Genomic DNA, 53,274 nt, shown 5'->3' with positions numbered 1-53,274 from the left:
CCCCCTGGATTATGGATGATAGAATCCAGGTTATCGTACTACTGTGGACACAACCTGTCCACTACTTCTGGGGCCAAATCCCGAGCACTAAAACCGGCCCTCAGAGGCCATTTTTGGACGCCCTAGGCTAAGAGTTGAAAACAAAAATATTCAGCATGGGTTCTATGAGGTTTTAGACAAAAACGGCGCCCGGAGCGGTATCATTTTTACTGGAAGTCTTGCGGGATCTATAGATCAACCAAATCTTACAGGCTTTCAAGAGGCCATGCTTGCTGTATGCCTGCTGGATGCCATTCATCTTGTAAATGAAGTCGGCTGGGCAGAAATCTTCGAAGCGATTGGTTCATTCGCAATTTTCACAGAGGAGCAAGTTCCATACGGCTTGTTAGCTGATTGTGGAATTTTTTCCCCAGAGACAAGATCTTTCACCTTCTCATGGATAAATGAAATACCTCAAGGCTTCAGAAGCAGAAAAGGCAATATACCGCAAGATGCCGAGACCGCTTACATCGCAGCTTTAAGCAGCTCCAGGGCGCCAGATATCGCTTTCACCAGGCTTTATAGGGTATTAGAGATTTTATTTGCAGTAGGGCTCAAGACAAAAATTGAAAGATCCCCCGTGACCGAAGTCCTTCGAGTGATGAAGGATTTTCAGCGATTATCCGAACTCGATATGCTGTCTACTCTTTTAGAGGGTTCTTCAATCCGTCTTCCATCATTCACATTGGCCGATTTCAAAGAGCTTTATGGTGAACACAAGCCTGAGGGAAATTATCAAAAAATAGCAAAATGGCTCAATGCAGCATCATCATCATCTCCTTTTGCCAATCCACCAGATGATTTGGTTGCGACGTTAATCTATTACATTCGTTGTTCACTTGTTCATAGCAAGTTAGGGGAGAAGGAGCCATTTCTATTGGGTCCTTTCTCAGATAATCAGATCGATGCTCTTTGCCACCTTGTTGATGATTTGAGAGATATCATCAAGTCTCTGATTTACTGAGGTTTTAATGGCATCACCCTGGCTATACAGCACCGTTCATAACAGCGCCTGCAAGGTCGTTGAGGAGCAGACTTTGTGGGGGCAGTCGGTTTGCCGTGTCTGGTTGCCGAACCAGGACGCGGTGGTGCTTGTGCCCCGCTCCGCCTTGCGACCGCTAAGTGCCGACCTGCAGCCGGAGATTGAGGCCGGACGCATTGCCTATGTGGCTGCTGCAGCCAAGGTGGCCGAGGTGATCGAAGGCTCCACCAGTGCCACTGACGGCCATGTGCTGCTGGCTCCCATGGAGTCCAACGTCATCCCGCTGCCGCACCAGATCCACGCTTTGTCCCGAGCCATCTCCGGCGACCGTGTGCGCTACCTGCTGGCCGACGAGGTGGGTCTCGGCAAGACTATCGAGGCCGGTCTGGTCATGCGCGAGCTCAAGCTGCGCGGACTGGTTCGGCGAATCCTGGTCGTCTCTCCGAAAGGCATCTCTACCCAGTGGGTGGCGGAAATGCAGACCCACTTCAACGAGCAGTTCCAGCTTGTTCTGGGCGACGACATCGGCACGCTTCAACGGCTAATGCCGGTCGCGAGTCAAGAGTCTCGGGTCCCGGGTCTTTTTGATACGCGGCTCGCGAATCTTAACCCGTGGACTCTTTTTAATCAGGTCATCGTCTCCCTGGATTCGGTCAAGCCAATGGACAAGCGACGCGGCTGGCCGGCCGAACGCGTTGTCGAATACAACCGCAGCCGGTTCGAGGATCTGATTACCGCCGGTTGGGATTTGGTGGTGGTGGACGAAGCGCACCGCCTGGGCGGCAGCACCGATCAGGTCGCCCGCTACAAACTCGGCAAGGGGCTGGCGGAGGCCGCGCCCTATGTGCTGCTCCTTTCGGCTACGCCCCACCAGGGGAAGACCGATGCCTTCCATCGCCTGATGAACCTGCTGGATGATGACGCCTTCCCGGATATGGACAGCGTCTCCCGCGACCGGGTGGCCCCCTATGTCATCCGTACCGAAAAGCGCAAGGCCATTGATGCCGACGGCAAGCCGCTCTTCAAACCCCGCCGCACACAGATGGCTCCGGTGGCCTGGACCCACCGTCATCACCTGCAGCAGCTTCTCTACGAAGCGGTGACCGACTATGTGCGCGAGGGCTACAACCAGGCCCTGCGTGAGAAGAAGCGCCACATCGGCTTTTTGATGATTCTGATGCAGCGCCTGGTGGTCTCAAGCACCCGGGCGATCCGCACCACGCTGGAACGGCGACTGGCCGCACTCAAGGAAGGCGAACAGCAGGCCAGTCTGCGCCTGGCGGAGCTTGAAAACGGCACGGAGGGATCGGAAAGCTTCGACGAGCTGTACGACATGGACGGCCAGGAGCTGCTCGACGAGCTGCTGAAATCCCATGTATCGGCTCTGCAGAGCGAAGGCAGTCATGTGGAGACCCTGCTGGATGCGGCGGTTCGCTGCGAACAGGCTGGACCGGACGCCAAGGCCGAGGCGTTGATCGAGTGGATCTACGAGCTGCAGGCCGAGGAAAACGAGCCGGACCTGAAGGTGTTGATCTTCACTGAGTTCGTACCGACTCAGCAGATGCTGAAGGAGTTTCTGGAAGCCCGGGGCATCTCGGTCGTCACCCTGAACGGCTCCATGGATATGGAGGAACGCAAGCAGGCCCAGGATGCCTTCCGCAAATCGCACCGCGTGCTGGTTTCCACCGATGCGGGTGGTGAGGGTCTGAACCTGCAGTTCGCCCATGTCATCATCAACTACGACATCCCCTGGAACCCGATGCGGCTGGAACAGCGAATCGGGCGTGTGGACCGTATCGGCCAGCCCAAGAAGGTGCGGGCAATCAACTTCGTGTTTGAAGACTCGGTCGAGTTCCGCGTCCGCGAGGTGCTGGAGCAGAAGCTCTCGGTAATCTTCGACGAGTTCGGTATCGACAAGACCGGCGACGTGCTCGACTCGGCCCAGGCCGGCGAGTTGTTCGAGGATGTGTTCGCCTCGGCCATCCTTGATCCTGACGGTATCGAAACCTCCGTCGATCACACGGTGGCTCGGCTTCGTGATGAGATTCAGCAGGTGCGCGAGTCCTCCGCCATCTATGGCATCTCCGAAGAACCGGATGTGCAGGCGGCTGAAAGGCTGCGCTCCCATCCGCTGCCTCACTGGGTGGAACGGATGACGGTGGGCTATCTCAATTCTCACGGCGGCGCGGCCAGCCGTAAACGCTCCTGGTGGGATCTGAATTGGCCGGACGGCCAGGAGCATCGCAAAGCCGTGTTCAACGCCCGGGAAGCGGACCGCCTGACCGACGCAACCCTGCTCAATCTTGAAAACAGCCGCGTCCGTGGGCTGGCTTTGAACCTGCCGCAGATCGCGGCTGGCCAACCATTGCCATGTGTCAGCGTGAGCGGGCTGCCAGCCAGCATCTCCGGGATCTGGGGGCTTTTTGAGATCCGTCTTCAGGCCGGCATGCACCAGAAAACGCAGATCCTGCGCATCCCCATGGTGCGGCGTGGTTATGTCAGTGTGTTCCTGAGTGAGGAAGGCAAACTGTTTCTGCCCACGGCCCGGCATATCTGGGATGCGCTACAGACAGCCGAAGCCGAAGTGCAAGCCACCCTCGGCCAGGATGAATCCATCACCGCCCATGCGCGTTTGCAGGAAGCAGCCGAGCACGCCGGACAGGAGCTGTTCGACGCCCTGCAGCAGGCGCACCTCGCCTCAGTGGCTCGCGAAGAGGAACGCGGAATCGTCTCCTTTGCCTCGCGCCGCAAGGCCATCGAACGGGTTGGACTGCCGGAGGTGCGGCAATTCAGACTGTCCCGTTGCGATGCGGACGAATCCGAGTGGCAGCATGAACTGCAATCGGCAAGGCAGATCGTGCCGGAAATCCGGCCGCTGCTGATGCTGCGGATCATCAAGGGAGGCGCTCAATGAGTAGTTGGCGAGACGCCATCCTGAACGATTTTGTACCCAACGTCAGCAAGCTGACTCTTGTCGCGGACCCGGATTGCCTGCTGACCGAGGAGAAGCTGGCATTGGAGCTTCGCGGGCGCGGCTTCGACCTGATCGAGTTCAGTGACCCGGTCGAATTCAGATACGCCTATGAGTCCAAGTATCGCTCGATCTGGGACCGGGGCGAACATACCGATCTGGTGGTGGTCCTCCGCTTGCAGGACGCGGAGCTGGAATCGCTGCCTTACGACCTGCTCCAGGTGGGTCGGAAACTGTCGTTCAACCTGGGGGATCTTTTTCCCAATCTGAGCTACCCGGTCATCGAGAAGCTTGACCGGAGACTGTTGGACGCGCTTTTTGACGCTCAGCGCAAGTCCCCGCCGGATCGCATGGGCGACAAGGCCACCAAGGATTTCATTCTCCGTCATGTGTTCGGCATCGCGGCAGAACTTATTGCCAACGAGGTGGAGCTGCTTCACGCCTTGCTCCGTCTGCACTATGGAAAGCTCCAAATTCCACTGATGTTGGCCGAGCGGCTCATCCAGGTTCTCAAAGGCCATGATGGGTTCAAAGCCTGGCCGCTCTCCGAAATCGTTCCGGACGATGAGGCCTTCTTCGCCTTTTTGCAGGAACGCTGGCCGCTATTTCTTTCCCGGATCGGTAGCGCCAACCAGGTGCGGGAAGATTCACCGGAATACGGCCTCAAGTATCCCGGTCCTGATCGCCTGCCGTTCGACCATCAGGACATCAAGGTCTACATCGACAACCTATTCCTTGAGGGGAAACTCACCCCGGTCGGGGCCAAAGGCATTGAAGTGGAAGCTGGGTCCTGGGTTCGAAGCGGTATCGCCACCTCCGGTGTGGACGATGACGAGCTGCGGATCTACCGCCTGTTTGGTCTTATCGAGAAGGAGCTACCCACTGCGGAAGCACGTTACTCGGACTGGACCACCTTCGCGCTGAAATGGGCCGAACTCTCTTCGCTGGTTCATTGCGGCAACAGCACCGAGTATCAGACTCGTCTCAGGGAAATCGGCGACGCACTAAACACGACCTTTGCCGGTTGGCTGGCTGACCACTACTCCAGTCTGATCAACTTGCCGCCGACCAATCCGGCCATGCTCCACCACGTGCCGCGTCGCCTGGCTCGGGACATCGAGGACTCCGGTAGCAGCCGTGCTGCGCTGATCGTGGTCGATGGCCTGGCCCTGGACCAGTGGGTGACCATCCGCCAGCTTCTGCAAAAGCAGGACGCCAATCTGGTCCTGCGCGAATCCGCGGCCTTCGCCTGGATTCCGACGCTGACCTCGGTATCGCGGCAATCGGTCTTCTCGGGCAAGCCACCGCTCTATTTCCCGTCATCCATCAACTCAACCAACAGCGAAGAAAAACTCTGGAAGCAGTTTTGGGAAGGCCATGGCCTGTCCCGACTGGATGTCGCCTACCAGCGCGGCCTTGGCGACGGTGATGTATCCAGTGTACTCGACGTCGTGATCCATCCCGGCAAGACTAAGGTGGTGGGGCTGGTCGTGGACAAGGTCGACAAGATCATGCACGGCATGCAACTCGGCTCGGCGGGGATGCACAACCAAATCAAGCAATGGTGCCAGGGTGGGTTCCTGGCGGCGCTGGTCGGCCAACTGTTGGAATACGGCTATGAGGTCTGGCTGACAGCCGACCATGGCAACATCCAATGCGACGGCAAAGGCCGCCCATCTGAGGGCGTGATTGCCGAAACTCGCGGCGAGCGTAGTCGTGTGTACCCCACGCCAGAACTCCGCTCTCAGGTCGCTAGGGCCTTCCCATTTGCCCACAAGTGGCAGCCGGTCGGGTTGCCAGCGGGCTATTTCCCTCTGGTGGCGGGTGGCCGCGACGCATTTGTGAATCCAGGAGAGGCCATCGTAGGTCATGGCGGTGTAGCCATCGAAGAAGTCATCGTGCCCCTTGTGAGGTTCGAAAGGAGAACACAGTGATGGGCAAGAGACACGGAGCCATAGGCATCAAGCAGGCGATTCGTTTCGAGTGGATGCAGAAAGCAGTCAATCTGCTGCTGGTGGGACTCGACGTTAAAACCATCCGCCAGGAGCTGCATGACTTCCTCGCTGACAGAAAAGGCAGTGGCTCCGAGGGCGAACGAGGCGAAACATCGAGAACACAAGTTGTCAACATGCTGATGAAGATCTGGGTCTCTCCAGACCCCGAGTTGATTCCATTCCGGGATGCCTCACTGGCGTTTGTGCGGGAAAACACGTCGATGGCCCTGGCCGTTCACTGGGGGATGATCTCGGCAGCCTATCCGTTCTGGTTCAATGTGTCCCGGCAGACTGGCCGATTGCTGGCTTTACAGGATCAGGTAACCCAGATGCAGATCACCAACCGCCTGAAAGAACAGTATGGCGACCGACAGACCGTAAGCCGCTGTGCACGATTTGTCATCCGCTCCTTTGTCGCCTGGGGAGCCCTGAAGGATTCCGAGGCCAAAGGCTGCTATGAGAAAGCCGCTGCGGTGAGCATTGCCGAGCCAAACCTGGCCATCCTGATGTTCGAATCCGCACTCCTGGCCACCCCGGAGGCCAAGGGCGCATTGGGGTTGCTCCTGAACAATCCGGCATTTTTCCCATTCCAGCTTCCGGTGATGACCGGCGACTTTGTATCGCAGCGCAGCGACCGGATCGATGTGGTTCGCTATGGACTGGACGATGAGCTGTTGAAATTGAAGGCTTGATGAGAGCGTAGGACAGGATAACGAAACAATGCAAACGGAGAGCGAGGAATAGATGGCTGGCGAGTATGAGAAGGCGATATCAATCGAGAAAGCGATCCATCAAATCGTCAACCGTCGCTATTTGCTGCCATCTATTCAGAGAAAATTCACCTGGAGCAGTTCGCAGATATGCGTCCTCTTCGACTCGATCATGCGCGGTTATCCGATCAATACCTTCATGTTCTGGGAGGTCCGGGAGCCGGAGGTCAAAAAGAGTTTTCGTTTTTACCAATTCCTCGAACGATATTGCGAACGCTTCGAGGAAAACAATCCGGACTTCGACACCAAGGGGCATGGGGACTTCTTCGCTGTCATCGACGGCCAACAGCGACTGACTTCGCTTTACATAGGGCTCAAGGGAACCTACGCATACAAACTGCCGAGAAAATGGTGGCCTCGAACCAAGGACGACAGTGTCCTTCCGCCGCGCAAGCTCTATCTCAATCTTGCGGCTCCTCTCGACGAAGAATCGAACGAGGAGATGATGAGTCACGAGTTCAAGTTCCTGACTAACGTGCAGTTCAAGGAGGACTTGGGCAAGCCAGACAAGATTTGGTTTCAGGTCGGTGAAATCCTTGATTTCGATGCGGCCGAAACCGACGATGACGTTCTCGATATCGTAATGGATTTTCTCCAAGGGATGGGGCAGGAATCCAACAAGTATGCCCGCAAGGCTCTTACCCGTTTGTATTTCGCCATTCGTCGGGATAGCACCATCCATTTCTACAACGAAACCAATCAATCCATCGATCATGTCCTCGACATCTTCATCCGCACCAACCATGGAGGAACACCCCTCGCGTTCTCGGATCTGTTGATGTCCATTGCTGTGGCCAACTGGAAGAAGGATGCGAGGCAACAGATCGACGATCTGGTGGATCAGGTCCGTTTTGGGTCCGATATGGAATTTTCCATCAACCGTGATTTTGTTCTGAAAACGGCCTTGATGCTCTCCGACGCAGATGTGCGATTCAAGGTCAAGAATTTCACCGGAGACCAGGTCGCCAAAATCGAGCAAGAGTGGGACGACATCAAGACTTGTATCTTGGAGGTGTTCCGCCTCATCCGGTCCTTTGGCCTCAACGATGCCGCCCTGAGAGCCAAGAATGCGGCCATTCCAGTTGCCTATTATCTTTTCCACAAAGGTCGGGACAAGACGAACGACAAGCAAGGCCTGTATGCGGACATCAACAACAGAGTCCGGCACGAGGATGAACGGAAGCGAATCCGTCAGTGGCTACACATGTCTTTGCTCAAAGGTGTATTCGGCGGTCAAGGGGACGCTCTGCTCTCCAACCTTCGGAAGATCATTCGTTCGGGTTTTTCGAGCTCTGCGGGGTTCCCGCTGGACGAAATAGTGTCCGACTACAGAGGTACGGCAAAGGATCTGACTTTTGACTACGACTTCATCGACCGATTGCTGAAAACTCAAAAAGATGATTCTTCCTGCTTTTCGATTCTGGCGCTCTTGTTCCCGGACCTGGATTTCACCCAATCTCTCGATATCGACCACCTGCATCCTGCATCCTCTTTCAGAAAGAAGAGATTGGATTCGCACGTCGGTTTTGGTAATCCGGGAGGCCGGTTTTTCTATGAAAATCCCGAGAACTGGAACGGTATCGCCAACCTTCATCTGCTGAATTCGTCCAAGAACAAATCCAAACAGGATGTGCCGCTTGATCAATGGTTGGCCAAACAGGATGGAACGAAAGCGGAGGATCTTCTGATACCGACGGGAACCGATCTGTCTTTCGGGGCGTTCGAGTCGTTTATCGAGGCGCGTGCAGCATTCCTCAAGCAGAAGCTGGGCTCACTGGTCGGCGATAATGACTCTGTTGAGCCACAAGGATAGGAAGCCATGCCCGACGATTTCAAAACAGCCAAAACCGCTCTCGCGAAGCTCCATCAGGACATGGAAGCGATCAACATGCTGGCCAGGCCGTCCTACCTGAGCGTGATCGAGCAGATGGAACGCACGCTGGAACCTATCCGTCGTCAGCAGTTGAAAATCGGTCGCGCCCTTGAAATGTCTGGAGCAGCGGCCCGGATAAAGGAGATCGTCAGTGCAAATCAACACTGGCATGAAGTGATCAAACAGGCTACTGTGACAAGCCTTGCCGAGAGCCTTGCGGCTGCACATCAATCATGGCTTGAGCATATAAAGCCCGTCCAGTACGACTTCTCGGAGCTTTCAGGGCTTCAAGCATCCGCCAAGTTGGTCCTGTGCGATGCCTCTTTGCGATTGAGCGCCACGGAACGGCTCATGGCAGGCATCGACTTCGAGGCGATAAGAAGTCGTTTCAAAATCGAGATGCCTGTTATTTCGGGGCTGGAGAGCTCCATAGCCCACGTGACTGCCTCGTATGGAAGTTTGGCCGAGTCAATCCGAGAGATTTCAGACATCACGCGCTTACCTGCCTTCGTTTTGCCTGGAGCCACCCGTGAAATCTACACCACCAGCTTCGCGCTCGAGACCCTTCGTCCAGAGGATGAACGGGATGAGGAAGAGACCGAAACGGAAATTCAGCTTGTCGCTGAGGCGGAGCTGGAAACGTTGGGTTGTATCGCTCTCTTGCAGCAAGTCGATCCAGGGCTCGCTCGGCCATACATCGGCGCTCGGGACGCCCTACATGGTAACAATGCCGACCGGTCTAGGCACATTCTAAGCTCGCTCAGAGAACTGTGGAACCATCTGCTCAGACGATTGGCACCCGAAGATCTCGTTGCCGCATGGATTCCGGGGATTGCCAATCAGAAGGACCTGTTACATGAAGGCAAGCCAACCCGTCGAGCCAAGGTACTGTATGTCTGCCGGGAGCTGAACAACGATCCGCTGACTGAGTTCTTGACGCACGACACCCGGGCGCTGGTGAAACTGATTGAGCTGTTCAACCGGGTCCACGAGTTGGAGATTGAGCTGACCGACGAGCAGCTCAGGGCCATTCTCCTCAAGACCGATTCGTGGCTGATGTACATACTCCAAATTTCGCCGAGTAATTTTCACAAGTAAACAAGAGGCTACCATGCCAAAGAAATCCGGATCACATCATGTAGTCCCGAATGCCAATAACGGATGGGACGTCAAAAAAGAGGACGCGACCCGCGGCAGCGGCCACGTCGACAAGAAACAGGATGCTGTCGATGCCAGATCCAGGATCAGTCAGAACCAAGGCACCGAGTTCTACATTCGCGGCAAGGACGGGAAGATCCGAAACAAGGACAGTCATGGGAACGATCCGTATCCCCCCAAAGGGTAATGCCCCGGCCAATTCGATTCCGAGTTTGGGAACCGAACCGGCGTCCAAAATCTGGATGCGAAGTTGTTGCACTTCGACGGAGACTCCTGATCTCTTATCGAGCTTGAGGAAAAATTTCAGGAGGTTTCTGAGGGGAAAGGAATTCAATGGACGGCAGATTATCGGCCCGGTGTTACATGGGTGTTCTGAACACTCGCAAACTCTTACGGGGCCTATGTGACGGCGGGTTCAACTCCCGCCGCCGAAATGCTTGGCTACTGATTGTCCCTTTTCAATCAATCCCGGCCCTTGTTCTTTAACGGAGTGACCTGTTGTCTGAAGATTTGCGAAGAAAAGAAAGAGGCTTTCTTGCTCATTTTCCCGTGAATTTTTTGGCGGGCCGCGATGAACTTGAACCTTCAACCAGCAAAGTCTACTAGACTTATGCTTGATGCCGTAAATGAAAAATCCCATGGTATCGCCGTATGGGCCTCATGGGATTTCTCGCTCTAAGGTAACAAATAGGTAACAAAACCCTTGTCACCATGAGTAACAAAAAGCTGGCGGAAGCGCATGGGAATCGAACCCACCTAGGAACGCCTTCACGCCCCTACACCGGATTTGAAGTCCGGGAGCCCCACCAGTGAGCTTGGCGCTTCCACCGCGTGAATGTACTCAATAGGCCCTTCTTTGACAAGTTCTTTTTGAAAAATACGGAACGTCGCTCCTTCGTCCCCGAATGCTCCTGAGCGATACGGCCACGCCGCTTTTCCACTCCTTCAGCCTTCACACCCTCTTAAAGACGGATCAGTTCATAGGACCTGCTACCCAGTCCCACCTTTTCGGCGTAGTCCAGTTGATGCTGCCAGTCGACGTTGGGATAGACAGCTTTCACTTTGTCCGTGTGGGCATGGGGAGAACCCTGGATGCACGAGGACTGCAGCGGGGGCTGAGCGTTGAGAAGATCCATGGAGGCTTGATCGATGGCCACGATGTCACGGGAAGCGAGAATGCCGATGTCCGCTACGATGGGGGCATCCGAGTGAGGGTGGCAATCGCAGGCGGGTGAAATCTGGGTCAGAAAGTTCACGAAGAGGGATCGTTTTTCTTTTCCCTTGAGGGCTCCCACAGTGTACTCCACCATGCGCTCCATGAAGGGGGGGATGTCGGCTTCCCAATCGACTCCGAGGGCTCCCTGAAGGCAGGAATGGATGCACCCGGCGCATCCCACGCAGACCTTCGCATCGATTCGAATGACCTTTTTGGCTTCCGGGGTCGGGCGGGGCATGTCCTCCGGCCGGTCCACGAGGCTCAGTGCCCCGTGGGCGCACTGTTCCATGCACGTGCCGCAGCCGATGCACTTGTCGAAATAAATCACCGGGGCGACATCGGAATGCTGAGCCATTTTTCCCCTCCTGGACCCGGAGCCCATTCCCACGTTCTTGATGGCGCCGCCGAAGCCCGCCGTTTCATGCAGCTTGAAATGCGCCAGGGAAATCAGCGTGTCGGCTCTGGCCACGGCCGATGCCACGTAGGCTTCCTTGCAATGCTTCAGTCCGATGGGCACCACCACCTCGTCCCGCCCATCGATTCCATCGGCAATGATGAGGGGAGCGTCCACCACCGACGGGGAAAAGCCGTTGAGAACGGCCGTCTTGAGATGGTCCACGGCGTTGCCCCGCGAACCCACGTAGAGGGTATTGGCGTCGGCGAGAAAGGGTTTGCCGCCCGCGGCCTTGACGGCGTCCACAACGGGCCGCACGAGGAGGGGACGGATGAAGGCCGTGTTGCCCCGTTCTCCGAAATGAATCTTGATAGCGGTGAGCCCCTTCCGCTTGACAACCTGCTTGATCCCCGCCTTGTCCACGAGGTTGGAGATCTTCTGCAAGAGGTTCTCGGAATCCGTGGCGCGCAAATCGGTGAAGAATACCTGGCTGCTCATGATGTTTGAATCCTCGCGTCAATGATTTTTTTCGCACTGTCTGCGCACGAATGTCCCCCACCCGGCGCGATGGAATTGCAGGGGGGATTTTAGTGCACCTTGCGGTCTATCGTCAAGACAGGAGGACGGCAAGAATTCCTGTCAGGAAGATGCCGTCGAAGGTCCCCGCTCCTCCGATGGAAGCCACGGGGGCGTTGAGATGCTTTAAGTCGTTCAGATGGAGCAGATCCGCCCCGATGAGGGTCCCCAGGGTTCCCGCCACGTAAGCCGTCGGAGCCGCCCATTCGCTGTTGAGCACCATGGCGACCAGGGCCGCGGCAATGGGAGGGATGAACATGGGGGTCGCGATGCCGAGTCCCGGAATGGGGCGCGCCAGCCGATAGACGATGTAGGTGACGGCGCCCAGAGCCAGCAGCATGCGGAAGGGGTTTTCCGCATGGGCCAGGAGATAGATGGACAGGCAGGTGGGGATGACGGCTCCTCCCAGGTTGACGGCCAGCACCATTTCGTGGCGGTTGCGCCAGGGCGGCGGCTGGAATCGCATTCCGTAGAAAGAAACCGTCGGAAGTTCATTGGTTTCGTCTTCGAGATGGATTTTACGAATGGGAATATTGATCATGCTTCCCGCGATGGACAGAAAGAGAAGCGAGAAGAGGTATTCAGGGGGTATCCCCAGCCGTGTGAAAGCCCATGCAAAAATGCCGAACTGCACCATGGCGAAAGCCATGAAGAGGAGAAATACACAAATGAAGAGAAAGAACATGAGAAACGGGGGATAGAACATGTGAGATCCTTTCTGCCTCTGAGAATGAAAATCAGGGCATGACGGCAAAGCGGTAGACGGATAGGACGGCCTGCAGGAGATCGCGATAGACGCTGCGGCCGGCTGCCGCTCCAGGAGACGGCACGGCAGGTGGCGATGATTCCCCGGCCCCCGCCTCGCCCGAGAGACGCTCCAGGAGAATGCCCCGACACCCGGCGCGAGCGGCGGCAGACAGGTCCGTTTCCCTGTCGCCGATCATGCAGACGTTTTCCATGGAAATCCGGTAGACGGCACACGCCGCCAGGAGCATGCCCGGTTCGGGCTTCCGGCAGGCGCATTTCTCGTCGGGGCGGTGCGGGCAGTAGAAGGCGGCCAGAAGGTCTCCTCCAGCTTCCCGGATGCCATGAATCATTCGGTCGTGGATATCCCAGAAATCCTCCCGCCGGACGATGCCACGGTTCAAGGCCGACTGATTGCTGATGAGGATCGCGTTGATGGATTGCTCCCGCAGCCATCGAAGGGCTTCGAGAGCATCGGGATAAAAATGGTATTCTCCCCAACCCTTGATGTAGTCCGGGCGGTCGACATTGATGACGCCGTCGCGATCCAGGAATGCAAAGTTCCGGTGGGGAGTTTCGGGAGAGCGTATCCAGCTGAGCATAAGACTCCTCGTGGGGCTGCCTCGGATAGGGTGCTCGCAAAGCTGCAGGAAAAAAGTGCCTCCCCTTTTCTGGCATGACTGGAGCAAAAGCCTGGACTCCAGGGGCAGGGGGGGCGATTCGTCCTTGACATCCACCGAAGATCGGGAAACATTATGTCTTTCACACAATTTTCGGAAAGATTTCAAAACATGCCTTTGTGTTTAAGGTAGCAAAAAGTGCTGAATCAGGCAAATGATCTTGAAGACTTGCAGGATGCTCTGGGATACCGGTTCGAAAATGTCGATCTTTTGCGGCAGGCGCTGGTGCACCGGTCCTACGTGCATGAAAATGTCCATCTGCTGCTCTCGGACAATGAAACCCTCGAATTTCTGGGAGATTCCGTATTGAGCCTGACCGTGAGCCACCTCCTCCTGCTGCAGTTTCCCGATTACAAAGAGGGGGATCTTTCCCGCATGCGATCGGCCATCGTCAATGAACGGGAACTGGCTGCCATCGCTCAGCAGCTGGACCTGGGCGGGCATCTGCTCCTGGGCAGGGGCGAGGATCTGACGGGAGGACGGCAGAAGCCCTCCCTGCTCGCCGACAGCCTGGAAGCTCTCTTGGCGGCCATTTACCTGGATAAGGGTCTGTCGGCCGTCATGGGGGTGGTGAAGCGGCTCTTTGGAGCCTACCTGAATCTCGAGCCCGAGGAGCACCCCCTCAAAGCGCTGGACAAGGACTATAAAACGCAGCTTCAGGAAATCACTCAAGCCCGCTTCAAACTGACTCCCACCTATTTCCTGGAAGATGAAGAGGGGCCCGATCATCTCAAAACCTTTTACATGAGCGTGGCCCTCGATGACAAAATTCTGGCTCGGGGCTCGGGCAGGAGCAAGAAGGAGGCTCAGCAGGAAGCTGCGAAAAAGGCTTTGGACATCATCGAGCAGGGTCCGGGAATTGCTGACGCGTCATGAATTCCAAAAGGAAAATTTACCCTGTTTTTCTTCCTCACGCAGGGTGCCCCTTTCAGTGCGTCTATTGCAATCAGCATGCTGTCACCGCCTCGTTTTCCGGACAAAAGCCGCAACCCGAAGACCTGGCGGCTTGTTTCGATTCCACATTTACACCCCTGCTCGATCAGGCTTTGGCCGGCGCGGCCCCGGGTGAAATTGCCTTCTACGGAGGCACTTTCACCGCTTTGCCGGTGCCGACACTCAAAGCCCTGCTGGAACGGGTTTCCCCCTGGGTGAAGGAGGGGGTGTTCACGGGAATCCGCTTCTCCACCCGCCCCGACTGCATGAGTCGGGAGGTGTGTGCGCTTCTGGAGGACTATCCCGTGCGCACGGTGGAACTGGGGGTTCAGAGCCTTTCCCATGAGGTGCTGCGGGAGAGTCGGCGCGGGTATGGGGTGGAAGTGGTGGAGCGGGCGGCTGCCTTGGTGCACGACCACGGTTGGCAGCTCGGGGTCCAGTTGATGCTCGGCCTGCCGGGAGATTCCCGGGAGCGGTTTCTCGCTTCCGTTGGAAAAGCGTTGGAGCTCCGACCGCACATGATGCGCCTCTATCCCACCCTCGTCCTGGAAGGGACGCTCCTGGCCGAATGGCACCGCGCCGGGAAATTCCGCCCTCTGACCCTGGATGAAGCCGTGGAATGGTGCGCTTCGGCGTACGATATTCTCCTGAACGCCCGCATTCCCATTGCCCGCATGGGGCTGCACGGGGATCCCGAGCTGGAAAAACCGGGGCGCATCCTGGCCGGTCCCTACCATCCCGCTTTCGGTTACCTGGTTCGAGTCCGCCGCTGGAGAGAGTCGATCGACCGGGTCCTGGAGGGGGAGGGGGAACCAAGGCATGCCGGTGTTCTCCTCCTGGATGTACCGAAGGATCAGTTGAGCGAGGTCATCGGGCCCCGACAGAGCAATCTGCACCATTGGCGGGAAAAGTATGGGCTGGCTCGGGTACAGGTGAACGGAAGCCCCTCGATCTCTGCAAACGGTTTCCAGTGCCGGTGGGTGAATCGAGATTCCAATTCTTGCGGGCGTGCAGCAAGGAACCCTTTATGATGCGTAACATCTCAGATGAGAGGACAGGAACCGTATGACTCCGAACGGATCGGCCAAACCCTTCAGATCCGGGTATGTCGGCCTCGTGGGTGCCCCCAATGTGGGGAAATCGACCCTTTTGAACCAACTGCTGCAGGAGAAGATCTCCATCACCGCTCCCAAGCCGCAAACGACACGCAATCGCATCATGGGGATCCTCACGACGGAGGACTTCCAGGTGATCTTCGTGGATACGCCGGGCATACACCGGGCGAGGGACCAATTCAACAAAATCCTTGTGGATACGGCCCTTTCCACCCTGAGCGAAGTCGATGTCATCTACTTTCTGGTAGAAGCGCCCGACGCGGATCGCGAAATCAATTCGTTTATTCTGGAGAATCTGGCCAGGGTCAACACCCCCGTTTTTCTGGTGATCAACAAAATCGACCTTCTCCCCAACAAACAGGCTTTGCTTCCTCTCATGGCACGATTCCAGAGTCTGCACGCCTTTCAGGCCTTCATTCCCATTTCAGCCCTCACCGGCGATGGAGTGCAGACGCTCCTGGACGAGACCATCGGCCTGCTTCCTGAAGGCCCCCGATACTATCCCGAAGACTACCTCACGGATCAGCCCGAACGCTTCCTGGTGGCTGAATTGATCCGGGAAAAGGTCTTTCATCTGCTGCGGGAGGAAATTCCTTACGCCGTCGCGGTGGTGGTGGACACCTTCACGGAGGTTCCCGAACGAAACCGCATCGACATCGAAGCCACGATCCATGTGGAAAAGGATTCGCAGAAAGCGATCCTCATCGGCAAGAAGGGGCAGATGTTGAAAGAAATCGGAAAGCAGGCGCGCACCGACATTGAAGCCCTTTTGGGGTCCCACGTGTTTTTAGGGCTTTTTGTGCGGGTCCAGAAGAATTGGCGCAAAGACATGAGAATGCTCTCGGAATTTGGTTACCGCTCGGAAGGCTGAGGTGCCGGGGGTAGGGTGCGAGCTCCCGCGCCGAAACGTGAGGCGCATGGGGTAGGGTGCATTTCATGCACCATCGGTACTGAAAAAATGCTTGTGTCCACAAGGGTGCGTAGAACGCACCCTACACTTTTAATGGGGCAGGGCGGCCAGTTCCCTGATCTGATGTTCCACCTCTTCCATCAGCGCACCGATATTTTTCTTGGAATACTGCGTCGTTTCCACCGGACGTCCCACGTGCAACTCCGCGTGACAGCCCGTGCGGAATTGGGCGGTTTTGGCAGGCAGGACGTCGTACGCTCCGCGAATTCCCACGGGAATGATGGTCGCGCGGGTTTGGATGGCCAGCATGAATCCCCCCTTTTTGAACGGCCCCAAACTGCCTGTCCGGGACCGCGTTCCTTCGGGAGCCACCCACAGGATGATCCCGCTTTCCATCTTTTTTCGGGCCTCCTGCAGGTCCCGAAAGGCTTGGCGGCGATTGTCGCGGTCGATGGAAATGAATTCGCCCGCGGCCATCCCTTTTCCCCATATGGGCACCTGGAAGAGCTCCTTCTTGGTGAGCATGCGGATGCTTCCGGGCAGCGCGGCAAAGGTCAGGGGGATGTCGTAGAGGCTGCTGTGATTGCTCATGAGAATGTAGGGACGTCCCGGCTCGAACCGCACATCGTGCGGGTTGTAGAGGTCGTAGGAGAGCCTGGCGAACTGGAGGATTTTGCGGGCCCACCAGCGCAGGATCTGATCGCAGTAGTCGCGCCGATAAATGCCTCGATAGGACTTGTAGATGATGATGATGGAAATCCAAAAGGTCACAAGAACATTTTTGATGATGATGAGAAGCGCCTGAAATCGAGTGGCCAGCATGATTTTTCCTCCATAGTGCATCGAGGGGACTGCCTTTTCCCGCGGTGCCGACCCGTTACCGTCAATGTTGCTTCTCTGAGCTCTCCACAGGCAAAGGCTGGAACATAGAACCTCACGAAGACCTGTACTTTAGTACCTGAACACATGTTTTCGAACACTCCCACGTCATTCCGGCAGTCTCTAAGCCGGAATCCGGGCCGGCGCAAAAACTGGATTCCGGCTAGAAACATGCCGGAATGACGCAGAGGTATGAGGGCTATCCAAAATGTTCAAAAACTTGTGTATGGGTACTTAGTCTCTTGCCGTCCGTTTGTCAAACAAGACCGGGCAGTCAGGCGGGACCACCCCTTTCGGATTCCCGCCTGGAGCTCGTGATGATGGAGGATGGACAAACAGGGTGGAGAGTGATTTCCCGCCAGCCACTCCTGGCTCATGAACAGCATTTTAATGGATTCCCCGGAAGCATTAATAATATTGGACCAAAGTCCAATATTAATGAACACATGGTTCACTTATAAGATCAAAAAGGTCCAGGGAGTGATCCATTTCGAGTCTATCGGTGCCAAAACAAACTGGATGCAAATGCTTTTCCCAAAAATGAGGAGGCCTTATGCCGGTCGCTGATTATGCAACCTACTGCAAAATGCTTGACAGAGCCAGAGCGAATCGTTTCGCCTATCCCGCCATCAATGTCAGCTCTCTCACGACTGCCAACGCTGTTTTGAAGGGATTGGCCGAGACTCGGAGCGATGGAATCATCCAGGTTTCGACGGGTGGTGCGGCCTTCGCCTCCGGTTCCTCGGTGAAGGACATGGTTTTGGGGGCCATATCCATTGCGGAGCACGTCCACAGGGCAGCCGACCGTTACAATATTTACGTCGCGCTCCACACGGATCATTGCCAGGCTCAGGTACTGGACGGTTTCCTCATCCCTCTGGTGGAAGAAACGGAGCGGCGCCGGAAAGCCGGCCTTCCCAACCTGTTCAACAGCCACATGTTTGACGGAAGTGCCCTGCCTCTCAAAGAAAATCTCGATATTGCCGTGCCCCTCCTGGAACGTTGCCACCGGAGCCAATTGATCCTCGAGGTCGAAGCCGGGGTGGTGGGAGGTGAAGAAGATGGAATCAAAGCCGAAGGCGCGCCCGCCGAAAAGCTTTACACCACTCCCGAGGACATGCTGGAAGTCGCTCGCCGCCTGGGAGCCGTCCGGGGAGCACGCTTTCTCCTGGCCGCCACTTTCGGGAACGTCCATGGAGTTTACAAGCCCGGGCATGTGAAGCTCAAACCCTCCATACTGAGAGATGGACAGGATGCCGTGGAGAAGGAGTACGGCAGGGATGCCCGGTTCGACCTGGTATTCCATGGCGGCTCAGGCTCTCTACCGGAAGAGATTCATGAGGCCATCGACTACGGCGTCGTCAAAATGAACATCGACACGGACACCCAGTACGCCTTCACGCGGGCCATCGCGGACCACATGTTCAAAAACTACGACGGAGTCCTCAAAGTCGACGGCGAAGTGGGGAACAAGAAGCAATATGATCCTCGAGCCTACCTGGCGTTGGCCGAAGCCTCCATGGCGGAACGGGTCAAAGCGGCAGTGGCTGCTCTTCGGGGCGGCAACACCAGCCTTCTGGCTGCGCAATAGCTTTTGGGGGAGCAGGAAAATGGAGAAAAAAGTCAAATCAGTGCCGTCGCTTGCGGATGCTCACCTGGGCAGCCGTTCGGACATGAGCCTCGAAGGGTTGCGACGCACCTTCCGTGAGCACGTTTTCTACACCCAGGGGCGGCTGCCGGTGGTCGCCACGACAAATGATCTTTATATGGCGCTCTCCTTTACCGTGAGGGATCAGCTCCTGCACCGCTGGATCAAAACCGTCGAGCAAATGGGGCGAGAAAACCTCAAAGTGGTGAGCTATCTCTCGGCCGAATTCCTCCTGGGGCCCCACCTGGAAAACAACATGATCAACCTGGGTATCTACGATGAAGTCCGAAGGACTGCCGAGGATGCCGGCCAGGACATTCAGGCCCTTTTCGACCAGGAAGAAGAGCCGGGGTTGGGCAATGGAGGGCTGGGAAGGCTCGCCGCCTGCTATCTCGATTCTCTGGCAACCCTCGAGATACCCGCTATCGGATACGGGATACGCTACGAATTCGGCATTTTCGATCAGGAAATCCGGGACGGCTGGCAGGTGGAGCGCACGGACCAATGGCTCCGGCTGGGCAATCCCTGGGAGATCCGCCGGCCCGAAATCACCTGCGATGTCGGTTTTGGGGGACGCACGGAATCCTACCAGGACGATCAGGGGCGTTTCCGGGTCCGATGGATTCCCCACCGGACCGTGAAGGGGGTCGCATACGACACACCCATCCTGGGATACCGAGTGAACACCTGCAATCTGCTCCGGCTCTGGAAGGCCGAAGCTGTTGAATCCTTTGAGTTCGAGGCCTTCAATGTGGGGGACTACTACGGGGCGGTGGACCAGAAGATCACCTCGGAAAACATCACCAAGGTGCTCTATCCCAACGATGAGCCCGTTCAGGGCAAGGCGCTTCGCCTTGAACAGCAGTACTTCTTCGTTTCGTGTTCCCTCCAGGATATGCTGCGCATCTATAAATTGTTCGGAGGTGACCTGAAGCAGTTTGCCGGCCACTTCGCCATCCAGCTCAACGACACCCATCCCGCCATAGGCGTTGCCGAGCTCATGCGCCTGCTCCTCGACGAAAATGGGATGGACTGGGATACGGCCTGGGACGTCACTCGGAATACGTTCGGCTATACCAATCACACCCTTTTGCCGGAGGCCCTCGAAAAGTGGCCCGTTGCTTTGTTTGCCGGTCTGTTCCCCAGGCACATGGAAATCATCTACGAGATCAACCGTCGCTTTCTGGATGAGGTGAGAAATCGATTCCCAGGGGATGAAGGGCGGGTGGCCCGGATGTCGCTCATTGACGAAAGCGGCGAGCGCTACGTGCGCATGGCACACCTGGCCTGTGCCGGCAGTCGTGCCGTCAACGGCGTGGCTGAGCTACACACCCGACTGCTGCAAGAAGATGTTCTGCGCGACTTTCATGACATGATGCCGGAAAAGTTCAGCAACAAGACCAATGGGGTCACGCCGCGCCGCTTCATGGTCTTGAGCAACCCCGGCCTGAGTCGGCTCATCACGTCAAAAATCGGCGAAGCGTGGGTCAGCCGTCCTGAAGAACTGAGGCGGCTCGAGCAGTTTGTCGACGACGGCGATTTTCGAGAAGCCTGGCGCCGGGTGAAGCATGAAAATAAGCAAAATCTCGCCAGGCTGATCCATGCCCGCACCGGGATTGAAGTGGACCCATCTTCCATGTTCGACATACAGGTCAAGCGAATCCATGAATACAAACGGCAGCACCTCAACGTGCTCCACATCATCGCCCTGTACAATCGCCTCAAACAGGACCCGGCCTGTGATCTATGCCCCAGGACCTTCATCTTCGGAGGGAAAGCCGCACCCGGTTATTTCATGGCCAAGCGCATCATCAAACTGATCAACTCTGTGGCGGAGGTGGTCAACAACGATCCCGATGTGAGCCGGAAACTGAAGGTGGTCTTCTTCCCCGACTTCAACGTCAAGAATACCAAATTCGTCTATCCCGCCGCCGACCTGTCGGAACAGATCTCCACGGCGGGCAAGGAAGCTTCCGGAACGGGCAACATGAAGTTTTCCATGAACGGTGCGCTGACCGTCGGAACCCTGGATGGGGCCAATGTCGAGATCAGGGAGGAAGTGGGTGCGGAGAACTTCTTCCTTTTCGGTTTGACGGCCGAGGAAGTGGATTCTCTGCAAAGAAACGGCTACCAGCCCATGGAGTTTTACCGGGACAACCCGGTGCTCCAGGGTGTGATCGAGCGCCTGACGTCGGGCCATTTTTCATGGGGTGACCAGGAGCTTTTCAAGCCTCTCATCGATTCACTCTTATACCACGACACGTTCATGTTGTTCGCCGATTTTGGGGCTTATGTGAACGCCCAACAGCAGGTCGACGCGGCGTACCGAGACCCCGAGCGCTGGACGCGCATGTCCATTCTCAACGTCTCCCGCATGGGCAAGTTCTCTTCCGACCGGGCCATTCGTGAATATTGCCGGGATATTTGGAATGTCAAGCCGGTCCGCGTTGAGTTGGATTGATCTCTTCCGCAATTCAGGCAAGGAAGGATCGACAAATCATGAAGTTCTCGAATCGGGCCGGCCGTCCGTGGAAACCTCGGATGGACTTTAAAGGAGGCTCCTATGAAAATCCTCACGGCCCCTCGAATGGAGCGGTGCATCGGGTGCCATTCCTGTTCTCTGGCATGTGCCCGCCTGGTGCACAAAAACCTCTCGTGGGATACGGCCGGAATTCGAATCTCCTCATCGGGTGGGCTCTCGACGGGGTTCGAAGCCAGGACCTGCCTTGCCTGCCAGCCGGCACCCTGTGCGTCGGCCTGTCCTACCGGGGCCTATTCACAGCGCAAGGGCGGGGGGGTGGTGGTGAAGAAAAGCCTCTGCATACGCTGTGGCGAGTGTGCCCGGGCCTGCCCAGTCGATGCCATTTACCTCGACCCGGCGAGCGAACCGTACGTGTGCATCCATTGCGGACGCTGTGTTGCCTTCTGCCCGCATGACTGCCTCGAGCTCAGGGAGGTCGGGGCAGAAAGTGGGGCTGCCGGCGAAGTGCGGGAGGGTGCATCATGATCAGGGATCACTTCAGGATACTTTCGGTCGATCTGGCGGCAGGACGGGGCGTGATCGAAAACCTGCAGGGCAGGGACACTGTCGCCGGGGGAAGCGGGCTTGCGGCCATGCTTTTCGAAAAGTACGGCCGCCCCGGGCAACCCTGGGATGACCCGGAGCAGCCGCTCATCTTTGCCATCGGCCCGCTGACGGGGTACTTTCCCCTCATGAGCAAGACCGTGTGTGCCTTCAAGTCGCCTTATCACGACCAGTATGCCGAAAGCCATGGTGGGGGGCGTTCGGCCCTTTCCCTGCGATTTGCGGATTTCGACGGACTCGTCATTCGGGGGAAAGCGCCCACGCCATCCTGTTTGTCCATCGGGTCCAGGCACCTGGATCTCAAGGATGTGCATTACCTGTGGGGGATGGATCTTCTGAAGACGGGCAAGATGCTCCGTCGCATGTACAAGGGGTCCGGTCACCGGAGCATCCTGCGCATCGGGCCTGCGGGGGAGAATCTCTCCGCCATGGCCTGCATCAATGTGGACACGTACCGCCATTTCGGGAGGCTCGGGTGCGGAGCGGTCATGGGGGCCAAGAACCTCAAGGGTATCGTCATCATGGGCGATGGCACGTTTCCCCTTCCCGAGGGAAAGGACTATCCCAGGCTATTTGCCGAGGTTCACCGCAAAATGACGGACACCGACATGATGGAGAAATACCACAATGTCGGCACGCCCATCAACATGGCGGTCTTGAACGGGATCCGCGCTCTCCCCATCCGAAATCTCCAGAAGACGACCGACCCGGCTATGGAGGGGATTTCGGGCGAAACTTTTGCCAGGGACACTCTGCTGCGCAATGCCGCCTGTGCGGGCTGCCCCGTCGGCTGTATCCATATTGGATTTGTCCGGGAGAGGTTCATGGAGGAGAACCGTTACCTCTACCGGCAGGTTTCCTATGACCATGAGCCCATCTTTGCGGCCGGCGCAATGCTCCAGGTGACCGATGCCTTCTCCGTCCTGTCGCTCCTCGATGCCGTCGAACGGGAGGGACTCGACGTCATGTCCGCGGGCGTTGCCCTGGCATGGGCTACGGAAGCCCTCGAAAAGGGGGTCCTTTCTACCCGCGAGACCCTCCTTCCTTTCCAGTTTGGCGACGCCAAAGCCTACATTGAAGCAGTCCATCACCTGGGGGCGGCCTCCAACGATTTCTACCGGCTTTTGGCTCAGGGAACTTCCAGGGCCGCCGGGCACTACGGCGGAGGGGATTTTGCCTGTGTTCTCGGGCAGGAGATGGCAGGCTATGCCACCGGCGAGGTGTTCTTCATTTCCCAGGCACTCGGCTTTCGGCACTCTCACCTGGATGCGGGCGGCTATTCCTACGACCAGAAAAGCAAGGAGCCGGACGTTGACGGGGCGGTGAAGTTCCTGGTGCAAGACGAGCGTGCCAGGGTTTTGCTGACTTCCATGGTGAGCTGTCTCTTCGCGCGGGGAGTGTATGGGGAAGAGATCCTGTCGGATTGCCTCCGGTCGGTGGGGTACACAAACCTCGCGGAAGGGATTGGCCGCGTTGCCGGCACCATTCAAAAGCTGCGGTGGAGAGCACGCCTGGCGACGGGCTTCGATCCCTGCGCAGTGTCCATTCCTCAACGGTTTCTGGAAATTGAAACTTGGAAGGGAAAGCTGGACGAAGCCTACCTGGCGGCGCTCAAAACGGCCTATGGGGCGGCGATCCTGGGTATTGCAGGCGGTGAGGGGGAATCGGATCACTAGAAAGGATGGCGCGATGGGACAGTTTGCTGCGTATGCCCTGGAGAGTCTTGGTGTCAGGCTGCCTGAATATTATGCTGGCTTTATGGAGACCCATGGGAAAAAGCTGTCTGAGGATCCCCTCCACAAGGAGAGCTGGATCGGAAGACTCGGGTCTCCGGATTTTGTCGTGGGAACCACGCTGGCTTTCCGATCGAGCTTGCCCGCTCTCCGTACAGAGTATGTGGTGATTGGCTATGTGGGCATCAAGACCATCATTGTCAACAAAATGTATGAGGAATTTGACGAATACCTGGTGCTGGATACGAGGGATGGAAGCCTCCACGGTGTGGATTCCCTCGGCGGCCGGAGAAAAATCGCGGACGGTTTTGAAGAGTGGATCACGCCGGATCTTTTGAGAGCGACGCTCCGGGACAAATACGCCAGCAATCTGAGTGTCGTCGTCTTCGACACTGAGAAGAAGGCTGAAGAAGCGCGTCTCAAGCTCCTGAAGCTCCAGAGCGAGGGTTTCGTGGAACTGGAGGACGTCGTGGTGGTGGTGAAGGAGAAGGATGAGACCGTCCGATACCACCAGATGCACAAGATGGCCCGGAAGGGAGGGCTGGTTGGGAGTCTCACGGGGTTGATCGTTGGGAGCATTTTTTTCAGCCCTCTCGCCGGGGCGCTCTTTGGAGCGGTTACAGGGGCCGTGTCGGCGTCTCTTACCGACGTGGGCATTGACGACCATTTCATGCGGGATCTGGCTCAGAAGTTCAAGCCGGGCTGCTCTGCACTGTTCACTTTGGTGCGGAAGGCGGACCCCGGCCCTGTGGGAGAGGCCTTTTTGGGCTTCGGCGGCAAGGTCCTTGTGAACTCGGTGAGCAAGGAGCGAGAGGGGCTCCTGCAGCAATTCCTTGATGCAGCCGTTGACAGGGGCGAAGGGGATGGATAGGACATGGGCCTTTACAGATGGAGAGAGGAGAGGAAGCATGACCTCCCTGCAGGGTGCCAGGACCGCGAGCATCGTACTACTCGCCATTTTTCTTTTGAGCTCCACGACAGGGTGGTGTCAGAGTCTTGGAAAGGTCAAGCAAAAGTCTCCACCCAAGGAAGACAAGATCCCCGAGAATCTCTCCCCGGAACAGGTCGACAGTTACCTGGCCGGCCTTACCGATGCGCAGGCGAGAAAGCTGCTTGCTGCGGAGCTCAAGGGAAAGGCCGCTGCCAAAAGCGTTGATGAAGGGAAAAGTCGTGTCTTGGAGAGAGAATCTCTTGTAGTCGCTGGCTTTTATAAAGCGAGGAACGCCTTGGTGGCGATTTCCGATCAAATCGCCGGCATTCTCTCCGAAGCTCACACGGCGGCTGAGACGGATGTGTGGGAGAACCTGGTCGGAGACAGAGGTATCCCGGCATTTCTGAAGGCTATGGTTTTGCTGGGCGTCATCATTCTCATGGGCTGGGCGGCGGAATATCTCTTCCTGCGAAAGACGGAAAAGATTCGGAGCCGGTTGTTGGCCGAAATCCCGCACGAGGGATGGGAACGGGTGGGAGTCTTCTTTTCAAGGCTCATCTTTGAGACCGTTGGGCTCGGCGTTTACGTATTGGTTACTTTTCTAACCTATTTCATCCTCTACGGTCAGAGCCAAAAAGTGTTCCTTGTCTCCAGCGCTGTCATTTTGAGCTACTATTTTCGGGTCGTTATGCTGGCGGCTCGAATCATGGCCTCTCCCAAGGTCCCTGAGCTGCGGCTGTTGTTCATATCCGATTCCGATGCCCGGTTTCTTTACAATTGGATCCTTTGGATAAGCGCCTCTGTCGTGCCGACATCCATTCTGGCCTTTGCCCTGAAGAAGGCTGGAGCCGACCGTGACTTGTTCCTGTTTGTCTATTCCCTCGCCGGGCCCCTTGTGAGCATCCTTCTCTCCGTGATGATCTGGCAGGCGCGGCGTCGCGTGGCAGGCGTGATTTGTCCGTCTGGAGAGCCGGGCTCCATTCCCGAGCAGTCGCTCGGTCGCAAATTTGCGGACTATTGGCATTATCCTGCGATTCTGTTCACACTCGCCATTGGCGCCTATTGGTGGGCAAGAGTGCTCGTGTATGCCGACGTGCCGATTGTCTGGCTCATCTTGAGTCTTTTCCTCATTCCCTTCTGCATCGGCCTGGATCAGTGGTTCCAGCACTTTCTCCCACATCTGAAGGGAAAGACCCGGGAGGTGATCGACTTTGGAATGCCGGAGGAAGAAGGGGAGGCAGCACTGGAGAAACCTCCGGGCACAGCCCTGCAGAGGCATCATAAAACATCAGGGAAGGACATCACCATTTACTTCCCTCTGATTCAGAGAATTTTTCGCCTCGTGCTCCTGTTTTTCCTCTTCTTTGCAGGCCTGGGGCTCTGGGGCATCGAGATGGATGTCGGCTGGATATTCGCCAGAAGCGTGCTCGGCGCCATCATCGCCCTCGGTCTGGGGTTGATTGTCTGGGAAGTCGTGAAGACCCGCATCGATCAGAAGATCAGGGAGGAAACGCCCCTTGAAAGCGGCGAATTTGAAGAGGGCGGATCAGGCGGGTCGCGCAGCGGAACACTTCTCCTGCTGCTCCGCAAGTTCATCATGGCCGTCCTCTTTGTCGTCATCGGCTTCAGTATTCTCGCTTCCCTGGGTGTGAACATCGCGCCTCTCCTTGCCGGCGCCGGCGTCGTAGGCCTTGCCATCGGCTTTGGGTCGCAATCGCTGGTGAAGGACATCATTGCCGGAATCTTTTTCCTCATCGACGATGCCTTTCGAGTGGGAGATTACATCGAGGCGGGTACGGCCAAGGGTACCGTGGAGCATATTTCCCTGCGTTCTCTCAGGCTTCGGCACCCCCGGGGGCAGATCTTCGTGATCCCCTTCGGTGACCTCAAGATGATGCAGAACTTTACCCGCGACTACATCATAGAAAAGCTCGATATTCGCGTCCGGTTCGACACAGACCCCGATGTGATCCGAAAAATCGTCAAGAAGATCAACAAAGAGATGATGAAGGAAGAGGAGTTTTCAAAAGTCCTGCTGAGCGACATCAAGTCGGTGGGGGTGCGGGCCATGGATGACTCGGCCATGATCATGCGGGTGAAGTTCAGATGCATCCCCGGGGAGCAATTCATTCTCCGCCGCGAGGTTTTTCACCGGATTCAGAGGGCCTTCAAGGAAAAGGGAATTGAATTCGCCGCTCGAAACGTGACCGTCTACCTGCCGCCGCAGCCTGCATCCCCAGCAGGTACTGAGTCCCCTGAGGCGCAAAAGGCGCGTCTCGATGCTGCCGGCGCGGCGGCTGCGGCGGCCATCGCCCAGGCAGAGGCCGAGGCATTGGCGAAAATGGGCGAAAAGAAATCCGAGTAGGAGTGGGCTTCGAGGCGGGCTTCCCCTTATTGGGACTCCTTCCTCCGGCAATGCTCATGCTGATCACTTAACCAACTTTCGTCATTCTCGCGAAGGCTGGAATCCGGGAAGATAACTACTTTATCGAAACCCTCTCATTTGGAGAATGCGATATGCGGCAAATCCGAGTATAAGAGGCTGTCTAAAAATTCGTTTCCTCGTCATTCCGGCAGTCTTTTAGCCGGATCCACCCCGGCGAAAAACCTGGATTCCGGGCTTAAGACCGCCGGAATGACGAAACAAGGCGCATGCTCAGAGTGATTCACTCATTTATTAGACAGCCTCTAAACGAGATGGATATTCTACTGCGCTGTCGGAAGCCGGCAGGAGTCATTGGGCACCTGCCTTTGGGGTCACAATGTAAAGAAATGGAAAGGGGCTAAAGATGAAAGAAGTAAGCAAGAGGGTTTTGGTGGCAGTCTTCGCGGCAGGACTCATCGCTCTTGGCGTGATACCTGCTCTTGCCCAGGACAAGCCGACGGAAAACATGCAGGTGCTGATCGACAAGGTCAAGGCCGACAAAAAGATGCTGGTCGCCGCGAACATGGATTTGACCGATTCCGAGGCCAAGAAATTCTGGCCTGTTTACGAAGCATATCAGAAAGAGCTGTTCCTGCTTCGCGCGCGTACGGGCAAATTGATCAAAGATTATGGGGAAGCCTACAAGGATATGAGCAACGAGACAGCTAAACGGTTGCTCGATGAGCTCCTGACCATAGAGTCTCTGGGGCTGAAGCTTCGACAGCACTATCTGCCGAAGTTCCGTCAAGTCCTTCCCGAAAAGAAGGTGGCCCGCTACTTCCAGATCGAGAACAAGATCCAGGCTGCGTTGTACTATGACCTTGCATTGGAAATCCCACTTGTTCAGTGAGAGAGAAGAAGCGGAGAAGTGAGTGTAGAGCTACGATAGACTCCAAGAATAGAAAGGACATAATATGAACATACATAAATGTTGTTGTTTGTGGGTGGTTTTCATCCTACTCGGACTGACGGCAGGACCCATAACAGGTGCGAGTGAGGCAACAGCAGCCAGTGCGGGTGAGATCGATCAGAGCGTCAGCGCGGCGCTGGAAAAGCTCTATGCGAAATATCCCACGGCTAAAATGCTGGCTCAAGGGGCCAAGGGTGTTCTCGTTTTTCCGAACATGGTGAAAGGCGGCTTCATCGTGGGAGGACAATACGGGGAAGGTGCTTTGCGAAAGGGTTCCAGGACCGTGGCCTACTACAACAGCATAGCGGCCTCCTATGGACTGCAGGCGGGTCTGCAGAAATACGGCTACGCTCTCTTTTTCATGACGGACGATTCTCTCGGCTATCTTGACAAGAGCGACGGGTGGGAGGTTGGGATCGGTCCATCTATTGTGGTCGTGGACGAAGGTCTGGCCAAGTCGTTGACGACCACGACGGCAAGGTCCGACATCTACGCTTTTTTCTTCGACCAAAAGGGGCTTATGGCGGGGCTGGGCCTACAGGGCAGTAAGATCACTCGGATCGATAAGTGAGCCCAGTTATACGCTGGGCGGGTGAGATCTTGATTTTTTGATGACCCCGTAGGAGCGGCTTCCAGCCCCGACGGAAACAGCCAGCTCCGGAGAGAATCGCGGCTGGAAGCCGCTCCTACAAAAGTCGAGATTTCAGTCTCTTGCAGAATAACGCATTTGACAGAACATCGGATCCTGCGAATGAATTGATGTGATGCTGCCAGAGTAAGGGAGAGGTGAGCCTTGAGTGAGCTCGAGAGGTGCGTTCCTGTTCCCGTACCACCAAACCGAGGAGGTCGTCATGAAGGATCTGGAAACAGGCGAGGAAGGGAAAAGGCTCGATGAAGCTCGAGAGAAGGGTATCCCCATGGAAGAAATGGGGCCCCTACCTGAGTGAGCGCCAGTGGGGGAACGGTGCATGAAGACTACAGCGACAACGGCGATGCCTGGAGCTATTTGAGCCACGATCAGGCCCGCTCCCGCGCCTACCGTTGGGGAGAGGACGGGCTGGGCGGGATCTGTGACGATCACCAGGTGCTCTGCTTCGCCCTGGCCCTCTGGAACGGCAGGGACCCCATCCTCAAGGAGCGGATGTTTGGGCTCACCAACAGCGAGGGGAACCACGGGGAGGATGTCAAGGAATACTACTTTTACCTCGACAGCACGCCCACGCACTCCTACATGAAGTTTCTCTACAAATACCCGCAAAATCCTTTTCCCTACTCTAATCTGGTGGAGACCAACCGCAGCCGTTCCCGGCAGGAGATGGAATACGAGCTTCTCGACACGGGGATCTTCGACGACGACCGCTACTTCGATGTGTTTGTCGAATATGCCAAGGCAGCCCCGGAGGATGTGCTGATCCGCATCACCATCTGTAATCGAGGGCCCGACTCCGCCCCCATCGACGTGCTGCCCACCTCTGGTTCCGCAACACCTGGTCCTGGCCGGACGGCGGGTCGAAGCCTGTGCTTAAGCTGCTCGAAGGTGCGAAAGACACCCTCATCCATGTCCACCACACGGATCCACTCTTCCAGGAATTCCTCCAGGATTACACCCTCGCCTGTGAAGGGACCCCGCTTCTCCTGTTCACGGAAAACGAAACAAATCACGAGCGGATCTTCGGTCAGCCCAATGCCGGCCCGTACGTGAAGGATGGAATCAACGATTACGTGGTGAACGGGAAGGTGGCGGGGGTGAACCCCGAGCAGACGGGAAGCAAGGCTTCCGCCGCATACCACCTCGAGGTGGGTGCAGGGGAAAGCGCCGTCATCCGGTTGAGACTCTCGGCGGCAACCAGCGGTTCGACGGAAAGCGCCTTCGGAAAGGCCTTCGATGACGTTTTCGCTGCCAGACTTGCTGAAGCCGACGCATTCTACCGTGCGGTGACTCCTCCTTCCACCGGGCAGGACGAGGCCAACGTCATGCGCCAGGCCCTCGCCGGGATGCTCTGGAGCAAGCAGTACTACTATTTCGATGCCGACAAATGGCTCGAAGAGCACCATGCCCACCCGCTCCACGGGGATACCCGCCAGATCCGCAACCGCGAGTGGTTCCACATGGTGAACGACCACATCATTTCCATGCCCGACAAGTGGGAATATCCCTGGTATGCGGCCTGGGACCTTGCGTTTCACACCATTGCGCTCTCCGTGGTCGATCCGGATTTTGCCAAAGATCAGCTCGATCTCATGCTCCGTGAGGTATACCTCCACCCCAGCGGCCAGATTCCCGCCTGCGAATGGAACTTCAGCGACGTGAATCCGCCGGTCCATGCCTGGGCGACGCTCTTCCTCCACCACACGGAGCAGGTCCTGTGGGGAAAGGCGGACATCGATTTCCTGAAGGGCGCCTTTGCCAAGCTCATGCTGAATTTCACCTGGTGGGTGAACCGCAAGGACCGGTTCGGCAAGAACGTGTTTGAAGGGGGTTTCCTGATGCCGGAGCTCCTCGAGAGTGTGCATCCCACGGGGCCGGGCCATCAGTGTGTGGCGGACCGGGGCATTTTTGCTCTTGTGAACCAGGATAGGCTGCGGCGGATCCTCACCCGGATGCTGGATGAAAACGAATTCCTGAGCTCTTACGGTATAAGGGCACTCTCCCGTTGCCACCTGGAACAGCCGTATGTCTTTCACGTCCATGGCGAGGAATACCGGGTTCAATACCTGCCGGCGGAATCGGACACCGGGATGTTCGGTGGGAACTCCAACTGGCGGGGCCCCATCTGGATGCCCGTCAATGCCCTCATCATCCGGGCACTCCTGCAATATTACCTCTTTTATGGCGACAACTTCAGGATCGAGTGTCCCACCGGTTCCGGAAAGATGATGAATCTTTTCGAGGTGGTCAGGGAAATCTCCGCCCGCCTCACGCGCATCTTCCTGCGGGATGAGGAAGGAAAGCGACCGGTCTACGGAGGAACGGAGAAGTTTCAGAGGGATCCCTACTGGCTCTCCGCTCGTCATGCCGGCAGTTTTTAAGCCGGCATCCAGTTTTTTTCTGTGGATTCCGGCTAAAAGACCACCGGAATGACCAATCGAGTGGTGGACACTCTAATGTGTGGAGTTGTACTTAGAGGCTGTCTAAACCTCGGTCAACGAAAGGTTTTCCCATGCCGGAAGCCCAACGCGACATTACCCGGATCTTTCTTGCAGTGCTCTTCCTCGGGGCGCTGATCGGCACTTCCATTTGGATCATCAAGCCGTTCCTGGGGGCGGCGATCTGGGCGGTGACCATCGTGACGGCGACATGGCCCCTGCTGGTCATGATCCAGCGCCGACTCTGGGGGCGGCGTTCCCTGGCCGTAGCGGTGATGACCGTCGTTCTTCTCTGCGTGTTGGTAGTGCCTCTCTGGCTGGCCATCGGCACGATTGTGTCCAATGCCGATCGGATAGCCGGCTGGGCCAAGTTCCTGTCCGAGTTTGAGGTGCCGCCACCGCCGGCGTGGGCGGGAAGGGTGCCTTTGCTCGGCTCCGACCTGATGATGGCGTGGGAGAAGGCTACCATGACAGGGATACAGGAGTTCATGAGAAAGCTGGCTCCTTACGCCGGCAGCGCTGTGCGGTGGTTCATTGCGGAGGTGGGGAGCTTCGGGAGCCTGGTCCTTCAGTTCCTGTTGACGGTGCTGTTCTCGGCAATTCTTTATTCCAAAGGTGAACTTGCTGCCTTGCGGGTCAAGCGTTTTGGACGCCGTCTGGCTGGGCCGCGAGGGGAAAATATGGTCCTGCTGAGCGGGCAGGCTGTGCGAGGAGTTGCTCTTGGAGTGGTGGTGACCGCCCTGGCTCAGTCGGTCCTTGGCGGTGTGGGCCTGGGGATTGCTCGTGTTCCTTTCACACCCATCCTCACGGCTCTCATCTTCATGGCGGCCATCGCCCAGGTCGGACCGCTCCTCGTGATGATCCCTGCGGTGGTTTGGGTCTACTGGAGCGGCAGCACAGGTTGGGGCACATTTCTTCTCATCTGGGCCTTTGTGGTCGGAACCATGGACAACTTCATGCGCCCGGTCCTGATCAAAAAAGGTGCCGATCTGCCGCTGCTGCTGATTTTCTCCGGAGTGGTGGGAGGTCTCATCGCATTCGGACTGATAGGCATTTTTGTGGGCCCCGTGGTGCTGGCAGTAGGCCACACGTTGTTGTCGGCCTGGATCGATGATGTGGTTGTCGAGGACGAACCTTCAAACTGAGGTCGAAAGGGGAGGGGGCATCATGGGAAACTGGCCAAGAAATCCGCTCATTTATGAGATCAATACCTGGGTCTGGCTTGACGAGCTGAGCCGGAGAGAAAAGAGGACTCTCACCCTTGCTTCAGTTCCCAACGCTGAGTGGGACAAGATGGTCGCTCTCGGCTTTGACGCCGTCTGGCTCATGGGCGTCTGGGAGCGCAGTCCCGAGGGGATCCGTATTTCCATGGCCAATGCCGGACTCCTGGAGGACTTCAGGCGTGCCCTTCCGGACTTTGAGGACCGGGACAATGTAGGATCCCCCTATTGTGTCAGGCGCTATGCGGTAGATCCTCACCTGGGTGGCACCGAGGCCCTGGCTGCGGCACGGAGCAGTCTTGCCGAGCGGGGTCTTCGCCTGATCCTCGATTTCGTGCCCAATCACGTGGCCCCGGATCACCCGTGGGTGGAAGAGCATCCCTCCTACTTCATCGGGGGGAGCGAGGAGGACCTGCAGGCCGATCCGGGCTCATTCCTGGCGGTTGGCGGTAAGGTCTATGCGTGCGGACGTGACCCTTATTTTCCCGCCTGGCCCGATGTGCTTCAGCTCAACGCATTTGACGAAGGACTGCGGGCAGCCGTTGTCGAGACCCTCTCCGGCATCGCTGAACAGTGCGATGGTGTTCGCTGTGACATGGCGATGCTCCTGATGAGCTCCATATTCGAAAGAACCTGGGGCCATCGTGCGGGAGCCCGGCCCGAAGTGGATTACTGGCCGGAAGTCATCGGCGCCGTCAAGGCGAAGCACCCCGGTTTCCAGTTCATCGCCGAAGCTTACTGGGACCTGGAGTGGGAGCTGCAGCAGCAGGGATGTGATTTCTGCTACGACAAGCGGCTTTACGACCGCATCGAGCACGATCCGGCCGAGAGCGTAAGGCTGCATCTGAGTGCAGACCTGGCCTACCAGCAAAAGTTGCTGCGCTTCATCGAGAACCACGACGAGCCCAGGGCTGCCGCTGTTTTCACGCCTGAAAAGCACCGCGCCGCCGCGGTGACGGCCCTGACGCTGCCGGGAGCCAGGTTGATCCATGAAGGCCAGCTGGAGGGACGTCGCGTTCATCTGCCCGTTTTTCTGGCAAGGCGTCCGGAGGAATCGCCGGACCTCGAATTGCCGGCTTTCTACAAGGAACTGCTGGATGGGCTGTGCAGGGGAAAACTGATCGATGGGACCTGGCAGCTTTGTGAGTGCACGGGATGGCCGGATAATATGACCTTTCAAAACCTTGTCAGCTGGTGCTGGAAAAACGGAGGTGCGCGGGGTCTCATCGTGGTGAATCGTTCCGGGTCGCCGGCCCAGGGGCGTGTGAGGGTCCCATGGGAGGATCTCCAAGGCGAGGTGTGGCGCTTGAAGGACGTTTTCACAGGCTCGGGCTACGAACGCGACGGAAATGAAATGTTCCGTGAGGGGCTCTATGTGGACCTTGCGGCCTGGGGATTCCATTTTTTGGAATGGTTATAAAGGAATGCATATACCGAAGGGGTGCCGGTGATGACTTTTAAAGACGAGCTCAAAACGGCGGTTTTCCTCTGCCTGCTGTTCACTCTCACAGGTTGTGTGGGCATCGGACCGCACACCGTTGCACGCGACCGGTTCGATTACACGTCCGCCATTTCTGATTCGTGGAAATCCCAGATGCTCATCAACATGGTGAAGATCCGCTACGGGGACACTCCCACCTTCCTGGATGTGGCGTCAGTCATCAACCAGTACTCCATCGAGAGCCAGTTAGACCTTCGGCTCACCTGGGCGGACCCTGTCACCGGGGCCGTGACCAATTCTCAGACCGCAGGCGGGGCAGCGCGCTACATCGATCGTCCTACGATCACCTACAGTCCGCTCACGGGAGAAAAATTCGCACGAAGCTTCATGACCCCGATTCCCCCCGGGGCAATCCTGAGTCTGATCCAGGCGGATTATCCGGTTGACCTGGTGCTGAGGCTGTCCGTGCATTCCGTGAATGGAATCCGAAACCGCTATGGAGGAGCGGCAAGAGCGAGGCCTGCAGATCCGGAGTTCCAGCCGCTCATCGAGAGGCTTCGAAAACTCCAGGCTGCGGGTGTCATCGGCCTGCGCGTTCAGAAAACGAACGGGAAGGAAGCCACGTTCATGACCTTTCGCGGCAGGTTGGACAAGGCTGCCGAAGAGGACCGTCTTGCCGTGCAGAAGCTGCTGGGCCTCGATCCCGCAGCACCGGAATTCAGTGTTGCCTATGCGTCCATAGCCAAAAACAACCAGGAACTGGCCATCCTGAGCCGCTCCATCCTTGAGATCATCATCGACATCGCCTCCTATATCGATGTTCCGGATGTCCACGTGGAGGAGAAGCGAGTCAATCGCACCGAAGTTGACGCTCCTGCTGGTAGTTCTTTCCCCGCACTGATCCGAATTCACAGCTCTCCTCAAAAACCGGCCGATGCATTCGTCGCCGTGCCCTATCACGGCTACTGGTTTTGGATCGATGACCGTGACCTCCCGTCCAAGAGCATGTTTTCCTTTCTTATGTTCATATTTACTCTCGTGGAGACCGGCGGCAAGGAAGGTGCACCCATTGTGACGATCCCGGCGGGATAGAGGAGCGGGAGGAGGCGATGACCATTCTGGTGGTGTTCATTCTATTGGTTTTCGGCTACAGCCTGGCATCCAGGCGGATGGAGCACACCATCCTGACTGCCCCGATGGTATTTACCGGGGTCGGGATGCTGCTCGTTATCACCCTCCCGGTGCTGGGTGAACTGGATGCGGAGCGCAAGGCATTTCTTCTCCTTGCCGAAATAGGACTCGTGCTGACGCTTTTTTCGGACGCCACCCGCATCAATCTCGGAGTCCTGAGGGCCAACGAGAATCTGCCGATACGCCTGTTGAGCATTGGCATGCTTCCGACCATCCTGCTCGGCGCCCTCACGGCGGCTTTTATATTTCCTGAGCTGTCACTGTGGGAAGCGAGCATCCTTGCAGCGATCCTGGCTCCAACCGATGCCGGCCTCGGTGAGGTGATTGTGAACAGCCCGCAGGTTCCCACGCGTGTTCGCCAGGCCCTCAACGTCGAAGCGGGCCTGAACGACGGATTGTCGGTCCCGTTTATGATGTGCTTCATCGCGTTGGCCGAAGTCAGCACCAAGGGTGCGGGAGCTGTCTTGATGCAATTCGTATGGGAGCAGCTCGGCTTCGGTGCTCTGGTCGGCGCAGCCATCGGCTTTGCGGGAGGCGGGCTGCTGGGACTGGCCAATCGCAAGGGTTGGATGGCTGAATCGCTGCAGCAGTTCGGATTGGTGGCGCTGCCGATCCTCTGTGTCATAGGGTGTGAGCCCATTGGCGGAAGCATGTTCATCGCAGCCTACGTGGCCGGTCTGGTCGTCCAGATGGGATTTGGAGAAGCCGGCCAAAAGAGTGTCGAATTCACGGAAGGGTGGGGGCGGCTGCTGGATTTTTTTGTGTTTTTTCTTTTCGGCATGCTGGTCGCGCGCGTCATGCGCCAGTTTACTCCAGCGCTTGCGGTGTACGCGATGCTGAGCCTGACGGTGGTGCGGATGCTCCCCGTTGCAATGGCTCTCATCGGCACGCGCCTGAGCGTGGTCACTGCCGTCTTCATGGGTTGGTTCGGACTGCGTGGACTGGCTTCCATTGTGCTCGGTTTGGTGTACCTGGAACAGGAATCCCGCCTGCCGGGCGAATCCACCATCAGACTGGCGGTAATGGCAACGGTCTTGCTGAGTATTTTTGCCCACGGGCTGAGCGCCGTGCCGGGGATCAGCCTATACGCTCGAAAAATCGCAATGCTGGATGCCTCCGCGCCTGAACTTCAGGAAAAATAGGCGATGACCACTATTCGTAGTCTGGCAAATCTTTACCTTCGGCGCCGTTTCGCGTGCTTGTTTTTTTCGCTGCTCCTGACGATGGTGGCTGCACCGGTGCTCGCGTCAATGGGCTTCAGCAACAGGTTCATGGAGCTCTTCCTGGTTGTCAACATCTTTGCGGCGGTTGTTGTCACACTGTTCGGTTTCGGGACCTATGTCGGATTAGGACTTTTGGCACTGGTTCTCATTTTGAGGAGTGGTCATGCCCTGCTGGATTATGAACCGCTCCTGTCCACAAGCCATGGAGGGGGCGTAGCCATTTTCCTCGTATCCATTTGTATCCTGCTGCGTTTCATCCTGAGCGACGGGACCGTCAATTCCGAGCGCATTTTTTGCCGCTCTCGACGCATACCTGCTGGTAGGTGTCATGTGCGGGCTGCTCTTCTCCGTCTTCGAAGCCCAGTGGCCGGGATCGCTTTCCATTCAAGGCTTGCCGCTCGCGGAGAGCAAACAAAACCCGCTGGCGCATACGATCTATTTCAGCTTTGTAACGATGGCCACCGTGGGGTACGGTGACATCATACCGGTCGGTGGCCCGGCGCGTGCGCTGGCTGTGGCCGAAGCGATCAGCTGCCAGATGTACCTTGTAGTCATCGTGGCGCGTTTGATGACTCTGCATCAAGGGAAAGAAGACAACCGGAACGATCGTAGTGCCCCCCAATGATCTTGCCATGGTGAGGAGGGCATCTCCGTTTTCATCCGCAGCAATGACGTATGCATACTTGATGAGGTAGAAAACATTCGATTCGATGACTCCGTGTTTTTTGTAGGAGCGGCATCCTGCCGCGACCGGCTCATTGTCGTGGCAGGATGCCACTCCTACAAAAATGAAGTTTCCGTTCCTTAATGCGTATAGGAACATGGAGGTTCATTCCATGGGCCACGATACGCCCCGCAGTATTACCGGGCCAAAGCCCGGTAGCGATGCAGGGCGCATTCCATGCACGATATCGAGCTATTGGACCAAAGTCCAATAGCACTTTCACGGACCTCCAGATAATATGCTCCACTCTGAAACCCATTTAGCCGTGCTGTGACGATATGCTCCATAATCATCGAAGCCAAACGGCAAATCAGAAGCCTGTGCGCAGTATTCTCTATCATGCATTCACTGGGGAAATCGGTCCCTTTCCTTTGGGTGTGTCAACTGTCTGGTTCAGAATCATTCAGAAGTGACCCTATGCAAGATGAAAAGGCATTGAGTGTGAGACGTCGGCAGAGTGTTTGCGGCCTGCTGAGGCTGTTTGTCGTAAAGAATGGCTTCAGGGGAATCCTTCTGGCATCAGCGTGCTTCATCCTCTGGGCCGGGTTGGAGGAAACAGTTCAGGCACAGGTACCTTCAGCCCCTGAAGTCGAGGTCGCAACCGTTGTCCAGAAGGATTTGCCCGTTTATTCCGAATGGATCGGCACGACGGAAGGACTCGTGAATGCCAAAATCAGGGCGCAGGTGACGGCGTATCTCGCCAGGCAGGCATACAAAGAGGGCGCATCGGTGAAGAAAGGCGATCTCTTGTTCGAGATCGATCCTCGGACCTTCAAAGCTGCATTGGACCTGGCCGAAGCTCAGCTGGCAATTGCCAAGGCGAAGTTAGGAAAAACCCAACTGGACGTGAAACGCTATCGGCCCCTGGCCAAGGAGAGCGCCATCAGTCAACAGGAGCTCGACGACGCGGTCCAGGCCGATCTTGCCGCGAAAGCCGGGGTCCAGGCGGCGGAAGCAAACGTCGAACAGGCCAGACTGAATCTCAGCTTCACCAGGATCACCTCTCCCGTCGACGGCATTGCCGGCAGTGCCAACGCCCAGATCGGCGACCTGGTCGGCCCGAGTCAGACAGGAGAGCTGACTATGGTTTCCACGGTGGATCCCATCAAGGTCTATTTCCCCATCAGCGAACAGGAATACATGGTTTTAATTCGGGGAGTCCCCAAAAGCGGAGCCATGCCCGAGGCTGCGCGTCAAAAGCTGGATCTTATCCTGGCTGACGGCAGCGTCTATCCTTACAAGGGAGAATTCTCCTTTGCCGAGCGGCAGGTGGACGTGAAGACCGGCACCATTCGTCTTGCAACCCTTTTCCCCAATCCAGGGAATGTGCTGCGTCCAGGGCAGTTTGGTCGGGTGCGCGCCATTATGGACGTGAAAAAGGGAGCCATCATGATTCCCCAGAGGGCGGTCATTGAACTGCAGGGGAGCTATCAGGTCGCGGTGGTGAATCCCGACAACAAGGTCAACATTCGTTCGGTCAAGACGGGGGAGCGTGTGGAGAACCTGTGGGTCATTTCCAGCGGCCTGCAGCCGGGTGAGCGCGTCATTGTGGAGGGAATTCAAAAGGTGAAAGAAGGCATGCTGGTGAGCCCCAAGCCCGTGCAGGTGGAATCGAATTCGCCCTCAGGCTCATCGCCGAAGCCCGAGCCAAAGCCCGTGCCAACCCCCACTCCCAAGAAGGAATAAACCATGGCCAAGTTCTTTATCAACCGCCCCATCGTCGCCATGGTGATTTCCATCCTGATGGTCATCATTGGGTTGGTGGCGATGTCGGGTTTGCCCATCGCCCAGTTTCCCAACATTGTCCCTCTGGAAATCCAGGTGAAGACCACCTACACCGGTGCCGATGCGGTCACCGTCGAGCAGTCCGTCGCGACACCCATCGAACAGCAGATGTCCGGTGTGGACAACATGAATTACATGTATTCCCTCAATGCCAACAACGGGCAGATGACGCTATACGTCAATTTCGATGTGAAGACCGATCCCAACACCGATCAGATCCTGGCACAGATGCGCCAGGGGCAGGCCGAGTCCCAAATGCCGTCGGATGTCCGTGATTACGGCGTCACGGTGCAAAAGTCCACGTCCGCCCCCCTCATCATGTTCGCGCTTTACTCACCCAACGGGACCTACGACGGCATCTTCCTCGCCAATTACTCTTATATCAACATCAACGACCAGATGACCCGCGTGCCCGGGATCGCCAGTGTCACGATCTTCGGTGCGGGCCAGTATTCCATGCGCTTCTGGGTAAAGCCCGACCAGCTGGCCAAGCTCAACATCACCATCCCCGAAATCGTCAACGCCATCAAGACGCAAAACACCGTGAACCCCGCCGGCCAGATCGGCGCGGAGCCCGTACCTCCCGGGCAGGAGTTCACGTACGCGGTTCGTGCCCAGGGGCGTTTGCAAAGCGAGCAGGAATTCGGCGAAATCATCATTAGAGCGCAGCCGGACGGGTCTTTCGTGCGTCTCAAAGATGTCGCCCGTATTGAACTGGGATCTCAGACCTACAACCTCATTGGCCGCCTGAATGGGAAGCCTGCAGCCCTCGTGGCGCTCTACCAGCTGCCGGGATCCAACGCCATTGAGGCTGCGGAAGGGGCGAAAAAGCTCATGGAGCGGCTCAAGGAGAGCTTTCCCCCGGACCTCGACTATGCCATCGCCCTCGACACCACCCTGGCCGTCACCGAAGGCATGAAGGAGATCCAGAAAACGCTGTATGAAGCCCTCGCCCTCGTGATCATCGTGGTCTTCCTGTTTCTCCAGGGCTGGCGCGCCACTTTGATCCCGCTCCTGGCAGTGCCGGTCTCCCTCGTGGGGACCTTCGCACTTTTTCCCCTCTTTGGCTTCTCCATCAACACTTTGTCTCTCTTCGGACTGGTGCTCGCCATCGGTTTGGTCGTGGATGACGCCATCGTGGTGGTGGAGGCCGTCGAGCACCACATGTTCGACCGTGCTACAGGTGGGTACGTCAGCACGTGCAGACTGCTCATTCGGAGGAGCCTCATATCGCTTCTGCTCCTGGCGGGTATCACGGTGTTTGCGGGTTTTCTCGGCAAGGGTATTCCCATGAGCTTCCTGCCGGAGGAGGATCAAGGCTACATGTACGCCGGAGTGCAGTTGCCCGATGCGGCTTCGCTGCAGCGCACCGATGAAGTCATGAGGCAGGCGGAAGAAATTCTGAGCAAGACGCCGGGAGTGAAATACTACTCGTCCATCGTCGGCTACAGCATGCTGAGCCAGCTGGAGATCACCAAGAAGAATGCACAGTCCTTTGAGGAAACCTTGAAGATTTTCACTCAGCGGTTTGAAGGAGGGGTGGCTTCCAAGCTGGAGACTGCCAGCGCCGAGGCGCTGGTGGGTACCGCCGCAGCCAACATTCCCGAGATCGAGCGGCAGATCGTGCTGAAAGAAAATCAGATCAATGTTCTCCTGGGGCGCAATCCTGGACCGGTTGATCGCGGTGCGGCCCTGCTCGACCAGTACAGCCCACCCGAAATCCCCGCAGGACTGCCGTCCGCATTGATGGAGCGGCGTCCGGACATACGCCAGGCCGAACAGAATCTGCGTGCGGCCAATGCGCAGGTCGGTGTCGCCACGGCGAACTTCTTTCCCCAGATAGGCCTCACCGCCCTGCTGGGTCAAGTCAGCCCGGAGCTGTCTTCATTTACATCGGGCAAATCGAACCTCTGGTCTGTTGGGGGCTCCATGGCGGGTCCCCTTTTCCAGGGCGGCACACTGGTCGCGCAATATCGACAGGCGAAGGCGGTTTGGGAAGAAGCCAGGCTGAAGTACGAGCAGACGACTCTGAACGCTTTCCAGGAAGTTTCCAACGCCCTGATTTCCCGACAGAAGCTTGCGGCAACCCGCACCCAGCAGTTGCGTACGGTGAAGGCCTACGAGGAAGCGGTCCAGGTTGCTCTGAAGCGGTACGTGTCGGGCAAGGCGAGCTACTATGAGGTATTACAGAACCAGCAAAACCTTTTTCCCGCCGAAACCACCCTGGCACGGACCGAACTGGAGCAGCTCCTGACAGTGGTTCAGCTTTACAAAGCCCTTGGGGGGGGCTGGCAGGAAACCGAGACCATCAACATGTCGAAGCGATAGTGCTGCAAAATGTTAACTTTGATTTTACGGGCTTTCGACCGGCATTGGAGTGGATTAGCGAAGGGTAGGCCGGCAAAGAGAAAATTCATCAGGGAGAGACTTTACCAGGAGGAGTTGAAATGGAAAGAGAGTACCCGGCAGTGAAAAGTTTGGTGGCCATAGCGGCCGTACTTTTAATGATTTCCGGATTGCTGGGGTGCGCCACGACCGTCGCCTCCAAAGCCGATGCGACGGGTCAAGGGGAAAGTGAAAAGAGTGCACTCCTTTGCTCGGGATTTCTCGGAGATTATTCCCAGCTCAAACCTGGTGGTAAGGACCGTGCTGGATTGGTTTATCTCAATCCCAACGCTCAATGGAGCAGCTATAAAAGTGTCATAATTGTACCCGTTGAGTTCTGGGACAAAGCAAACTCTACGGTACCGATTGAGGAGCAAAAGACCCTCAGCACCTTCTTCTACAATACACTCAGAGAAAACCTTCAGAAAGATTTCAAACTGGTGGATCAGCCGGGACCCGGTGTCCTGATATTGCGAACGGCCATCACCAATGCCACCGCAGCCACGCCATGCCTGAGGTCGATTTCGGTCGTCATCCCCCAGGCGCGTTTGCTCAATGCCGCCCAGTCCCTTGCCACGGATAGCTACGCCTTTACCGGTTCGGCCCGTGCGGAGGGTGAAATCACCGATTCCCTCACAGGGGAGCGCCTGGCGGCCATGGTCGATGAGCGAAAAGGCGGTATGTCGCTGAAGACTGCGGCCCAGTGGAAGTGGGGAGATGCTGAGAATATCCTCACCTATTGGGCGCAAACCATCTCGAAGCGGCTTGTCGAAGTTCGGACGGGAGGGGTGATCAGCCAGTAGCACACGTTTTGCCTCAAATGGCGTAAAGGCGTGCATGAGGGCGGGTTGGCGAGAGTTTTCATCCCATGGGACCGTGCGATTCCCCCCTCGAGGGGGGCCAATGTTGTTGGCTTAAGCAGCCCCGTCATTCCGGCGAAAGCCGGAATCCAGGAAAATAAAGATCTTATGGACCCCGGTTTCCACCGGGGTGACGTAAGGTCAACAACATTGTCGAGGGGGGGCACGCGGGGTGTGACCGTCTCAGCGCATTCCCTTTCAAAGGGGGACTTGAAAACATCCCGGACCAGTGGTCATTCCCGCGAGCCGCGGTGGGAATGACGAAGGGCGCGCGCATGCACGGATGCTGATTGTGTCTGATTTTTCCCTCAGGACCTGAAGATCTTTTCCAGAATGCACCTGGTGATCATGTAGGTGGGTCGGACCCCTTCGGCTCCGAGGCTGCCCGAAGCGAGGGTCTGACCACTCTTGAGGGGATTGTCCGACGCATAATAGGCATAGCGGACTTTCACGTCCTTGGAGATATGATGTCGAATCAGTGCGGCGCTGATGGCGCGGTGGTAATGCCCGCCTTCCATTTCCAGCCCCACGGCTTTCCAGCTGGTGCTTCGGAACGTTTCAAGCACGTCCCGATTTTGCAAAGAGGTACCCAGCACCGTGATGACAGGACCGACGAAGACCTCCTTATAACCTTCGAAATCAGCTGCGGTCAGGTCGTTGTCCAGGATGTAATTATGGGCGGAGCCTTCGACGACATGAGCAGTCGGTATCATGATGTCGCCCTTCTTTCCGCAGAGTGTTCCCGCTTTTCCCATGATGGATATGGAACAGAGGTTCATGTCTTTTTCTTCTCCTCCGATCATCAGGGGCTCCAACAGAGAATCGATCAACTCAAATGCCTGCGTTCCAAATGCATAGTCCATTACGAGAATCACCGGCTTTTCGTCTGGCAGGGCTTGCAGGTCGATCCGAAGATCAGGGTGTAGACTCTCGTGGTTGAGCTGTGCAGTATCGATGATCTGACAATCGATATGGGCACCGCTCGTATCCGGGACCTCGTAGAAGCCGTGTTTGCCCGCATACTCCTTGACTTCGTGGCTTCTATTTCGCACATCTTGAACAAAAGAATAAAGATCAGAAGTGATTCTCCGATCCTGGCCGGCCTCGGCCGCCGCGCAGCCATACAGAAGATTGAGAACGCTGTGGAGGTTCGAGCTGATCAAGTGCAGAGGGCGTTTCTCTAAATTCAGTTCCAGAAGCTGCTCGAGGATATTCCTGGCCCATCGTTTTCCGTATACCTGATGTAGGATGACATAGCTCAAATCCGGCGTGAACTGGATCTCTACATCAACCTGCTGATCGATCTGGTATTCGATGCCTTTTGCGAGACTGTGAACAATTTTGAAGAGACCGTTGCCGGCATTCAACTCCTTCCTGGATTTCTCAAAGTATTCATAGCTGCTTTTTGTTTCATGAAATGTCCTCCCCAGGAGGATGCTGAGGTTCCATAGTGCGCGATTGAGACCTTCACCATCCATTTCATTTTCTGCTTCCATGAACTTCTCGAATTCCTTCCATTCCGTCGTCAGATCCCCCTCTTGATCCCTCATTTTGCTGTGAATGTTCTTGGCCTCGATGTTCAAAAATGTCAGGTGCGTCAAGATGTCGTATATCTCGCTGAAACCACGTGTGATAACAAAGCACATCTCCCTTTCGTTGATTCGATAGGATGTCCTCCTGCGCTTAGGCGGCTCGAGCATTACGAATGGCGTGTCCCCTAAATCTTCTTCAGAGGTCATGACGAAACGCGTGCATTCCTCGATCCCGCGCGGCAGTCTGTCCATGACGTACTCAAGACCCCTGAGCTCGATGCTCCTGGGATCGTTCATGGTCCCGTAAATTTCGGGACTGAGAGTTTTCAAGGCATCTTGCAGGACCTGACCAGATCGGCCGTTCAACTTGAAACGACCGATCAACAGGAGAGCGTCTGCGGCGATTCTGAAGTTGCGAATCGCCAGCCTTGCTGCGTGGGACCTCGTGGACTCTTCCATCGAAACTCCTCCATGATACACTGCAAATGGTCAAAGCTTGACTTTTGTAGGAGCGGCTTCCAGCCGCGACAGTAAGACTGTCGCGGCTGGAAGCCGCTCCTACAAAAGAACAGGGAACCAACAAATCGAAAGACCTTGTCAAGTCCACCCTGCCATAAAGCGTCCACAGACCGACGGAGCACCTGTCACCATCCAGGAAAGACCGGTACATCGCATGGGGTGGAGTAGGCAGGGTGGTCCCGGCCAAGGTTCTCATTGCCTTGACAGCTTGAATGGCTTACTCTAAAAGCCTGTGGTGAGCTGAAGCATTCTGTCCCCCGGGGTTATTTGAAAACGATCATCCGATGAGATCCTTGCGATATACAATAAAATCCATTGCAATTTTGATCCTGGGGCTGTTTCTTCTCCTGATTCCTCGAGATGCATCGGCAGCAGTACCTACAAAGCGCATCCTGGTTCTGTTCCCTTACGAGAGCAACATGCCGGGGTTCCTCAATCTTGACAACGGCTTCCGATCCGTGCTGTCTGCTTCCAAGGACTACCAGTTCGAGCTCTACCTCGAATGCATGGACCTGACGCGATTCCCGGACGAGCGCTACTACGAGAAGTTGATGGACCTATACCATGAAAAGTATTCCAACCCGAAGATGGATCTCATTGTTGCCAATTTACGGCCATCCCTCGATTTTCTCGAGAGATACGGTCCGGAATCCTTACGTCAGGTCCCCGTCATCCTCAGCGAACAGGACCCCAGGCTCCTGGGCGCTCCCTTGGAGGTGCCCGTTGCGGCAGTGGTAACGGACGTGCTCGATGTGGAGGGAACACTGGCTCTGGCCATGCGTCTTCATCCCGACGTCCGCAATGTTTTTGTCGTGACCGGCGCTTCACAGTTCGATCGATCGTTGGAAGGGATGGCCAGAGAGCGTTTTCGCAATTTCGAGAGCCGGGTTGAATTCCACTACCTGTCCGGTCTCCCCATGGAAGAGCTCATCCAGCGCGCATCTCAACTGCCTGAGCACTCCCTGCTGTTTTACATGTCTGTTTTCAAGGATGGCAACGGGAAAGCATTCAAATCCCCCGATGTGCTTGCCCTCATTGCCGAGGAGGCGAACGCGCCGATCTACAGCGTTGCCGAATCGTACATCGGGTCCGGGATCGTGGGGGGACACGTTCTGAGTCACACGGCTCATGGAGCCAGGGTAGCCGGGGTAGCTCTTCGCATCCTGCGAGGAGAAAAGCCTGGCCATGTGGAATCTTCCGATGGGAGTGGAATCCAATATGTTTTCGACGCACGCTGGCTCAAGCGCTGGGGAATTTCTAAAGAAAAACTACCGCCGGGAAGCATTGTGCGCTACAGGGAGTTTTCCCTGTGGGAAACATACAGATGGCAGATCCTGGGGATTGCCGCGATCCTTTTTATCCAGGCATTCCTCATATCCGCCCTCATCGTCAGTCTCCGCAAACAACGCCTCGCGGATCGCGCGCTTCGCGAGGCCGAGTTGAAATATCGGACAGTGGCCGATTTCACCCACGATTGGGAGTATTGGTCAGCGCCCGACGGGAGGCTGCTCTATAATTCTCCCTCGTGCGAACGCATCACCGGCTATTCATCTCGGCATTTCATGGAAGACCCTTCGCTTTTTGGCAGAATTCTTGATCCGGAGGACCATGCCATTTGGGAAGAGCATGTTCGTGCCAATCCCTTGGAGCACCCGTTCCGTACCATTCAATTGCGCATTCGAACTCCGGATGGAAGTGTCCGCTGGATCGAGCATGTGTGCAGGCTGGTGACCGATGAGCGCGGTGAATTCCTGGGCATTCGGGCCAGTAACCGGGACATCACCGACCGAAAGAATGCCGAGCTGGAGGCGCAACAGCACAGGGAAGCACTCGCCCATGTCACGAGAACGGTCACCATCGGGGAACTGGCCACCTCGCTGGCCCATGAGATCAACCAGCCCCTCACGGCCATTCTCTGCAATGCCGGCGCGGCGCAGCGTTTCCTCTCCGCTAATCCCCCTGATTTGGATGAGGTTCGGAAAATCCTGTCGGATATTATACAGGATGATAAAAGGGCAAGCGAGGTGATCCAGGGGATACGGAATCTTGTGAAGAAGGAGCCTTCCCGGCGCGAAACGGTGAGATTGAATGAGGCTGTCCAGGAAACCCTGGCGCTGGTCCGGACAGCGTCGCCCCTGGAGGAGACCTCCCTGGTGACCGAACTGGATTCCCGGCAGCCCGCCGTCCTGGGGGATCGCATCCAACTGCAGCAGGTGCTCTTGAACCTGGTGCTGAACGCTGCAGCCGCCATGAAGGATACCCCGCAGAAATCAAGACAATTGGTCATCACAACAGTGGTTCAGGACAGTCACTCGGTCATGGTCTCTGTCAGAGACTCGGGTACCGGCATCGACAAAGATTTTATGGATCGCCTGTTCGAACCCTTCTGTACCAAGAAGGTGGACGGGCTGGGCATGGGTCTTTCCATCAGTCGGTCCATCATCAAGGCCCACGGTGGGACGATCGGGGCCCGGAACAACCCTGAAGGCGGCGCCACCTTTTACTTCATATTGCCCATGGACATTTGAGGTGGCCATGACAGAAGTAAATCCGGTCGTATACGTAGTCGACGACGATCCATCCGTGCTGAAATCCCTGGAAAGGCTCCTTCGCTCGGCCGAATATAGCGTCCGTACTTTCACTTCACCCATCGAGTTCCTGGACTTCCAGCATCTGGATGCGCCGAGCTGCCTCATCCTCGACGTGAAAATGCCCGGCCTGGATGGGCTCGAGCTCCAGGATCTTCTGGTCAAAAGGAAGATCACATTTCCCATCATCTTCATCTCCGGTCACGGAACCGTTCCCATGAGCGTTCGAGCCATGAAGGCCGGTGCGGTGGATTTTCTTCAGAAGCCCTTTATGGATGGGGATCTGCTGGATATCGTCACCTGCGCTATTCGCGCGGACTCCAAGGGAAGACAGAAGCAGAGAGAACTGGGACGGCTCCAGTTGCGTATCAAGGCATTGACCCCCCGTGAAGATGAAGTCTTCAGACTGGTCATTACCGGCATGCTGAACAAACAGATCGCTTACGTCCTTGGAACGAGCGAAAAGACCATCAAAGTACACCGCGCCCGCATTATGGAAAAACTGGGTGCGGAATCCCTCGCCGATCTCGTCCGCCTGGCAGAAAAACTGGGAATCGGCTCCTCAGCCGATTAACCTGCCCTATTGGACCAAAGTCCAATATCTCTCCCTTTTCAGTTTCGCTAAAGTCAAATGCGAACGGCCATAGGTCGTCATCTTCCTTCTCCAACTGCCGTTTCCTTCCCCGGACACTGCCCGTGGGGAGGGGTCGTTCAGGGATCCAACAGCCGAAATGCCTTCCTTATAACAGGTGATAGCACTGTGGATGAGAAACCTTTGACTGTGCTTGTTGTGGATGATGATGAGTCGGTGCGAAAGGCCATGAAAAGGTTGCTCATGTCCAATGGTTATCCTGTCATCGTTTATGGATCCGCCGAGGAGGTGTTGGAATCCGATGTAATCTGGGAAAGGGTTTGTCTCCTCCTGGATGTGCGACTTCCTGTACTGTCGGGTTTTGACCTCTATGCCAGGCTTGCATCTACGGGAGTGAAATGCCCCGTCATCTTCATGACGTCCCGTGAAGACGCACACTGGATGAACCTTTCCAGGGAAGCCGGGGCGTTTGCCCTCCTGCAGAAACCCTTTGACGAGCAGGCGCTGCTCGGCGCCATAGCCCTTGCCTGCAGCAAGGGGGAGGGGGCCGATACTTCTCCTGATTGAATTGGCCCCCGCTATCATGACCACCCTAACACACTTGAAGAAAGGAAAAGCCATGGCCCTGAAAAGGAATCTGATGTTGTCCTTTTTCCTTTGTATCGTATTGGCTTCGCCCTGCCTTGCCAGGCAGAAAGGCAATGGCGTGGATGCCGATGTGAAGAGTTTGGTGGAGCTTCACAATAAGGCCTTCAATGCTCAGAACCTCAAAGCAATCATGGAAACCTATGCACCTGTTCCGGAAATCGTTCTGATGGGAACGGGGCCGGGCGAGACCTACCTGGGGGAAGAAGCCATCGGAAGCGCCTACAACCAGTTTTTTATAAAGTTTGACGCAAAGACTCTGGATTTCAAGTATGACTGGATTGCGGTCGGTTCCAGAGGAGATATGGCCTGGTTTGCCGTGACGACCCGTATCGAGAGCACTCTGAAAAACGAAAAGAAGGAGCGCGAATTCAATATGTCCGGAACGCTGATGAAAGTCCGGGGCAAGTGGAGGATCGTTAGCTTGCACTTTTCGCGCCTCGGCGTTGAGGAGTCTCACCCCGAACAGTCTGGATAACCTGTCATGGCTTCGACTTCAGCAACATGGAAATAGGGATTTTGCGAGAGCAGGAAAATGGAGCCTTGGCGCCCAACCTGATTCACTCGAGAACGAAAATGGAGGTTGAAAATGGACCAGGATCTCAAATCACGTGAAGGTGAGGAAAGCATCAATGAGGAGGCTGAACTGGTAGACCGGAGGCGCTTCCTCATCGGCCTTGGAAAGTGGTCAATGGCCATCATTGGGGGAGTCGTTGCGGGCGGTGCGTTGCTGAGTCAGGATCGGGAGGCGGCGGCCGGGTGGGTGAACCGCGGGGGAGGTGGTGCAGGCTGGGTCAACCGCGGCGGTGGTGCGGGGTGGGTCAATGGAGGTGGCGGTGGAGCCTGGGCCAACCGAATCGGAGGAGGTGGAGCCTGGGCTAATCGAGGTGCCGGCTGGATCAATCGGGGCGGTTCATGGGTCAATCGATTTTAGGTAAAGATTCAGCTGTTATACTTTTGGAAGTTGAAAAACTTCATTTTCACGCGGAGCCGCAGAGGGCGCAGAGCCTATTGCCACTTGCTTTTCCCCACGCTCTCCGCGTCTCCGCGTGAGTCAAAAAAGGCAACTTTTCAAGCTTATCGAGTATAGCGCTTAGCTATTCGCAAAACAGGCACTTAAGCTCGCATGGCCGCAGGTGATGTTGGAGCTTTCCGGTACAACCTATTGGTTTTCCAGTGTATGCTGAAGGCGAACAGCTTTGATGGATTCCCTTGTCTACAATATTCCGCTTTCGATGGTCGCTGCATACCGTGGGCGGCGCCTCATCGTCCGTGCACACAATCCGGCGGAGGTCCCGGAAAGTCTCACCGGTGAAGACCTACAGGGGGTTGCGTGCCTTCAGGTCGTGAGCTCTGATGTTGACCTGCATCCTCTCATGCGCTGGGGAGCCGGGGTCCCCCTGGATCTGGTCGTGCAGGAGCCGGAGCGTGACCTTCCCATGCTCTACCATTGGTCACCGCTTTTGGATAGTCATCCTGTCCGAATCACCGTACCAGTCGTCTCCGGATTCAGTAAAGTGGCCAAGCTTGCGGCTGCACTGAACTTTGCAGTGAAGTTGCACGCGGATCAACCGGACCCGGCCCGGGTTGCAGAAATGCTGTCGTTGCTGCATGCCTATCTCCACGAGACGACGATGAGTCAGCCCATAGAGTATTTTCAGAGTATGTTCCTGGCGTTTTATCGTGAAGACACTGTCACCCTTTGGAGTATTCAGGAAGAAGATCCGGCTTTTATCCGTTATCTGGGTGCCGATGGAAAGGAAAGGCTCGCGAGGGGAGAGGGTATGGCCAAATTGGGGGATGACCCGGCCTCTTTCGTTCCGGAGCTCAAAAGGGAGTTGGAATCCCGAGAAGCGATGTGCTCCCGTTGCGAGTTCTTCCACCATTGCGTTGGTTATTTCCAGGTGCCTCATGGCGGATATGACTGCAAAGAAATCAAGGCTGTTTTTCGGACGCTCAAAGAAGCAGCGGATGAACTGCGAGGCGATCTCGCATCGTTTCCCGCCAGAGGTCGAGAGGGGCTGTGATGAACACCGGGCATTTCTCTCTCATTCTGCTGCCAACCTTGAGATGCAATGCCGACTGCGATTACTGCTTCGAAAACAAGTCCACACGCAGTCTAGATTTGGAACAACTTGATGATATTCTTGGTAAAGTCACGGATTACATGGAAGAGACCGGCATCGAGGGCCTGTCCATTTATTGGCAGGGGGGGGAAGTCCTTACTCTGCCGCCGGATTGGTTTCGGCGAGCTTATGAGCTCATACAAGAAACCTTTGCGGCTCGAAAAAAGCAGGCATTCAACTACCTGCAGTCCAATTGGATCAGTTACGGCAGGCACTGGAATGAGGTGGTCTCGGAGATGTTCGGCAACACGGTCGGCACTTCCATGGATTACCCCAACTCTTACAGGAGGCTCAAGGGGGGAGGACCCGGGGAGTACCAACGGGTCTGGGAGCGCAAGGTCCGTGAGGCCAGGGAAGCCGGCATCGAGATTGGCGTCATTGCAGTCCCCAACCAGTGGACTCTGGAGCTGGGGGCCGAGCGGTTTTATTCATATTTTGTCAATGAGCTCGGAATCAGGAGCTTTCAGATCAACACCCCTTTCCCCGGTGGTTTTCGACACACCGCCAAAATGGGATTTCCCCTGGACAATGAACGGCTGAGCCGGTTTGCGGCCGAGCTGGCTGATATCTGGATGGAGAGAGGTTTTGAAGACGGGGTCAGAATTGGGCCCTTCGATAAACTGCTCGATCATTTCCTGTATGGCCACAGGGACTTCCACTGTATCTGGCAAAGCAACTGTGCCAATGATTTTTTCTGTATTGATCCGAGTGGACATGTCGCCCAGTGTGACTGCTGGGTAGCCAGCTACCCTCAATTCCGGTTCGGCAACGTGCTTGAAGCAGACAGCCTGTCGGAATTGTTGCTGGGCAGCCCTGTTCGCCAACGACTTCGGTCCAGACCGGGCCGGCTCATTCAAAAGGAGGACTGCCTGGAGTGTAAGTATTTGAGCCTCTGCCATGGAGGATGCCCCGTGAGGGCCTATACCGTCTGGGGTGACATACTTCGCAAAGACCCGTATTGCGGGTTCTACCAGCGCCTGTTTCATGCGGTGGAGACCTTGGCGGCACGGCATCACAGGCGGTTCACCGTTGCATACCACGGCGCCCGTGAGATCTAAAATTTTTTCGATTATTTACCATTGTAGAAAGGAAACACTGATGTTCCATTTGGGTTCATATGCCAGACATTTCCTTGGATTCGTTCTGATTTGTTTTTTTGCCTTGATGCTTGGCCAGTTTTACGCCGTTCAGGCATTCGGTGCGGCCGGTTTTGAGGTTCCCGTGAACGAACAGGCATCGGATATTCTTCCGAAGGAGCTGCTTGCGGGAAAGGACTATCGCATCAACAATACGGTAATTTCTTACGGTTATATGCATACATACCGGGTGGATTCGGACTTCGCCCCATTTGAGGTGACAGGGGGCATTGCACTCCGAAAACTGCTTCGAGAAATCTGGGCCATCGGAATTATGCAGGAAACCAGGAAGAGTGAAGCGTATTTGAAGGGTCTCAAGAATGCCGCTTCTCAGCCCATCGAGTTTGGTGCCAACCTGATCACGGACCCGGTCGATACCATCACGGGTGTTCCGCGAGGAGTCGCCAGGCTGTTCGAAAACGTAAAAACCGGACTCACGACCAAATCCGCTCCCGGGGAGGACAGCAAGGTCAAACAGGCACTGGCGGTATCTTCCAATAAAAGAGAGCTGGCTGCTCAGCTGGGAGTCGATGTATATTCCAGCAACACTGCTCTGCAAAAGGAGCTCAACAGCCTGGCGTGGGCCACGGCCATAGGGTCCCTCAGCCTTTCGGCGGCGCTGGCGCCTGTGGGAGGAGCTGCGGCGGCAACCGTGTCCGCTACCCGAGTATCCCAGCAATTGAATGATGTCCTCAGGGAATATCCACCTCAAAGACTCCGCCAGATGAACGACGACAAACTGCGGGCAATGGGCATTCCCTCCGATCTTGTGACGCGATTCCTGGACCATCCTTCCTACACACCGACCCAGGAGACGGTCATTGTCCAATCCCTGGCGAGCCTGTCAGGCGCCAAGAGGCGGGAGGTTCTCCTGAAGCTGGCCCTTTCTGCCGACGACGAGGAATCCGCGAACTTTTTTATGAATACCGCCGAAACCCTGGGAGGCTACCAGTCAAAAGTTGCGCCCATCAAGGATCTCAGCGTTTATGGACCCCTGGTTTTTGCCAAGGCCGCCAATGACACGGTGCTCATACCTCTGCCGCTGGATCACGGAATTTGGACGGAGATGGCGAGTCGGCGCGTTCCCATGGCGATGGCTGCCTTCAAGGGGGCCAATCCCGGCTCCCAGAAATTCGAAGCATGGGTCACCGGCACTGTAAGCGAGCTCGCCAAGGAGGAAATGGCAAAGCTTGGAATTCAGGTCGTCGAAAAGGTGGTGAATCGTATCGAATTTGTCTACTAGGGCAGGGCATTGGCGTGAGACGGATGGGATCCGTCGTTGAAAGAATCGCTGTTTGCCCGCACGTCATGTCCATCTCACAAGGAGGGTGCATATGCATCGAGTCTACAGACACATGATTTACGGCGTCTTGTTCATGATGGCTCTGGTTTTGGCAGGTCCCGTTGGAGCGGCTGAAGCCCCTGCTGCGACGGATTCCTCCAAGCCCAGTCCCGCCATGGAGCAACTCTTGCGCATGGGAAATTTTCTGGCGCAGCTCAAGCAGTTCAGCGTCACGTTGCGGGCAGGATACGACGTGGTACAGGAATCCGGTCAAAAGATTGAATTCAATGAAAATCGAAGTGTTACGATTGTCCGTCCCGACCGCCTCCGTGTGGATGTGGAGCGCAGTGATGCGGAGAAGTCCTCGGTCGTATTCGACGGGAAGGCCGTCACGGTGCTCAGCCCGAAACGGAATATGTATGCCACGGCCGACATCCCGGAGGATATCGATGGCGCGGTGGCCTACTTTCTGAAGGATCTCCGGATGCGCCTGCCTATGGCCATGCTCCTTGTGAGTCGGCTGCCCCAGGAATTGGAACTGCGGGTTCTTGCCGCCGACATTGTGGAAACCACTCCTCTCATGAGTCCTCCTTGTGTCCATATTGCGGCTCGTGGTCAGAGCGTGGATTTTCAGGTGTGGATCCCCGCTGAGGGAGACCCTTTGCCCCGCAGGGTTGTCCTTACCTATAAAAATGAAAAAGGACAGCCTCAATACTGGGCAGATTTCTCCGACTGGAACCTTTCCCCCAGCATATCCGATTCGACTTTCGCCCTGGACATACCCAAGGAAGCCAATCGGATAGAATTCCTCTCCCAAGTCCCCAAACCGGTCAAGCCCGCTGAGAAAAAAGGAGGGAAGAAATGAGAAATCAGACAGTCTACAAAATCCTTTCCTTGACGACTGTTCTGCTCTTTGTGCTTTCTCTGGCCGTTGAGGCCCAGGCGCGTGGTGGAGGTCGGGGCGGAGGCGGT

Annotated in this window: 41 protein-coding genes, 1 tRNA gene and 1 pseudogene; 36 read left to right on the top strand and 7 right to left on the bottom strand. The window is 56.4% G+C overall.

All coding sequences use genetic code 11. The features are described from left to right. The first annotated feature begins 265 nt into the window (after positions 1-265). The 7 genes from MWC30_RS18025 to MWC30_RS17995 are packed head-to-tail and all read left to right on the top strand — an operon-like array spanning position 266 to position 9,974. Positions 266-1,003 (top strand): hypothetical protein, encoded by a 738-nt coding sequence (locus MWC30_RS18025; protein WP_244085596.1) that lies wholly within the window; start codon positions 266-268, stop codon positions 1,001-1,003. A 7-nt stretch (positions 1,004-1,010) separates the two neighbouring features. Beyond that, positions 1,011-3,935 (top strand): DEAD/DEAH box helicase, encoded by a 2,925-nt coding sequence (locus MWC30_RS18020; protein ID WP_244085595.1) that lies wholly within the window; start codon positions 1,011-1,013, stop codon positions 3,933-3,935. Next, the gene (pglZ, locus tag MWC30_RS18015) at positions 3,932-5,926 is read left to right on the top strand and encodes a BREX-3 system phosphatase PglZ (protein ID WP_244085594.1); all 1,995 of its coding nucleotides are present in this window, start codon (positions 3,932-3,934) and stop codon (positions 5,924-5,926) included. Before MWC30_RS18020 ends, pglZ begins: the two co-directional genes overlap by 4 nt. Beyond that, positions 5,926-6,678, top strand: a complete 753-nt coding sequence (locus MWC30_RS18010) for a hypothetical protein (RefSeq protein ID WP_244085593.1) — start codon at positions 5,926-5,928, stop codon at positions 6,676-6,678. The genes pglZ and MWC30_RS18010 overlap by 1 nt, the downstream gene beginning before the upstream one ends. Before the next feature lie 52 nt (positions 6,679-6,730). Beyond that, a complete protein-coding gene (locus MWC30_RS18005; RefSeq protein WP_244085592.1) occupies positions 6,731-8,569 on the top strand; it encodes a DUF262 domain-containing protein in 1,839 nt (612 codons plus the stop codon). 6 nt (positions 8,570-8,575) lie between these two features. Beyond that, the gene (locus tag MWC30_RS18000; RefSeq protein ID WP_244085591.1) at positions 8,576-9,727 is read left to right on the top strand and encodes a hypothetical protein; all 1,152 of its coding nucleotides are present in this window, start codon (positions 8,576-8,578) and stop codon (positions 9,725-9,727) included. 13 nt (positions 9,728-9,740) lie between these two features. Continuing rightward, positions 9,741-9,974, top strand: coding sequence for a DUF2188 domain-containing protein (locus tag MWC30_RS17995; RefSeq protein WP_244085590.1), 234 nt, complete (start codon positions 9,741-9,743; stop codon positions 9,972-9,974). 228 nt (positions 9,975-10,202) lie between these two features. Here MWC30_RS17995 and MWC30_RS17990 read toward each other — a convergent pair whose 3' ends face one another. The 5 genes from MWC30_RS17990 to MWC30_RS17970 all read right to left on the bottom strand — a co-directional run bounded on the left by MWC30_RS17990 (position 10,203) and on the right by MWC30_RS17970 (position 13,319). Next, positions 10,203-10,427: a hypothetical protein gene (locus MWC30_RS17990; protein WP_244085589.1), complete on the bottom strand. Its 225-nt coding sequence runs from the start codon at positions 10,425-10,427 to the stop codon at positions 10,203-10,205. A gap of 87 nt (positions 10,428-10,514) precedes the next feature. Beyond that, positions 10,515-10,613: transfer RNA gene (locus tag MWC30_RS17985), tRNA-Sec, on the bottom strand. A 136-nt stretch (positions 10,614-10,749) separates the two neighbouring features. Next, the gene (locus MWC30_RS17980; protein ID WP_244085588.1) at positions 10,750-11,895 is read right to left on the bottom strand and encodes a DUF362 domain-containing protein; all 1,146 of its coding nucleotides are present in this window, start codon (positions 11,893-11,895) and stop codon (positions 10,750-10,752) included. A 112-nt stretch (positions 11,896-12,007) separates the two neighbouring features. After that, positions 12,008-12,679 (bottom strand): DUF1614 domain-containing protein, encoded by a 672-nt coding sequence (locus MWC30_RS17975; RefSeq protein ID WP_244085587.1) that lies wholly within the window; start codon positions 12,677-12,679, stop codon positions 12,008-12,010. A 31-nt stretch (positions 12,680-12,710) separates the two neighbouring features. Continuing rightward, on the bottom strand, positions 12,711-13,319 hold the full coding sequence (locus MWC30_RS17970; protein WP_244085586.1) for an HAD-IIIA family hydrolase: 609 nt from the start codon (positions 13,317-13,319) through the stop codon (positions 12,711-12,713). 216 nt (positions 13,320-13,535) lie between these two features. Between MWC30_RS17970 and rnc the strand changes: the two genes are divergently transcribed. The 3 genes from rnc to era are packed head-to-tail and all read left to right on the top strand — an operon-like array spanning position 13,536 to position 16,316. Continuing rightward, positions 13,536-14,273: a ribonuclease III gene (rnc, locus tag MWC30_RS17965; RefSeq protein ID WP_244085585.1), complete on the top strand. Its 738-nt coding sequence runs from the start codon at positions 13,536-13,538 to the stop codon at positions 14,271-14,273. Continuing rightward, positions 14,270-15,361 (top strand): elongator complex protein 3, encoded by a 1,092-nt coding sequence (locus MWC30_RS17960; protein ID WP_244085584.1) that lies wholly within the window; start codon positions 14,270-14,272, stop codon positions 15,359-15,361. The genes rnc and MWC30_RS17960 overlap by 4 nt, the downstream gene beginning before the upstream one ends. A 34-nt stretch (positions 15,362-15,395) precedes the next feature. Continuing rightward, positions 15,396-16,316, top strand: coding sequence for a GTPase Era (gene era, locus MWC30_RS17955; protein WP_244085583.1), 921 nt, complete (start codon positions 15,396-15,398; stop codon positions 16,314-16,316). Between the two features lie 129 nt (positions 16,317-16,445). Here the strand turns inward: era and MWC30_RS17950 are convergent, their stop codons facing one another. Beyond that, the gene (locus MWC30_RS17950) at positions 16,446-17,177 is read right to left on the bottom strand and encodes a 1-acyl-sn-glycerol-3-phosphate acyltransferase (protein ID WP_244085582.1); all 732 of its coding nucleotides are present in this window, start codon (positions 17,175-17,177) and stop codon (positions 16,446-16,448) included. 610 nt (positions 17,178-17,787) lie between these two features. Between MWC30_RS17950 and fbaA the strand changes: the two genes are divergently transcribed. From fbaA to MWC30_RS17860, 17 genes and pseudogenes are all read left to right on the top strand, one after another. Beyond that, a complete protein-coding gene (gene fbaA / locus MWC30_RS17945; RefSeq protein ID WP_244085581.1) occupies positions 17,788-18,825 on the top strand; it encodes a class II fructose-bisphosphate aldolase in 1,038 nt (345 codons plus the stop codon). A gap of 19 nt (positions 18,826-18,844) precedes the next feature. Then, a complete protein-coding gene (locus tag MWC30_RS17940; protein WP_244085580.1) occupies positions 18,845-21,343 on the top strand; it encodes a glycogen/starch/alpha-glucan phosphorylase in 2,499 nt (832 codons plus the stop codon). A 102-nt stretch (positions 21,344-21,445) separates the two neighbouring features. Next, positions 21,446-21,889 carry a 4Fe-4S binding protein gene (locus MWC30_RS17935; RefSeq protein WP_244085579.1) on the top strand — a complete coding sequence of 148 codons (444 nt, stop codon included), beginning with the start codon at positions 21,446-21,448 and terminating at the stop codon, positions 21,887-21,889. After that, positions 21,886-23,643, top strand: a complete 1,758-nt coding sequence (locus MWC30_RS17930) for an aldehyde ferredoxin oxidoreductase N-terminal domain-containing protein (RefSeq protein WP_244085578.1) — start codon at positions 21,886-21,888, stop codon at positions 23,641-23,643. The genes MWC30_RS17935 and MWC30_RS17930 overlap by 4 nt, the downstream gene beginning before the upstream one ends. 13 nt (positions 23,644-23,656) lie before the next feature. Further along, positions 23,657-24,571 carry a DUF1269 domain-containing protein gene (locus MWC30_RS17925; protein ID WP_244085577.1) on the top strand — a complete coding sequence of 305 codons (915 nt, stop codon included), beginning with the start codon at positions 23,657-23,659 and terminating at the stop codon, positions 24,569-24,571. Positions 24,572-24,608: 37 nt separating this feature from the next. Further along, positions 24,609-26,996, top strand: coding sequence for a mechanosensitive ion channel family protein (locus MWC30_RS17920; RefSeq protein WP_244085576.1), 2,388 nt, complete (start codon positions 24,609-24,611; stop codon positions 26,994-26,996). A 424-nt stretch (positions 26,997-27,420) separates the two neighbouring features. Next, a complete protein-coding gene (locus MWC30_RS17915; RefSeq protein WP_244085575.1) occupies positions 27,421-27,906 on the top strand; it encodes a hypothetical protein in 486 nt (161 codons plus the stop codon). Positions 27,907-27,970: 64 nt separating this feature from the next. After that, positions 27,971-28,537: a lipid-binding SYLF domain-containing protein gene (locus MWC30_RS17910; RefSeq protein WP_244085574.1), complete on the top strand. Its 567-nt coding sequence runs from the start codon at positions 27,971-27,973 to the stop codon at positions 28,535-28,537. Between the two features lie 280 nt (positions 28,538-28,817). Then, positions 28,818-30,966 (top strand): annotated as a pseudogene (locus tag MWC30_RS23095) (hypothetical protein); the annotation flags it as partial. A 161-nt stretch (positions 30,967-31,127) separates the two neighbouring features. Then, a complete protein-coding gene (gene ydiK / locus MWC30_RS17895) occupies positions 31,128-32,198 on the top strand; it encodes an AI-2E family transporter YdiK (protein ID WP_244085572.1) in 1,071 nt (356 codons plus the stop codon). 22 nt (positions 32,199-32,220) lie between these two features. Beyond that, positions 32,221-33,693 (top strand): alpha-amylase family glycosyl hydrolase, encoded by a 1,473-nt coding sequence (locus MWC30_RS17890; RefSeq protein WP_244085571.1) that lies wholly within the window; start codon positions 32,221-32,223, stop codon positions 33,691-33,693. A gap of 30 nt (positions 33,694-33,723) precedes the next feature. Next, the gene (locus MWC30_RS17885) at positions 33,724-34,806 is read left to right on the top strand and encodes a hypothetical protein (RefSeq protein ID WP_244085570.1); all 1,083 of its coding nucleotides are present in this window, start codon (positions 33,724-33,726) and stop codon (positions 34,804-34,806) included. A gap of 17 nt (positions 34,807-34,823) precedes the next feature. After that, positions 34,824-36,047, top strand: a complete 1,224-nt coding sequence (locus tag MWC30_RS17880) for a cation:proton antiporter (RefSeq protein ID WP_244085569.1) — start codon at positions 34,824-34,826, stop codon at positions 36,045-36,047. A 409-nt stretch (positions 36,048-36,456) separates the two neighbouring features. Next, a complete protein-coding gene (locus tag MWC30_RS23090) occupies positions 36,457-36,753 on the top strand; it encodes a potassium channel family protein (protein WP_368860886.1) in 297 nt (98 codons plus the stop codon). 516 nt (positions 36,754-37,269) lie between these two features. Continuing rightward, positions 37,270-38,538, top strand: coding sequence for an efflux RND transporter periplasmic adaptor subunit (locus MWC30_RS17870; RefSeq protein ID WP_244085567.1), 1,269 nt, complete (start codon positions 37,270-37,272; stop codon positions 38,536-38,538). A 3-nt stretch (positions 38,539-38,541) separates the two neighbouring features. Beyond that, positions 38,542-40,965, top strand: a complete 2,424-nt coding sequence (locus MWC30_RS17865; RefSeq protein ID WP_244085566.1) for an efflux RND transporter permease subunit — start codon at positions 38,542-38,544, stop codon at positions 40,963-40,965. A gap of 119 nt (positions 40,966-41,084) precedes the next feature. Further along, positions 41,085-41,825: a DUF3313 domain-containing protein gene (locus MWC30_RS17860; RefSeq protein ID WP_244085565.1), complete on the top strand. Its 741-nt coding sequence runs from the start codon at positions 41,085-41,087 to the stop codon at positions 41,823-41,825. 365 nt (positions 41,826-42,190) lie between these two features. On the opposite strand, the gene MWC30_RS17855 is transcribed toward MWC30_RS17860, so the two are convergent. After that, on the bottom strand, positions 42,191-43,873 hold the full coding sequence (locus MWC30_RS17855; RefSeq protein WP_244085564.1) for a hypothetical protein: 1,683 nt from the start codon (positions 43,871-43,873) through the stop codon (positions 42,191-42,193). A 353-nt stretch (positions 43,874-44,226) separates the two neighbouring features. Here MWC30_RS17855 and MWC30_RS17850 point away from each other — a divergent pair, with 353 nt between their 5' ends. From MWC30_RS17850 to MWC30_RS17810, 9 genes are all read left to right on the top strand, one after another. After that, positions 44,227-46,461, top strand: a complete 2,235-nt coding sequence (locus MWC30_RS17850) for an ATP-binding protein (protein ID WP_244085563.1) — start codon at positions 44,227-44,229, stop codon at positions 46,459-46,461. A 7-nt stretch (positions 46,462-46,468) separates the two neighbouring features. Then, positions 46,469-47,095, top strand: a complete 627-nt coding sequence (locus tag MWC30_RS17845; protein WP_244085562.1) for a response regulator transcription factor — start codon at positions 46,469-46,471, stop codon at positions 47,093-47,095. Positions 47,096-47,281: 186 nt separating this feature from the next. Further along, positions 47,282-47,680, top strand: a complete 399-nt coding sequence (locus MWC30_RS17840) for a response regulator transcription factor (RefSeq protein WP_244085561.1) — start codon at positions 47,282-47,284, stop codon at positions 47,678-47,680. Positions 47,681-47,732: 52 nt separating this feature from the next. After that, entirely contained in the window at positions 47,733-48,236 is a 504-nt protein-coding gene (locus MWC30_RS17835) for a nuclear transport factor 2 family protein (RefSeq protein WP_244085560.1), read from the top strand. Between the two features lie 111 nt (positions 48,237-48,347). Continuing rightward, the gene (locus MWC30_RS22595; protein WP_263009267.1) at positions 48,348-48,692 is read left to right on the top strand and encodes a hypothetical protein; all 345 of its coding nucleotides are present in this window, start codon (positions 48,348-48,350) and stop codon (positions 48,690-48,692) included. 268 nt (positions 48,693-48,960) lie between these two features. Then, entirely contained in the window at positions 48,961-49,785 is an 825-nt protein-coding gene (locus MWC30_RS17825) for a hypothetical protein (RefSeq protein WP_244085559.1), read from the top strand. Next, complete coding sequence (locus MWC30_RS17820) at positions 49,785-50,942, top strand: radical SAM protein (RefSeq protein WP_244085558.1); 1,158 nt, start codon at positions 49,785-49,787, stop codon at positions 50,940-50,942. The genes MWC30_RS17825 and MWC30_RS17820 overlap by 1 nt, the downstream gene beginning before the upstream one ends. Before the next feature lie 40 nt (positions 50,943-50,982). Continuing rightward, positions 50,983-52,263, top strand: coding sequence for a hypothetical protein (locus tag MWC30_RS17815; RefSeq protein WP_244085557.1), 1,281 nt, complete (start codon positions 50,983-50,985; stop codon positions 52,261-52,263). Positions 52,264-52,354: 91 nt separating this feature from the next. Then, positions 52,355-53,167 carry a DUF2092 domain-containing protein gene (locus MWC30_RS17810; RefSeq protein ID WP_244085556.1) on the top strand — a complete coding sequence of 271 codons (813 nt, stop codon included), beginning with the start codon at positions 52,355-52,357 and terminating at the stop codon, positions 53,165-53,167. Positions 53,168-53,274 lie beyond the last annotated feature (107 nt).

The organism is Desulforhabdus sp. TSK (assembly GCF_022836495.1).
Classification (GTDB): domain Bacteria; phylum Desulfobacterota; class Syntrophobacteria; order Syntrophobacterales; family Syntrophobacteraceae; genus Desulforhabdus.
Note: the sequence above shows the minus strand (reverse complement) of the source record. Positions and strands in the feature narration are given on the sequence as shown.

What these genes read in the sequence shown, in the direction of transcription:
- MWC30_RS18000 (WP_244085591.1), top strand. Translation starts at nt 8,576, where the DNA reads ATGCCCGACGATTTCAAAACAGCCAAAACCGCTCTCGCGAAGCTCCAT.
- MWC30_RS22595 (WP_263009267.1), top strand. Translation starts at nt 48,348, where the DNA reads ATGGACCAGGATCTCAAATCACGTGAAGGTGAGGAAAGCATCAATGAG.
- ydiK (WP_244085572.1), top strand. Translation starts at nt 31,128, where the DNA reads ATGCCGGAAGCCCAACGCGACATTACCCGGATCTTTCTTGCAGTGCTC.
- fbaA (WP_244085581.1), top strand. Translation starts at nt 17,788, where the DNA reads ATGCCGGTCGCTGATTATGCAACCTACTGCAAAATGCTTGACAGAGCC.
- MWC30_RS17845 (WP_244085562.1), top strand. Translation starts at nt 46,469, where the DNA reads ATGACAGAAGTAAATCCGGTCGTATACGTAGTCGACGACGATCCATCC.
- MWC30_RS17810 (WP_244085556.1), top strand. Translation starts at nt 52,355, where the DNA reads ATGCATCGAGTCTACAGACACATGATTTACGGCGTCTTGTTCATGATG.
- MWC30_RS17865 (WP_244085566.1), top strand. Translation starts at nt 38,542, where the DNA reads ATGGCCAAGTTCTTTATCAACCGCCCCATCGTCGCCATGGTGATTTCC.
- MWC30_RS18025 (WP_244085596.1), top strand. Translation starts at nt 266, where the DNA reads ATGCTTGCTGTATGCCTGCTGGATGCCATTCATCTTGTAAATGAAGTC.
- MWC30_RS17825 (WP_244085559.1), top strand. Translation starts at nt 48,961, where the DNA reads ATGGATTCCCTTGTCTACAATATTCCGCTTTCGATGGTCGCTGCATAC.
- era (WP_244085583.1), top strand. Translation starts at nt 15,396, where the DNA reads ATGACTCCGAACGGATCGGCCAAACCCTTCAGATCCGGGTATGTCGGC.
- MWC30_RS17885 (WP_244085570.1), top strand. Translation starts at nt 33,724, where the DNA reads ATGACTTTTAAAGACGAGCTCAAAACGGCGGTTTTCCTCTGCCTGCTG.
- MWC30_RS17950 (WP_244085582.1), bottom strand. Translation starts at nt 17,177, where the DNA reads ATGCTGGCCACTCGATTTCAGGCGCTTCTCATCATCATCAAAAATGTT.
- MWC30_RS17970 (WP_244085586.1), bottom strand. Translation starts at nt 13,319, where the DNA reads ATGCTCAGCTGGATACGCTCTCCCGAAACTCCCCACCGGAACTTTGCA.
- MWC30_RS18010 (WP_244085593.1), top strand. Translation starts at nt 5,926, where the DNA reads ATGGGCAAGAGACACGGAGCCATAGGCATCAAGCAGGCGATTCGTTTC.
- MWC30_RS17820 (WP_244085558.1), top strand. Translation starts at nt 49,785, where the DNA reads ATGAACACCGGGCATTTCTCTCTCATTCTGCTGCCAACCTTGAGATGC.
- MWC30_RS18020 (WP_244085595.1), top strand. Translation starts at nt 1,011, where the DNA reads ATGGCATCACCCTGGCTATACAGCACCGTTCATAACAGCGCCTGCAAG.
- MWC30_RS17930 (WP_244085578.1), top strand. Translation starts at nt 21,886, where the DNA reads ATGATCAGGGATCACTTCAGGATACTTTCGGTCGATCTGGCGGCAGGA.
- MWC30_RS17925 (WP_244085577.1), top strand. Translation starts at nt 23,657, where the DNA reads ATGGGACAGTTTGCTGCGTATGCCCTGGAGAGTCTTGGTGTCAGGCTG.
- MWC30_RS18005 (WP_244085592.1), top strand. Translation starts at nt 6,731, where the DNA reads ATGGCTGGCGAGTATGAGAAGGCGATATCAATCGAGAAAGCGATCCAT.
- MWC30_RS17980 (WP_244085588.1), bottom strand. Translation starts at nt 11,895, where the DNA reads ATGAGCAGCCAGGTATTCTTCACCGATTTGCGCGCCACGGATTCCGAG.
- pglZ (WP_244085594.1), top strand. Translation starts at nt 3,932, where the DNA reads ATGAGTAGTTGGCGAGACGCCATCCTGAACGATTTTGTACCCAACGTC.
- MWC30_RS17940 (WP_244085580.1), top strand. Translation starts at nt 18,845, where the DNA reads ATGGAGAAAAAAGTCAAATCAGTGCCGTCGCTTGCGGATGCTCACCTG.
- MWC30_RS17835 (WP_244085560.1), top strand. Translation starts at nt 47,733, where the DNA reads ATGGCCCTGAAAAGGAATCTGATGTTGTCCTTTTTCCTTTGTATCGTA.
- MWC30_RS17920 (WP_244085576.1), top strand. Translation starts at nt 24,609, where the DNA reads ATGACCTCCCTGCAGGGTGCCAGGACCGCGAGCATCGTACTACTCGCC.
- MWC30_RS17960 (WP_244085584.1), top strand. Translation starts at nt 14,270, where the DNA reads ATGAATTCCAAAAGGAAAATTTACCCTGTTTTTCTTCCTCACGCAGGG.
- MWC30_RS17870 (WP_244085567.1), top strand. Translation starts at nt 37,270, where the DNA reads ATGCAAGATGAAAAGGCATTGAGTGTGAGACGTCGGCAGAGTGTTTGC.
- MWC30_RS17915 (WP_244085575.1), top strand. Translation starts at nt 27,421, where the DNA reads ATGAAAGAAGTAAGCAAGAGGGTTTTGGTGGCAGTCTTCGCGGCAGGA.
- MWC30_RS17995 (WP_244085590.1), top strand. Translation starts at nt 9,741, where the DNA reads ATGCCAAAGAAATCCGGATCACATCATGTAGTCCCGAATGCCAATAAC.
- MWC30_RS17890 (WP_244085571.1), top strand. Translation starts at nt 32,221, where the DNA reads ATGGGAAACTGGCCAAGAAATCCGCTCATTTATGAGATCAATACCTGG.
- MWC30_RS17860 (WP_244085565.1), top strand. Translation starts at nt 41,085, where the DNA reads ATGGAAAGAGAGTACCCGGCAGTGAAAAGTTTGGTGGCCATAGCGGCC.
- MWC30_RS17990 (WP_244085589.1), bottom strand. Translation starts at nt 10,427, where the DNA reads ATGGGATTTTTCATTTACGGCATCAAGCATAAGTCTAGTAGACTTTGC.
- MWC30_RS17880 (WP_244085569.1), top strand. Translation starts at nt 34,824, where the DNA reads ATGACCATTCTGGTGGTGTTCATTCTATTGGTTTTCGGCTACAGCCTG.
- MWC30_RS23090 (WP_368860886.1), top strand. Translation starts at nt 36,457, where the DNA reads ATGTGCGGGCTGCTCTTCTCCGTCTTCGAAGCCCAGTGGCCGGGATCG.
- MWC30_RS17935 (WP_244085579.1), top strand. Translation starts at nt 21,446, where the DNA reads ATGAAAATCCTCACGGCCCCTCGAATGGAGCGGTGCATCGGGTGCCAT.
- MWC30_RS17975 (WP_244085587.1), bottom strand. Translation starts at nt 12,679, where the DNA reads ATGTTCTATCCCCCGTTTCTCATGTTCTTTCTCTTCATTTGTGTATTT.
- MWC30_RS17855 (WP_244085564.1), bottom strand. Translation starts at nt 43,873, where the DNA reads ATGGAAGAGTCCACGAGGTCCCACGCAGCAAGGCTGGCGATTCGCAAC.
- MWC30_RS17910 (WP_244085574.1), top strand. Translation starts at nt 27,971, where the DNA reads ATGAACATACATAAATGTTGTTGTTTGTGGGTGGTTTTCATCCTACTC.
- MWC30_RS17815 (WP_244085557.1), top strand. Translation starts at nt 50,983, where the DNA reads ATGTTCCATTTGGGTTCATATGCCAGACATTTCCTTGGATTCGTTCTG.